At 42.7% G+C, this 57,671-nt stretch carries 53 protein-coding genes and 2 pseudogenes (1 of these 55 running past the window's edge); 28 read left to right on the forward strand and 27 right to left on the reverse strand.

The window, feature by feature from the left end; translation table 11 throughout:
• From G7Y37_RS05680 to G7Y37_RS05695, 4 genes and pseudogenes are all read right to left on the reverse strand, one after another.
• Positions 1-172 (reverse strand): annotated as a pseudogene (locus G7Y37_RS05680) (UDP-glucose 6-dehydrogenase); the annotation flags it as partial.
• A gap of 46 nt (positions 173-218) precedes the next feature.
• Positions 219-1,289, reverse strand: a complete 1,071-nt coding sequence (locus tag G7Y37_RS05685; protein WP_165062509.1) for an NAD-dependent epimerase/dehydratase family protein — start codon at positions 1,287-1,289, stop codon at positions 219-221.
• A gap of 82 nt (positions 1,290-1,371) precedes the next feature.
• Positions 1,372-2,814, reverse strand: coding sequence for a lipopolysaccharide biosynthesis protein (locus G7Y37_RS05690; protein ID WP_165062510.1), 1,443 nt, complete (start codon positions 2,812-2,814; stop codon positions 1,372-1,374).
• 3 nt (positions 2,815-2,817) lie between these two features.
• Complete coding sequence (locus tag G7Y37_RS05695) at positions 2,818-3,816, reverse strand: hypothetical protein (protein WP_165062511.1); 999 nt, start codon at positions 3,814-3,816, stop codon at positions 2,818-2,820.
• A gap of 293 nt (positions 3,817-4,109) precedes the next feature.
• Here G7Y37_RS05695 and G7Y37_RS05700 point away from each other — a divergent pair, with 293 nt between their 5' ends.
• Entirely contained in the window at positions 4,110-4,409 is a 300-nt protein-coding gene (locus tag G7Y37_RS05700; protein WP_165062512.1) for a hypothetical protein, read from the forward strand.
• A gap of 128 nt (positions 4,410-4,537) precedes the next feature.
• Positions 4,538-4,876, forward strand: a pseudogene (locus G7Y37_RS05705) (transposase); the annotation flags it as partial.
• Between the two features lie 283 nt (positions 4,877-5,159).
• On the opposite strand, the gene G7Y37_RS05710 reads toward G7Y37_RS05705, so the two are convergent.
• Complete coding sequence (locus G7Y37_RS05710; RefSeq protein WP_165062514.1) at positions 5,160-6,080, reverse strand: sugar nucleotide-binding protein; 921 nt, start codon at positions 6,078-6,080, stop codon at positions 5,160-5,162.
• On the reverse strand, positions 6,077-7,102 hold the full coding sequence (locus G7Y37_RS05715) for a polysaccharide biosynthesis protein (RefSeq protein ID WP_304518578.1): 1,026 nt from the start codon (positions 7,100-7,102) through the stop codon (positions 6,077-6,079). Before G7Y37_RS05715 ends, G7Y37_RS05710 begins: the two co-directional genes overlap by 4 nt.
• Before the next feature lie 454 nt (positions 7,103-7,556).
• Here G7Y37_RS05715 and G7Y37_RS05720 point away from each other — a divergent pair, with 454 nt between their 5' ends.
• Together G7Y37_RS05720 and G7Y37_RS05725 are read left to right on the forward strand one after the other, a co-directional pair.
• On the forward strand, positions 7,557-7,889 hold the full coding sequence (locus tag G7Y37_RS05720; protein WP_165062516.1) for a hypothetical protein: 333 nt from the start codon (positions 7,557-7,559) through the stop codon (positions 7,887-7,889).
• 118 nt (positions 7,890-8,007) lie between these two features.
• On the forward strand, positions 8,008-9,183 hold the full coding sequence (locus tag G7Y37_RS05725; protein WP_165062517.1) for an ISL3 family transposase: 1,176 nt from the start codon (positions 8,008-8,010) through the stop codon (positions 9,181-9,183).
• 239 nt (positions 9,184-9,422) lie between these two features.
• Here G7Y37_RS05725 and G7Y37_RS05730 read toward each other — a convergent pair whose 3' ends face one another.
• From G7Y37_RS05730 to G7Y37_RS05775, 10 genes are all read right to left on the reverse strand, one after another.
• Entirely contained in the window at positions 9,423-10,559 is a 1,137-nt protein-coding gene (locus tag G7Y37_RS05730; protein WP_165062518.1) for a glycosyltransferase, read from the reverse strand.
• Positions 10,535-11,434 (reverse strand): O-antigen ligase, encoded by a 900-nt coding sequence (locus tag G7Y37_RS05735; protein ID WP_165062519.1) that lies wholly within the window; start codon positions 11,432-11,434, stop codon positions 10,535-10,537. The genes G7Y37_RS05730 and G7Y37_RS05735 overlap by 25 nt, the downstream gene beginning before the upstream one ends.
• A gap of 386 nt (positions 11,435-11,820) precedes the next feature.
• Positions 11,821-12,807 carry a glycosyltransferase gene (locus tag G7Y37_RS05740; protein WP_165062520.1) on the reverse strand — a complete coding sequence of 329 codons (987 nt, stop codon included), beginning with the start codon at positions 12,805-12,807 and terminating at the stop codon, positions 11,821-11,823.
• Between the two features lie 8 nt (positions 12,808-12,815).
• Entirely contained in the window at positions 12,816-13,592 is a 777-nt protein-coding gene (locus G7Y37_RS05745) for a DUF4422 domain-containing protein (protein ID WP_206214111.1), read from the reverse strand.
• Positions 13,589-14,305 carry a sugar transferase gene (locus G7Y37_RS05750; protein WP_241156032.1) on the reverse strand — a complete coding sequence of 239 codons (717 nt, stop codon included), beginning with the start codon at positions 14,303-14,305 and terminating at the stop codon, positions 13,589-13,591. The genes G7Y37_RS05745 and G7Y37_RS05750 overlap by 4 nt, the downstream gene beginning before the upstream one ends.
• A gap of 24 nt (positions 14,306-14,329) precedes the next feature.
• Positions 14,330-14,881, reverse strand: a complete 552-nt coding sequence (locus G7Y37_RS05755) for a transcription termination/antitermination NusG family protein (protein WP_165062521.1) — start codon at positions 14,879-14,881, stop codon at positions 14,330-14,332.
• 243 nt (positions 14,882-15,124) lie between these two features.
• Positions 15,125-15,718, reverse strand: coding sequence for a transcription termination/antitermination protein NusG (locus G7Y37_RS05760; RefSeq protein WP_165062522.1), 594 nt, complete (start codon positions 15,716-15,718; stop codon positions 15,125-15,127).
• 10 nt (positions 15,719-15,728) lie between these two features.
• A complete protein-coding gene (locus G7Y37_RS05765; protein WP_165062523.1) occupies positions 15,729-16,316 on the reverse strand; it encodes a hypothetical protein in 588 nt (195 codons plus the stop codon).
• A gap of 243 nt (positions 16,317-16,559) precedes the next feature.
• On the reverse strand, positions 16,560-17,177 hold the full coding sequence (locus G7Y37_RS05770) for a recombinase family protein (RefSeq protein WP_165062524.1): 618 nt from the start codon (positions 17,175-17,177) through the stop codon (positions 16,560-16,562).
• Between the two features lie 500 nt (positions 17,178-17,677).
• On the reverse strand, positions 17,678-19,009 hold the full coding sequence (locus tag G7Y37_RS05775; RefSeq protein WP_165062525.1) for an ATP-binding protein: 1,332 nt from the start codon (positions 19,007-19,009) through the stop codon (positions 17,678-17,680).
• A 450-nt stretch (positions 19,010-19,459) separates the two neighbouring features.
• On the opposite strand from G7Y37_RS05775, the gene G7Y37_RS05780 reads away from it, so the two are divergent.
• From G7Y37_RS05780 to G7Y37_RS05800, 5 genes are all read left to right on the forward strand, one after another.
• On the forward strand, positions 19,460-20,212 hold the full coding sequence (locus G7Y37_RS05780) for a hypothetical protein (protein WP_165062526.1): 753 nt from the start codon (positions 19,460-19,462) through the stop codon (positions 20,210-20,212).
• Positions 20,213-20,300: 88 nt separating this feature from the next.
• Positions 20,301-20,849: a TetR/AcrR family transcriptional regulator gene (locus G7Y37_RS05785; RefSeq protein WP_165062527.1), complete on the forward strand. Its 549-nt coding sequence runs from the start codon at positions 20,301-20,303 to the stop codon at positions 20,847-20,849.
• A gap of 85 nt (positions 20,850-20,934) precedes the next feature.
• On the forward strand, positions 20,935-22,017 hold the full coding sequence (locus G7Y37_RS05790) for a DUF262 domain-containing protein (RefSeq protein ID WP_165062528.1): 1,083 nt from the start codon (positions 20,935-20,937) through the stop codon (positions 22,015-22,017).
• Positions 22,018-22,020: 3 nt separating this feature from the next.
• On the forward strand, positions 22,021-23,037 hold the full coding sequence (locus G7Y37_RS05795) for a DUF262 domain-containing protein (protein ID WP_165062529.1): 1,017 nt from the start codon (positions 22,021-22,023) through the stop codon (positions 23,035-23,037).
• Between the two features lie 100 nt (positions 23,038-23,137).
• A complete protein-coding gene (locus G7Y37_RS05800) occupies positions 23,138-24,103 on the forward strand; it encodes an AEC family transporter (protein WP_241156033.1) in 966 nt (321 codons plus the stop codon).
• A 3-nt stretch (positions 24,104-24,106) separates the two neighbouring features.
• Here G7Y37_RS05800 and panD read toward each other — a convergent pair whose 3' ends face one another.
• The 4 genes from panD to G7Y37_RS05820 form a co-directional block, all read right to left on the reverse strand.
• On the reverse strand, positions 24,107-24,496 hold the full coding sequence (panD, locus tag G7Y37_RS05805; protein ID WP_165062530.1) for an aspartate 1-decarboxylase: 390 nt from the start codon (positions 24,494-24,496) through the stop codon (positions 24,107-24,109).
• Between the two features lie 3 nt (positions 24,497-24,499).
• Positions 24,500-25,345: a pantoate--beta-alanine ligase gene (panC, locus tag G7Y37_RS05810; RefSeq protein WP_165062531.1), complete on the reverse strand. Its 846-nt coding sequence runs from the start codon at positions 25,343-25,345 to the stop codon at positions 24,500-24,502.
• A 17-nt stretch (positions 25,346-25,362) separates the two neighbouring features.
• Positions 25,363-26,196, reverse strand: coding sequence for a 3-methyl-2-oxobutanoate hydroxymethyltransferase (gene panB, locus G7Y37_RS05815; RefSeq protein ID WP_165062532.1), 834 nt, complete (start codon positions 26,194-26,196; stop codon positions 25,363-25,365).
• Positions 26,197-26,310: 114 nt separating this feature from the next.
• Positions 26,311-27,561 (reverse strand): aldo/keto reductase, encoded by a 1,251-nt coding sequence (locus tag G7Y37_RS05820; RefSeq protein WP_165062533.1) that lies wholly within the window; start codon positions 27,559-27,561, stop codon positions 26,311-26,313.
• A 224-nt stretch (positions 27,562-27,785) separates the two neighbouring features.
• Between G7Y37_RS05820 and G7Y37_RS05825 the strand changes: the two genes are divergently transcribed.
• The 5 genes from G7Y37_RS05825 to G7Y37_RS05845 all read left to right on the forward strand — a co-directional run bounded on the left by G7Y37_RS05825 (position 27,786) and on the right by G7Y37_RS05845 (position 30,959).
• Positions 27,786-28,616 carry a GH25 family lysozyme gene (locus tag G7Y37_RS05825; RefSeq protein ID WP_241156034.1) on the forward strand — a complete coding sequence of 277 codons (831 nt, stop codon included), beginning with the start codon at positions 27,786-27,788 and terminating at the stop codon, positions 28,614-28,616.
• A 103-nt stretch (positions 28,617-28,719) separates the two neighbouring features.
• Complete coding sequence (msrA, locus tag G7Y37_RS05830) at positions 28,720-29,322, forward strand: peptide-methionine (S)-S-oxide reductase MsrA (RefSeq protein ID WP_165062534.1); 603 nt, start codon at positions 28,720-28,722, stop codon at positions 29,320-29,322.
• A gap of 82 nt (positions 29,323-29,404) precedes the next feature.
• Positions 29,405-29,650: a type II toxin-antitoxin system RelB family antitoxin gene (gene relB / locus G7Y37_RS05835; protein WP_241156035.1), complete on the forward strand. Its 246-nt coding sequence runs from the start codon at positions 29,405-29,407 to the stop codon at positions 29,648-29,650.
• Positions 29,650-29,928, forward strand: coding sequence for a type II toxin-antitoxin system RelE/ParE family toxin (locus G7Y37_RS05840; protein WP_165062535.1), 279 nt, complete (start codon positions 29,650-29,652; stop codon positions 29,926-29,928). Before relB ends, G7Y37_RS05840 begins: the two co-directional genes overlap by 1 nt.
• Before the next feature lie 104 nt (positions 29,929-30,032).
• The gene (locus G7Y37_RS05845; protein ID WP_165062536.1) at positions 30,033-30,959 is read left to right on the forward strand and encodes a DMT family transporter; all 927 of its coding nucleotides are present in this window, start codon (positions 30,033-30,035) and stop codon (positions 30,957-30,959) included.
• Between the two features lie 54 nt (positions 30,960-31,013).
• On the opposite strand, the gene G7Y37_RS05850 is transcribed toward G7Y37_RS05845, so the two are convergent.
• Positions 31,014-32,249, reverse strand: a complete 1,236-nt coding sequence (locus tag G7Y37_RS05850; RefSeq protein WP_165062537.1) for a TIGR00300 family protein — start codon at positions 32,247-32,249, stop codon at positions 31,014-31,016.
• A gap of 132 nt (positions 32,250-32,381) precedes the next feature.
• Between G7Y37_RS05850 and G7Y37_RS05855 the strand changes: the two genes are divergently transcribed.
• Genes G7Y37_RS05855 through G7Y37_RS05865 form a run of 3 tightly spaced genes read left to right on the forward strand, consistent with a single transcriptional unit; the run spans position 32,382 to position 35,889 of the window.
• Positions 32,382-33,404: an alpha/beta hydrolase gene (locus G7Y37_RS05855; RefSeq protein ID WP_165062538.1), complete on the forward strand. Its 1,023-nt coding sequence runs from the start codon at positions 32,382-32,384 to the stop codon at positions 33,402-33,404.
• Positions 33,377-34,645: an alcohol acetyltransferase gene (locus G7Y37_RS05860; RefSeq protein WP_165062539.1), complete on the forward strand. Its 1,269-nt coding sequence runs from the start codon at positions 33,377-33,379 to the stop codon at positions 34,643-34,645. Before G7Y37_RS05855 ends, G7Y37_RS05860 begins: the two co-directional genes overlap by 28 nt.
• A 17-nt stretch (positions 34,646-34,662) precedes the next feature.
• Positions 34,663-35,889, forward strand: coding sequence for a DUF2130 domain-containing protein (locus G7Y37_RS05865; protein ID WP_165062540.1), 1,227 nt, complete (start codon positions 34,663-34,665; stop codon positions 35,887-35,889).
• 29 nt (positions 35,890-35,918) lie between these two features.
• Here G7Y37_RS05865 and G7Y37_RS05870 read toward each other — a convergent pair whose 3' ends face one another.
• The gene (locus G7Y37_RS05870; protein ID WP_165062541.1) at positions 35,919-36,761 is read right to left on the reverse strand and encodes a DNA-3-methyladenine glycosylase; all 843 of its coding nucleotides are present in this window, start codon (positions 36,759-36,761) and stop codon (positions 35,919-35,921) included.
• A gap of 212 nt (positions 36,762-36,973) precedes the next feature.
• On the opposite strand from G7Y37_RS05870, the gene G7Y37_RS05875 reads away from it, so the two are divergent.
• The 5 genes from G7Y37_RS05875 to G7Y37_RS05895 all read left to right on the forward strand — a co-directional run bounded on the left by G7Y37_RS05875 (position 36,974) and on the right by G7Y37_RS05895 (position 43,047).
• Complete coding sequence (locus tag G7Y37_RS05875; RefSeq protein WP_165062542.1) at positions 36,974-38,068, forward strand: ATP-binding protein; 1,095 nt, start codon at positions 36,974-36,976, stop codon at positions 38,066-38,068.
• Between the two features lie 111 nt (positions 38,069-38,179).
• Complete coding sequence (locus G7Y37_RS05880) at positions 38,180-39,286, forward strand: glycosyltransferase (protein ID WP_165062543.1); 1,107 nt, start codon at positions 38,180-38,182, stop codon at positions 39,284-39,286.
• Between the two features lie 5 nt (positions 39,287-39,291).
• Positions 39,292-41,151 (forward strand): glycosyltransferase, encoded by a 1,860-nt coding sequence (locus G7Y37_RS05885; RefSeq protein WP_165062544.1) that lies wholly within the window; start codon positions 39,292-39,294, stop codon positions 41,149-41,151.
• 283 nt (positions 41,152-41,434) lie between these two features.
• The gene (locus G7Y37_RS05890; protein ID WP_165062545.1) at positions 41,435-42,253 is read left to right on the forward strand and encodes an ABC transporter permease; all 819 of its coding nucleotides are present in this window, start codon (positions 41,435-41,437) and stop codon (positions 42,251-42,253) included.
• Between the two features lie 11 nt (positions 42,254-42,264).
• Entirely contained in the window at positions 42,265-43,047 is a 783-nt protein-coding gene (locus tag G7Y37_RS05895; RefSeq protein ID WP_165062546.1) for an ABC transporter ATP-binding protein, read from the forward strand.
• 13 nt (positions 43,048-43,060) lie between these two features.
• On the opposite strand, the gene G7Y37_RS05900 is transcribed toward G7Y37_RS05895, so the two are convergent.
• The 4 genes from G7Y37_RS05900 to G7Y37_RS05915 form a co-directional block, all read right to left on the reverse strand.
• Positions 43,061-46,051, reverse strand: a complete 2,991-nt coding sequence (locus G7Y37_RS05900; protein WP_206214112.1) for a glycosyltransferase — start codon at positions 46,049-46,051, stop codon at positions 43,061-43,063.
• A gap of 54 nt (positions 46,052-46,105) precedes the next feature.
• On the reverse strand, positions 46,106-47,791 hold the full coding sequence (locus G7Y37_RS05905; RefSeq protein WP_165062547.1) for a CDP-glycerol glycerophosphotransferase family protein: 1,686 nt from the start codon (positions 47,789-47,791) through the stop codon (positions 46,106-46,108).
• A gap of 64 nt (positions 47,792-47,855) precedes the next feature.
• On the reverse strand, positions 47,856-48,254 hold the full coding sequence (gene tagD / locus G7Y37_RS05910; protein ID WP_165062548.1) for a glycerol-3-phosphate cytidylyltransferase: 399 nt from the start codon (positions 48,252-48,254) through the stop codon (positions 47,856-47,858).
• Positions 48,255-48,284: 30 nt separating this feature from the next.
• Positions 48,285-50,333 carry a DUF2142 domain-containing protein gene (locus tag G7Y37_RS05915; protein ID WP_165062549.1) on the reverse strand — a complete coding sequence of 683 codons (2,049 nt, stop codon included), beginning with the start codon at positions 50,331-50,333 and terminating at the stop codon, positions 48,285-48,287.
• 158 nt (positions 50,334-50,491) lie between these two features.
• Between G7Y37_RS05915 and rfbA the strand changes: the two genes are divergently transcribed.
• From rfbA to G7Y37_RS05945, 6 genes are read left to right on the forward strand one after another with little or no spacing between them, the layout of a single operon-like run.
• Positions 50,492-51,394, forward strand: coding sequence for a glucose-1-phosphate thymidylyltransferase RfbA (gene rfbA, locus G7Y37_RS05920; RefSeq protein WP_165062550.1), 903 nt, complete (start codon positions 50,492-50,494; stop codon positions 51,392-51,394).
• Positions 51,395-51,396: 2 nt separating this feature from the next.
• Positions 51,397-52,293, forward strand: coding sequence for a dTDP-4-dehydrorhamnose reductase (gene rfbD / locus G7Y37_RS05925; protein WP_165062551.1), 897 nt, complete (start codon positions 51,397-51,399; stop codon positions 52,291-52,293).
• Between the two features lie 39 nt (positions 52,294-52,332).
• Entirely contained in the window at positions 52,333-53,346 is a 1,014-nt protein-coding gene (rfbB, locus tag G7Y37_RS05930) for a dTDP-glucose 4,6-dehydratase (protein WP_165062552.1), read from the forward strand.
• Between the two features lie 13 nt (positions 53,347-53,359).
• Entirely contained in the window at positions 53,360-53,941 is a 582-nt protein-coding gene (gene rfbC / locus G7Y37_RS05935; RefSeq protein ID WP_165062553.1) for a dTDP-4-dehydrorhamnose 3,5-epimerase, read from the forward strand.
• A 9-nt stretch (positions 53,942-53,950) separates the two neighbouring features.
• Positions 53,951-54,658 carry a glycosyltransferase family 2 protein gene (locus G7Y37_RS05940; protein ID WP_165062554.1) on the forward strand — a complete coding sequence of 236 codons (708 nt, stop codon included), beginning with the start codon at positions 53,951-53,953 and terminating at the stop codon, positions 54,656-54,658.
• Positions 54,655-54,978, forward strand: coding sequence for a DUF2304 domain-containing protein (locus tag G7Y37_RS05945; protein WP_165062555.1), 324 nt, complete (start codon positions 54,655-54,657; stop codon positions 54,976-54,978). The genes G7Y37_RS05940 and G7Y37_RS05945 overlap by 4 nt, the downstream gene beginning before the upstream one ends.
• 161 nt (positions 54,979-55,139) lie before the next feature.
• On the opposite strand, the gene G7Y37_RS05950 is transcribed toward G7Y37_RS05945, so the two are convergent.
• Positions 55,140-57,671, reverse strand: partial view of an N-acetylmuramoyl-L-alanine amidase gene (locus G7Y37_RS05950; protein WP_165062556.1) — the 3' portion only. It continues 1,194 nt past the right edge of the window; 2,532 of the gene's 3,726 nt are visible here — the last part of the coding sequence; its start codon lies off the right edge, out of view; the stop codon is at positions 55,140-55,142.

Consider the following 57,671-nt stretch of genomic DNA (forward strand, 5'->3'; position numbering starts at 1 on the left):
TATTATCTGTAAGAAAGCGTTCTATCTCTTCATCTTTTATAGGAGATATACCTTTTTCTAGTTTATCTACTTTATCTTTAATAACATCTACAGCCACTACTTCTGTGTGTTGAGATAAAAGCATAGAGATAGATAGACCGACATAGCCTAGACCTGCTACTGCAATCTTCATAAGATTGCCTCCTTATATAGATTGTTAATTGGGATGAGAATTGGGGTTATAGCTTGTAGTAGCCCTTATACCATTTGGCGAACTTGCGAAGTCCGTCTTCTAGTGTGGTGCTAGGCTTGAAGCCTGCGTCTCGCTCAAGAGCACTTGTGTCAGCGTAAGTAACAGCAACATCTCCCGGTTGCATAGGTACTAGTTCTCGATGTGCTTCAAAGTTATAGTCTTTTGACAGTATGCCTTCTTCTACTAGTACTCGCTGCAATGTATCAACAAAATAGAGAAGGTTTTCAGGGTTGGAGTTTCCGATGTTGTATATCTTATGCGCTGCTAAAGGTAGACCATCTGTTCCTGTTTGTACAACAGGTGGTGTATCTATTACGCGACAAACACCTTCAACAATGTCGTCTATATATGTGAAGTCGCGCTTACAGTTACCCATGTTAAAGATCTTGATAGTGTCACCCCTAACAAGTTTGTCAGTGAAACCGAAGTAAGCCATGTCAGGGCGACCCATTGGTCCATACACTGTAAAGAAACGAAGAGCAGTTGCAGGAATGCCATAGAGTTTAGAGTAGGCATGAGCCATTAATTCATTTGACTTTTTTGTAGCAGCATAAAGCGATACAGGACTATCTACCCTATCAGTTTCTGAGAAAGGTACTTTGGTGTTTCCACCATAGACACTAGAACTTGAGGCATACACTAAGTGCTTTACAGGGTGTTTCCTGCAAGCTTCTAAGATATTAAAGAACCCTACTAAATTTGAATCCACATAGACCTTAGGGTTTTCAATAGAATAGCGAACACCTGCTTGAGCTGCTAGGTTGACCACAACATCAGGTGCAAAGTTTTGAAAGACATCTTCAACAGATTTGCTATCAGATATATCTCCTCTTATAAAAGAAAAATGCCCGACGGAAAACCCATCGGACACCATATCGGTATTATCTCCCCCTGCTGTTCTTGCAAGCATTTTCAATCTGTCGTGTTTAATACCTATATCGTAGTAGTCATTTATATTGTCAAAACCTACAACGTGCGCATCAGTTTCTTCAAGCAGCCTCTTGCACAAAAACGCACCAATAAAACCAGCTGCTCCGGTTACTAGAATTCTATTCAATTGTTTTCTCCGATTTCTAAAAACACAACTTTATATAAATGCCAACGGGGTTTTCGTTTCCAGAAACATTCCGTGATCTTCGTTACGCTTTTGTTTTCCTGTATACATTCATTAATTTTTTCCGAAACGCAAAGCAAACTATTACAATAAAAGCTGTTACTATATATCTCAGCAACGGTAAGCATCCATAAAATATATTAACAACAATTCCTGCAAACACCACCCCAAACGAAAGCAACAAATTGAATCGATTATTTAAAGCGTTAGAAATTTCTAGTTTTTTCGAAAAAAGAAATTGCAAGAACGCCAAAAGACAGCAACTTATTAATGTTGCATATGCCGCAGCAATGTAGCCAAATACCGGCAGCGAAAGAACATTAAGCAAGATGTTAACTGTAGCAGCAACAACAGTTGCCCACATAACATAAGATGTACGCTCCTTGTAGAGAATCAGATTCGAATAAAGGTTATAAAGAGAGGTAAAGAAAATGCCAGAGGCAATTGGAGGAACAAGATACACCGCCTCAACATAGCTCTTCGTTGTAAGCAAATATACAATTTCAGGAGCAAGCAACATCAGTACCAAACACACTACAGCATAAGCGGTAAGTAGCGGTACAGCTACAGAACGAACATTATCCTCTTCGCCCCTTTTTAAACTTTCAAAGATAAAGGGTATTAGTGCTGAATTGATTGCAGACCAAAAAACCAACGAAATCGAACTAAGACTGTAAAGTACTCCATAAATCCCAACAGCCGCTGATCCGACAAAAATACCAATCAAGATCCTATCCGACGCATCAAGAACATACTTCGCAACAGAGTGAATAACAAGAGGCGTCCCTGTTTTTAATGCGAATTGCCAAAATCGTTTATTAAATAAAGTTCTACCCGAAACGAAAATTCCTGATCCAATCACAACAGCAATCAGTCCCGTTACGCATGAAGAAGAGAGGATCCTAACTTCAGTCAACTGCACTACGTCTGAAGATGAAGCCCAAACAACCATCACAATAGCAACTAGAGTTCCCGCTACTGAATTCAGCACCGTTACTAAAAAAACCGCTACATAACGATATTCGTACCTCTGTCTCATTAACCAGAGATTCAATGCAGGATTCAAAAGCAGCATCACGCACATACATCTAACAAGAGGCACCGAAATATCAAGCCACTCAGAAAATAGCTCTCCAAAAGGGATCGACAATAGCACCAATATAGCTGATGGTGCTAATGACAGTGCCAGTGCAGATGATGTATACTGCGCCCTACTATCCTCGAACTTCATCATTGCTATATTAAACGAACCAGAAGTAAGTCCCAATGTCGTTATTATGCCAATGAGATTCAGCCACGTATTATATGTAGTAACAATACCCATCTGCTCCGTCGTAAGTAATCGTGTAAAAATTGGGAGCGATACAATTGCCATCCCTTGAGAACAAACACTTGCAAAGACAAAGACTATTGAAGCCTTGACTCCTTTCGGAACTGCGGAAGGAGTTATTTTTTTAGTAAAACTCAATTATCAGTTACCTGCATTGAATTCAACGCCAAATTGATCAGATATAAAACGTAAAAAGTTAACGGGGGATAGCACACTAACATCCTGAGCGTCTTCGAATTTTAAAGGGGTACATATAAAGTCGATATCCAACGAACCAGCTTCGGAAATCAAAGCTATTTGCTTAGAGTTAAACCATGGTTTTTCTGGAAGAAACTTATTGTTCGACAAGAGCTTCACACCTAGAGCATAAGCTTCATAAGGTCTCAGCGATGAACCTTTATTGCTCGGATCGACCACAATTTCCAAGATCGTTTTCGCCTTAGACGAACGATGTAGCATTTCACTATTCGGGATCAAGTGGTCGTAGTAAAAGAAACCTTCCAAATTGGGTCCAGTATCCCCAATTATGTCAAAACGATAAGTAACAGTATGCGGTTTCAACAACTCAGCAATCGATATTAATACTGGAATTCTACCTTTATCTTTTCCGCAAAAATACAGATCATAAAGGTAGTTATCATCTTCGCCACACGACTCTACTCCGTCGATGTGTGAGTACATACCTTCATAGTGAGCCAGATCATAATAATCCGCATCGTTTTCATTAAATGTAACAATTAAATCAAAGACTTTCTTCTGCCAATCCAAACAAGGTGGATCGTCAGTAGAGCCGATAATATTTGTCAAAACTAAAACAAGCTTTAGCCTCGAGCATTTCTTTTTCATACCCTTCAATAAGAATATATTTTTAGAAAGAGAATTACATTCATACACTATTAGAATTGGACATACGCCTGTTTTGCAATGAATATCTCCAAACAAAGTATCTAACTCATATTTCGCATACCAAGATCCAAAATGCTGTTCCGGATACGACCATAATTTGCAACGAAGTCGATCAATAAAATCATCGCCTTCGGTATAGCGTCGATGGTACGCAACGGATGGATGATCAATAATGTCCGAAATTACACGAGTGTTGTAATCAGCATAATCAAGGATTGAGAAGAAAGCTTTCATTTCGGTCTTTCCGAATCTGGTGTTGTTTTGTCAATTTCTGCCTCCATTTTGGCTTCGGCAACACAACTTTCCACAAGACTTGTGTTGCTCACCTGCCCTGACCTAGGGTATTGCGATTTCATGCAGCTACTTTCATGCTTGTTTCAAGCTTCCGAGTAAATCTATTGACGACGATTTCCGATAGCACAGATACCGAAGCGTATCGGAAACAAATAAACGAGAGGTGCGAGGCGATGTCGTCGCCCCACACCCCCATTGCGACATCTGCGTCATCAAAGGATTGGAGAACTCCTGTGAACAGCAGAGAGGCCAACAGGAAAAGAAGGCTTGCGTATGTTGAGGGTCTGTTACCCGATGTATACGCAAGCGAGTGCGTAAAAGCAGACGGAGATGTGCTTGCTGCACATGAAGTTGAACTTGCCGCACTTGAAAGGATCAAGCAAAACGAACACAGCGCATGGGACGTACTGTGCGCTGAAACGCTCTCAGAGAAGTGCTTCTCACATGGATGTGCTTTTGATACCGGTGCTATTGAAGACTGTCTTGGGTGGTGCAGAGTTGCCATCTTAGGCTTTGAGAGTTGGGTTGTATGATCGAGAAGAAAACAATATGTGACATACTTGCCATCTGTGACTCTAAGCACTCTCACCTCAGACAAGCTTATCTGACACTTCAGCTCTACTACATGTGACAGGACCATCACTGGACAGACAGACAGGAGTGTGAGAAGGTGCTTGATAACTGGATCAGCAAGGCGTGCGCACTTGAAGTACCTGAGATGAGACGCTTTGCCAAGACTGTCGCGAGATACAAGCGATACTTGATGACTGCCACGATAAGCCACATCAACACCGCACGGGCAGAATCGACTAACGACAAGATCAAAGAACTCAAGCGCAAAAGCCGTGGGTTTGGAAGCTTTACTAAAACCAGAAGACGACCGCTTTTGGCCTTCGGCGCACCGGATGCTATTGAGGGTGCCACCGCCTACGTAAGAAGAAAGAAAGCCCAAGCTGCCGCCAGTGCCGCCAAGCCCTCCAAGCACAAGAAGAAGCGCTAGAGGCAGGACATGACACACCTGCCCGTACCCAGGGATCCGCCTAGGTGCGAGGTCACATGATGTCGTTTTTCTAGTTGTAAAGCTGCTTCTCATAGCTTGTTTTTAAAACCCTTGAATCCAAGGGCATATGACAGTGTGACTAAAAACCCATCACTTTTCTTCTGAATCTGGTGTTGGCGCCTTAGATCTCATGTAAATCGTCTGATCAAGTTAATGTTTTGTACGAATCAATATGTTGGACTTATTGGCAACACAAATTTCGGAAAGCCCGGCATATTTGGCATCATAAGAGTTTCGGATTGAACTTTGAACTACTCAAGTAACTCAAAGTTTGGGTCTGGCATAATTCATCCGATAAACGATAGTGCGGATACATATCAGCATGCGCTCGCATCCATATTTCCAACTCTTTCACTTGAAGCTCATACGGCAAAGGTATATATAAATCTTCACCAATACTTCTGATTAATGTCTTATCCAACATGGGTCTATCAGTAGAGATTATCTCCAGATCATCTTTGTGAAAGTAATTTTTTAGAAGTACTAGCAGATCGTATTTTGATATTGGCTTTGCGGGAACCATGTTAATTAAACCCACAGTATCTCTATGCGCTTGAGTTTCCATAGCTTTTGCAAGTTCAAGAGTAGTCAACCCACTCCAAATGGCATTTTTATATCCTTTAATTTCGCCATGTTGCAACATAAACCAATTCAATAAACCTATTCCATGTTGATCTAGATCTGGACCAATAATAGAACATCTAAACGTCAGATTTTTTCTATCACAAAGTTCCCCAAGAGCTTTAGATCTATCGTAAAATGTTTTTCCGTCGGGCCATGAATTATCACTATAAGGTCCTGTATTTCCCGCAAAAACACAATCAGTACTCATATGGAAAACTCGCGTATGAGTTTCTTCTGTAAGATATGCCAGAAAGTGAGGTAAGAAAGAATTTAGATAGGTCGCTTTTTCTTTGTGCACTTCTGCTTGATTGTTTAATATGCCAATTGAATTTATGACTATATCATAATCATCTGACACTGCATTCGATATGCACTCCATATCGAATGCATCCCCAACAATGCTGTTCTCACCATCTGTACCCGATCTCGAAAAACCTACAACATAGTGTCCTCGGTCGCGCAAATAGTGCATAATCATATGTCCGACCATCCCGGTTGATCCAAGAATTAAGAATCTCACGAAAAAGCACCGCCCCCTGCATTAACAAGAGCTTTTTGAACATAATCCGCGGTCATTATTTTCTTAACAGTCTCATCGATATCAAGGCGCTGCGTATTATGGCTCGTATACGATTCCTCTGCCATAGTTTTAACTTCCCCTTCAACCACAAATTTGTCGTAGTTGAGATCTCTTGTATCGGCATGAACTCTGAAGTATTTACCCATATCTTCAGATCTTAAACGCTCCTCTCGAGTCATAAGGGTTTCGAAGAGTTTCTCCCCATGGCGAGTACCTATTATTTTGACATCCGTCCTACCAAATAATCTCTGTACAGCCTCTGCAAGATCTCCAATAGTAGATGCGGGTGCTTTCTGAATGAATAAATCCCCTGGATTAGCATTCTTGAAAGCAAACTCTACAAGTTCAACAGCCTCATCTAGATTCATTAAAAAACGAGTCATAGAAGGATTTGTTATCGTTATTGATTTGCCATTAAGAATTTGATCTATAAATAATGGAATAACACTACCACGTGAACACATTACGTTCCCATATCTAGTACAGCAAATCGTAGTACGACCAGCTCCATTGCGAGCATTAGCATAGATAATTTTTTCCATCATGGCTTTCGATGTCCCCATAGCATTAATAGGATATGCAGCCTTGTCTGTTGACAAACAAACAACACGCTCAACACCATTAGCTATAGCAGAATGTAAAACATTGTCTGTACCTATTACATTGGTTCGAACGGCCTCCATCGGAAAGAACTCACAAGACGGAACTTGCTTTAGAGCAGCTGCATGAAAAACATAATCCACGCCGCTCATAACATCATCTATGCTCTGTCTATTTCTAACATCTCCAATGAAAAACCTTACCTTATTGGCTAAATATGGATATATGGCTTGAAGATTATGTCTCATATCATCTTGTTTTTTTTCGTCTCGTGAAAAAATTCGTATCTCTCTAATTGATGAGTTTAAAAAGTGCTTTAAAACTGTATGTCCAAAAGAACCTGTTCCGCCAGTTATAAGCAATGTCTTTCCTTGATACACTCTGCCTTCACTTCCTCGAGTAAGTCTTAAAACATGTGGTATTTAGCAAGGTTTTCACTGTCTCTTGTCTACCCATGCGTTTTCTGCCTGTTTTTGTATGGTGTAGCGTTTTGTACCCTTCCCAGAGTCGCTAAGCCTTACAGCTGAGTGTATGGGACGAGCTTTAGTATCGATAGAGTAGAGGGACGGACATCCTTGCTCGTTTGTGTTTTGAATCGGGACCTCAAGAGAGGTCAGCTCTCCCTTAAGATCCCTATGGCAGTCTGCACCCTCAGAAAGCAGAACAAACACGAGAATCGCGGACAAAACCACCGTAGAACCCAAGCCGAGCGCGTTAAAGCAGAGGGCACTAGAACGCCTAATGTCAGGGCAAGGAAGCCCAGCAAATGCAGAGACTGTACGGCTACTTATCGATTGTTGCAGCAGGTACGGATGTGTGTACACGCGTACCTCAAAAGCCTCTCCCGGCATGAAAGAGTGCCCCGGGTGGTGCGATGCCCTTGAAGCATACGACAGGCAGCGCAAAGCACAAAAAGCTGCTGTCTTTAGCAGCCCCGAATTAAAGACTGAAAAGCTTGCCCGCGACGAGCGGGTCGCCTTACGAGCGCTTGAAGCTGAAAGGGTCAACACCAAAGGTATGCTTGTCCTTGCGCTTTTGTCCGACAAGTGCGCCAAGGGCGGCTGCGCAAGCAAAGGCGACACCGACGCCATCTGCCCTGGCTGGTGCACCATCGCGCGCCAGGCGTGGAATGCGTGGTGGTCACGATGAGAATAAATGCAGAACTCATCGGAATCGATGCTGGCATATATCAAGTAGATGACATCCACGATGAGGGGACCTATACCTCCGTTAAGACACACGCATCGCCCATGGGCAGAGGTGTGCTGTGTGCGGGCACAGAGCACAGATCCACGGCAGCGCAAAGTCCACGGTGTATCACATACCCTATGCAGGAAAGCCTTGCCTTATCACTCTCAAGAAGAGACGATATAGATGCCCTTCGTGCAATAAAACCTTTACAGAGAACCAACCTCTCATCTCTAGGCTCACACCCCATGTAAGCAAGTGTTTGGAGACGTTTGTCCAAGATGAACTTGAACATGTCAGAACTATTGCCGAACTCGAACGTATAACCGGTGCTTCTAAAAACATCATCGCCAAACTTGAGATGGGTGTACAGATGCCCAAACGCCACCTTTCGCACAACCTCTGTATCGATGAGGTCAGGGTGTTTTCTAAAAAGATTGCCATAAAACGGGGGGATCCTCATATGTCTTGTTGTATCTATGATGCCGATAAGAAAACACTCGTTGACATGCTTAAAGGAGACGGTTCTAAAACCGTCACAGAATACATGGAGGGCTTCACGAAAGGAGAGCGAGATGCGGTGGCAACCGTATCGTGTGACCTTAGAGGCTCCTATATACACCTTGCCGAAAAGCTTTTTCCTGGTGCTGTCATCTACGCTGATAAGTTTCATGTATCTAAACTCGTGACAGGAGCGCTCGATTGTGTAAGAAAAAGACTTACTCATACAATTGAAGATGACAAAGCGCATACAGAGCAGAGAAAAGCTATGCATCGTGCCTCTAAGCTCATACTTATCAGAAAAGACAAGCTTAAACAAGAGAAACAGCGTACTTGTGTGAGAAGTGCCCTTGAGATCGACAAGGCAGATGAGCTTAAGCGTGCCTACCTTGCCCTTCAGCTCTTCTTCGAATGGTCTGATACAACCTACAAAAATCGCGATGAGATGGAACTTGCCTTGAAGCGATGGATATCTATCGCAAAACGCACTAGCGTGCCTGAGATACGCTCGGTAGTAAAAACGATAAACAAACGTATGCCCTATATTCTGAACGCTTGGGAATATAGGCGTACAAATGCCGTGGCAGAAAGTCTTAGCAGACAGATCAAAGACATCATACGTAACTGTCGGGGATTTATGAGTTTTGCAACTCTTAGGCATCGCTGTCTTTTGGTACTTGGACACAAACGAGAGTCCAACAAACCTATCCCGCTGTTTACAAGAAGCGACAAGAGAAAGGAGAGAGCTAACTAGCGAATAGGTCCATCGAGATGGGATCCCGATCTCCTCCACACTAGCGGCTACATATTCAACTTTTTGACTTTTGGTCATCTTTTTTAAAGCTACTCTATGGAGGGCTTAGGTTATTGTGCCCTCATTTTGTCCTCAATCGTAGAATCGAGGTTAGACTTTCTTTGTTTTACCAGTTCAGACATTGGATTTGGTGAATTATCCTACTGATTTTAAGGCTTACCCCGATTTCGAGATACTATCTACCTACGCGATTCGCACAAACAGAATTCGAATAAATTCAACCATAGATCAGAAACCATCGAAGGAGAATATAGATCACATATTTTTTTTCCGGCCGCCCCCAACTGCTCTGCCTTATCCCGATCACGTAGCATTTCTATAATTGCTGTTGCCATTTTCTTCGAATTGCTTGGAGGAACAAGCGGTCCCCCAATAGTTCCACAATCGGTTAAAAAGCATGCACCTCCCGGAGCACAATCCGTAGCGACTACAGGAACTCCTAGGGACATCGCTTCAATAAGCGTATTCGGAAGTCCCTCATATTCTGACGATAAGACAAACAATTCAGCCTTCGATATTAAAGAACTTGGATTCTCAATCTCGCCAGGTAAGTGTACAAATTCACTGAGTTCAATCTTATCAATAATATGCAATAGACGGATTCGATCAGGACCTTCTCCATAAATAGTAAGATGTTTGTCGGGAAATATATCATGAACCATCTTAAAGGCATATATAAGCGTTACAAATCCTTTTTCCGGAACGAGGCGTCCTACGGAAACAATGCCACCAAACGCTCTATCCACGTCAGAATTGTGATTATCTTTTACGGAACTACAAGGATTAGGAATAACAAATGTCTTTTCTGGAAGATTAATACCATATCCCTTCATAGCCCCAGGAAATTGAAACACCGCAGCATCGCATTTCTTGACATACTTTTTAAGAATACCTCTATATACTCTACCTCGAGCAGCAATATCGCCTCTTTCGCATTCAATCACTGCTCCTTTATATCTTGATAACGTAAGGGCAAGATTCGAAAGCAACTCAGGACCAAACATTACAACACAATCTGGGTCTATATTCTTAATTATGTGCGAAAATCTAACTATTGCTTTTGTCTTAATTGATATCTTTTTAAATACGTTACTTCCAGCTGGCGAAAAAGGCTCAATACCTATAAATACTCTTTTAACTTCTTTAGATAATTTAACATGCTCTTGCTTTTCAGTAAAGCAAACAGTATAGACATCAGCACCTTGATTTACTAGCTCATTCATAACAAAAGCAGCTACTTTCTGAGCCCCTCCTACCCCAAGATGCATGATAAAAAAGACAATACGTTTGCCTATAAGCTTCGCAACATCCTCCAATTGTCTTCATATTTTTTTGTTATATAAGAAGAATTACACGATAGGGCAATCAGTAGATAAAACATCGAAAAATCGAGTGTATCAACCAACGATGCCGCCGCAAAACAAACCAATCCACATAGCATACAGCACGAAAACAATGAACCTTGAGCTTTTTTAACAGAATTGAATGCCATGAGTATTATTATCACAAACAATGCTCCAGCAATCCAACCACCATGAAATGTAACATTAAGAAAATAATTATGTGGATGATTGACCCAAAAAGCAGGATTCTCCGGGTCTATTTGGGTAAAAAGATATATATCATATTGCTCACTCTGAACGCCCTCCCCAAATATTGGCGAAGCATTAATCGTCTGCAGCGCTACATCCCATATCAAAGTTCTTCCAGACAAAGTAGGATCCTTATGGAAATAATTAACAATGAAGCTGCTTGTTATGTCTATCAACAATCCACTAATAAGCAATACTTCTGTAATTGTAATCAGAATAAAGAATATAAGCGGGTTTGTTAAAGACTTACGACTTTGATACTTAATCTTCGTAGATTCAATAATCCATAAAACTATCCAAATTATCATTGACATCATAGCGCCAACAGACCAAACTGCAAATAATTGAACGGTTGCAATTAAAAAGATGATCCAAGACTTCCTTGACGTTTGCCCTCTTAGAGCATCAACAGCAAACGTAATTATCACCCATGGTAAAAAGAAATATATCCAACGATTATCCATTCCTAAAAACGAATTCGGTAACAATAGCAATCCACTTGAAATAAAAATTATCGTAAGCAGATTTAATGCAAAATAAATACTCAGTAGATTCCGTATATTAACCAAAAAACGAACCAAGTCTCCTCTAGATGCCATTTCTCCTATCATAAGCACAACAATCGAAGTAATTGCAGGACCTGCATATCTAGAAAAGGATCCAAAATTATCAATAGTCGCTAATAGAATCCAGAATTGAAGACATGTCATAGTCATAACCACAAAAGAGAATCTCAGCCGGAAGTACAAAACGACCACGACTATTGCGCTTAATAGTTTGAAAAATGCAAATATATTATCTGCGACATCGTATGATTTAAAAAGTTGTGGCTCGATAAAAGGAATCAACAAAATGAATAGACAGATCCCCGATTTGTTATCAGAAACCAACAATTTGCTTGCGCTGTTCCTAGCTAAGGTACTCAACGATAGATTGCTTCGACTTTTGTATGTGATTACTCTTGTCCTTGTTGTAATTTTATTCGTCAGCGCTTTAAACTTAAGAAAGATCGATACAGAAATCGAACAAATTTATAAGAAACTACATATGCTAACATTGCGATCTTTCGTCCCAAAGACATGGGACCTTTTAGGAGAATCGCAAGATTTTGCCTAAGCTGTCTCTGTAACCTTTTTCTATCGCCATCATATTGCTTATCGGACTCTTTATCACCATGGATAATCATATCTGTCAGTATTGTGAAGGACGTGCGCTTTTCGTTATATTCGACCTTATCCAATAATTCAGGTCTTCGTATTTCTGTTAGTTTATATACACGATGCCAAACATCTTCAAGATTCAGATAGTTCTCACCAAAAGTACACCCAGTTATGCTTTGCGGGTTTACGAAATAGGCATACAACATAGCATTTGTTTCGACTATTCTTGTAGAATTAAGCAATACTTTAAAGAATCCTTCAACATCTTCATTGTAGATACCAACAGGAAAATGATTCTTTTCAAGTACACTCTTTTTGAAGAGTTTTCCGCATGCGTAATGAACGCATCTATTCCCATCAAATCTCAGCATCACATCCAAAAACTCTTCAGCCGAAAAGACCTCTGTCGATAATTTGCACACAGCTATTTCGCCGAATTCATTTTGTTCTCTAACCCTAGCCAATGCGCATATTGCCACATCAGCATCTGATGCTTCTAGTAAATCCAAAAGCGTCTCTAGGTATGTAGGAGAAACCCAATCATCACTATCTACAAAAGTAAGCAACTCATATTTGACCTCTTCTATCCCCCTGTTTCTAGTAGCACTCAACCCCTGATTGTCTTGATGTATAACTCGTATGGAATTGTTTCTCTCGCATAGGCGGTCGCATATTATTCCTGAAGAGTCTTCCGATCCGTCATCAATAAGAATTATCTCATCAAATTTAGTGGTCTGACTAATAAGAGATCCAACGCATCGCTCTAGGTATTTCTCAACGTTATATACCGGAACTATTGCTGAAACACCCATTAACAAATCTAGAAACTCTCGACATATTTTCGATTAGCAAATTTAGCAGACAAGAAGCTTTTGCCCTTATTGGACCAATTGATTTTCTCCATCGAGAAGACGGGAATCTCTTTGACAGGAGTTTTTTCTATGCTTAGCCACGGATCTAACAGACGCTCTGAAATTCGACCAATGCAACGCATTTCGAATGGTGTCATTCTAGCGAAGTTAAGACAAGATTCAATTTCTTCGAGAACAGGAAACAACCAAGAGCACCACCTATCTAAAATGTCTCTACGCATGATTACCATGTTCCAGATATGAGCGCTTCGAGAGCGCATGTGCGCATCAAATGCTGGAAGTATCTCAGGAGACTTATCCTCAAGGATGTTGCGTAGGATGTCCATATGGGTGTCATCCATCGTGTGGTCGTAGTGGGATTTTACTGTCTCTATTACATAGTGGCGCTTCTTTGGCAGAACTACTGGAGACTTTGCTATAAGTTCTTTTGCTTCTTCATAGGTAAGTACTCCGCGTTCGCCTTTGCCTGCAAAGTGCCTACGGTAGTGAGCAAGACCTATGTAGTCAGCATCTAAATTCTTCCATGCCCAGTAAAGAGCAGTCAGTTCGCTGTATCTTGGATTTTTGTCCGAGATGTTTTCGCCTTCATCATCTCTTTGAAACCCCGGTATTGTTTCTTTACCAGCAGCTCCTACTTGAACTGGTATATACATAGGATCACTTGGCATCCAGTAAGGTTTATGCGATGCAACTACAATCTTGATGTCCGGATTAGCTGAACTCAAGAACCAGTTCCATCTCTCATAGTTTTCAGGGTGCTTACAGCTATTCGCATATCTAGCCTGACAGAGGCGTTGTCAATGTAGTAAAGCTCGAGTGCTTGGCGCTCTCCGGTATCAAAGCTTGAATCATTTCTGCTTTGTGTTTGCCACCACCCAGTAATACCCGGGCGCATACTTAGTAGTTTGTCTGCATCGTATTTGAAATGTATTAGTTCATCTTCCGTAATAGGACGCGGACCTACTACACTCATTTGTCCTACTAACACATTTATAAATTGAGGAATCTCATCAATTGATGTTTTCCTAATAAAGCTACCTAGCTTTGTAATGCGAGGATCATCTTCTACTTTTCTCTCTCGCATCCACTCTATAAGTTGTTCTTCATTTAGGTATTTCTCTACATTATCTGAGTCGTATACCATGCTTCTAAACTTATATATCTTGAAAGGCTTTTTATCTTTGCCCATACGAATTTGTAAATATATTGGGCTTGCTTTTGTATCTTTTGCTATAAAGATTGAAAGTATTAGTGCTGGTATAAACCCAACCACTATAACTGCACTGCTAAACACAATATCGAATGTGCGCTTTATGAAGCGGTATGGTAGGGGTTGGGTGCGAACGTTGGTGTCGGCGCCAGCATTTGCACACGTTGGTTTCGCAAGCAATTCTGCCGCTGCTGCGTTATCTATTTGATTATCAAAAGCTTCTTGCAATCTTTTCTTTATTGCTTCTCGCCATTACTCCGGAAGAATACCCAGCCCTACGGTGGTTTTTATCCTTATAGAACCCACATGAAACTCCAACAGCGCTAGGCTGTCGGAGCGCTTCACTTTCGTAATGCGCCCTTCGTAACCCTTAAGCGGACCTTGCGTCACCTCCAGCATATCGCCCACTTTGCGACCAAAGCTCATTGGAACCACGCGGTCGCCGCGGCTGGTATGGGCTTCCAGCCATGTGCGCTCGTAAGCATTCAAAGGAACATACGTCTGACCACTCTTAACCACTCGGCAAAAATCATTCACGCGACGCAAGCGCTGCGCCAGCTGAACAGGATCATTAACTGCAGCTATAAGATAGCCCGGCATCAGGGCTCGCTCCACATTTCGCCATTCGCCATACATCTTCTTTTGTGTACGGTAGCGGGGCACGAAGCATTCATCTAGTACAAGTGGCTCCTGTAAGTCGGCAGATTCTTCGCCAGCTTCAGCACACGCAGTTTCGATAAACTGTATCATCTTGCGCTCTTGCCCAGACATAACCTGCACCGCATACCAGTCGAAATGGGGCATAGCTTCGCCATTCCTTCCTTCAAAGGTTTCAGGGGTCTTCAACGAACATAGCTTCGCTATGGTCGCCTAGACCTGTTTGGTCAAACGTATCGTTCCCGCACTTGCAAGCCCTCTATGGTAGGAGCTGCTCGTAAGGCTTCCCGGGAGTATGTAGTTTTGAGGCTGCTGCCGAAAAAGCAGCTTCCTACGGCGGAGGCACACCCGCGCTCCCGCCGTAGGAAGCTGGCATACGCCAGCTTCGCCTCAGGTGGTTGCCGCTACAGCAATCTGCGGCGCTAAAGTTTGCGCATTAGCCCGCGACCCCGCCTTCGCCATTGCGGCACCTTCGCGCTGGCGCGTAACGCGCAGACCCATACGGGCTTCCACCTCATGTCCTGCTACGCTCATGCGCACATAGGCGCGCTTGCCGCGATGGCTTACGCGACGGATTAAATCTTCGTGTCCGCAAAGCGGTCCGTTTATTACCGTAACTTCGCCGCCCTTCCCGACAAATCCTTCCGAGAAGCCAACAACACGGCATCCCGGGCGCGTCAGTGCATCTATAAGCGCAACCTCAGCATCTGCCATCTGTGCGGCACCGGGTCGGGAAGTAAGCACCTCGTTAACACCGCGAGCGTGTCGTAAAGCGGCTCGCACCTCGTGTCTGCCGGGTGCCACAGCTACAACAACACCGGGGATTAGGGGCTCTGCGCTCTCGACTATTTTTCCGCCGCGTACCGTGCGTGTTACTGCGCTCGGTACGAACAGCTCTTGAAGACCATCAGCTGCGGCGGTACCCCGCAAGAGTGATAGCGCCTCTTGCTCGCAGCCCTGTTTCACATTTATCGCGAACCACATGCCAGTTGCCCTAACTCTTGAAGGGAACTTCCATAGGCATGAACTCGGTGAACCCGCGTCCGCCATCGCCCACTCGCACCACACAGCAGCGCTTGTGACGGTCAATCTTGCTAACGCGCGCTTCCTGACCTACCAGAGGACCGCTCTGCACGCGCAACTGCCCATTCGCTATTACTGCAGTACTGTTGCGCAGGATTCGCTTGTCGTCTAAGGCAGACTCGAACCACGCTTGGGCTTCTATCGATAGCGGTGTCGGGCGCATACTGCGCGCGCCGGCAACTTCGGCAGGAAAACTCAGGCGGGAAAGGGAACGCGCCAGCGCACGTCCGTCGCGCGATACGGCAAAGAAATAGCCACTATATATCGGCGAGGATTCTAAACGCCAAACGCCACCGCGCTTGAACCAGCGTTCCTTACATATTACAAAGGCGTCGTCGAGCAACTCGGGCGCGACGACGCCGCGCACCTTTTCGCACGTAGATGCCTCGAGTCCTTCAGGTACGTGTACGAGGTACCAGCGTGCACGTCCGCGCAGACTATCGCCTGCATGAACGCCACTCAGAAGCCTCTCGGCAGCGACGGCCTTAACTGCTGCCAAATCGGCTCACCTCCCTCTAACCAAGGCAACATCCAGAAACGTGGAGGCTTCTCCACGCACGAGTGTCACCAAAAAGTACACTTTTTGCGAGGTCGTCGCGAAAGGACCTTTTGATTTAATAAAAAGTCAGTTTTCCGGGTGTTGTATGGGAGGGAGGAGATTTATAATACGATAATTATTGTTGCGTAAAAAAGTGTGCTTTTTGCGAGTCTCAAAATATCCTTCTCACCTGCGTAAACAAAGCTATTTGAAACTTTCTTTCCCGTCGGACTTCAACCATCTATCAAATGTCGTCGCGCATATTTTGAGGCGGTTGGCAGCCTCTCGCCGGGTGATATGCCCGCTCAAATAAGACTGCTTAGTGTCCTCGTAGCATGCGGGTCGCTTCTTTTTCGGTCTGCCGAACTTGACCCCACGAGCGTGCGCCGCCGCTATTCCCTCAGCCTGACGCTGGCGTATATTCTCGCGCTCGACCTGCGCAACGTAGCTTAAAAGCTGAAGAACAATGTCGGCAATAAACACGCCCGTTATGCTTTCCTGCGTCGCGCGGGTATCAAGCAGGGGCATGTCTAAAACCACGACACCCACACCCTTTTCCTTGGTGATAGTGCGCCACTCGCTTAGTATTTCCTCGTAGTTGCGCCCGAGTCGGTCGATGCTCTTTACAACGAGAACATCACCTTCACACAGAGTTGTCATAAGGCTGCGGTATTCGGGGCGCTCGAAGTTTTTGCCGCTAGCCTTATCTGCAAACACTCTCTCTGGCATCACCCCAAATGCTGCAAGCGCGTCGAATTGCCGGTCCAAGTTCTGGTCCTTCGACGATACGCGGGCGTACCCGTACACAACTCTTTCTTCCATAGAAACCTCCCATCCGACCTGACCTCCATTCCAGGCCTCTTCTCTAGTGAAACGGCGCGGTGCCGCCACGCAAGTATTGTTTTGGCGAGAAAAGTCTCGCGAACAACTGCGCAGCAAGCACCGCAATCTTTTCACTATCCTCCAGACTTGCCATTTCATGTCCTCGTCATCGCAGACGGGGAGTAGGCTGCTGAGAAACGGTTCTAAATTTGAAAGAGGTATTTGTATAAGAGGGTAAAGTTTATTAACCGATATTGCTCTCGGCGCATAGATGTACTCAATGCTGCTTTTTCGTAGCTTCATGCGTTCCGCCCTTCGCGGCTTTCGCAACGGGAGGTGCAATCCATTAATCGGTTCTGCTAAAACTGAAGACTCTGGTAACGCTTAGATAGCTTTTAAATCAATAAACACAGTGCGTACTGTGCGTACTAATCGTATATTATAATGAATAGCGCCATTAACTTTACCCCGACCCAGGCATCCTGACCGCATCGTAGAAATTAAGAAACACTACACATTGCTAGCAACCGACTAAGCTGCCCTGCCATAAATAAAGGAACATTTAGAAGTCCGTTATCAAATGAAAGATTACGCAAAGAGAACCTTACTGCAAGCGGAGTATTTTCTGTATACTTTCCCCGATATTTCTGAAGACTTTTCGCCTTAACATTCTTGCCCGCTTTCACTTCAATCGGCACAACGATATTTTCATGCTGAATTAGGAAGTCAACCTCGTAATGCGGATTATCGACTGCCCAATAGCGAGGCATCCCGTCAAATTGGGGTAACAGTTCCTGCAATATGAAGTTTTCAGCAAGAGCCCCTTTGAATTCTGTAAATAGCCGATCGCCTTCAGTAATGGCTGAGGGCGCCAGCGAACAAAATCGCCTCAGCAATCCCACATCAAGCATATAGAGTTTGTAAGCTTGCAATTCATCATAAGCCGATAGCGGTAATCCGGGCTTTGAGCTACGGGATACTTTTTTCAACAAATCAGCATTAACAAGCCACTGTACAGCGTCTTCATACTCGCGTGCCCGCGCGCTTTTTCGCACTAGCGAATATAAAAATTTCTTGTTCTCACGTGCAAGCTGCGACGGAATAGATTTCCAAACAAGATCTATTTTCGGAAAAAGCGCTAAAGAAGCGTGCTTCTGAAAATCGAGAGAATAAAGATTAAGCAAATCGCTTAAAATTTCTTGCAATCCATTAACGCTTTTTTCTTCAATCCAGCTTAAAACTGCCTCTGGCATTCCTCCTATTAAAAGATAGATGCGCAACTTCTCGTATAACGGATTGAAAAAAGCTTCAGGAACTGGTTCTAAACGTTCAAAGTTGTGTAAGTAGTTAACAAGTAAAGTATCCCCATTTGCTTCAAGAAATTCCTCAAATGTTAGTGGATACATATTAAGTACGTTAACTTTTCCAACAGGAAATGATGTCGGATGAGATAGAGCAAGACCCAAAAGCGACCCCGCACAAGCAACATGATATTCCGGAGCAAGTTCGCAGAAATATTTAAGCGCCGCAATTGCTTCAGGGCACGCTTGAATTTCGTCGAACACAATTAGTGTCTTGCCTGGCAATATAGGTTGTGCGCTAGCAGCTGTAAGATTTTCGAGAATTCGTTTGGGCTCTTTTGTAGTTTTGAAAAATTGAGAGAATTCTTGATTTAAGTCAAAATTGAAATAGGCAAGATTTTCATATGATGAACGTCCAAATTCCGTAAGAACCCACGTTTTTCCTACCTGACGAGCACCACGCAGAAGTAAGGGTTTGCGATGCGCAGAGTTCTTCCATTCGAGAAGCTTTGCCATAATTTGACGTTCCATAAGTATCGTTATCTTTCCTTAGATCTTTGACGTAATCACGAAATTATACAAAATTATGTGATATTCACCACGAAATTATACATATTTTCGTGATGCAATATAAAACACTCGAAGTTATGGACTTAAACAATTCAGCACGTAACCAAAACACCCTAACACCTATCGCTCTTTATTTCTTCCTCTCATGATATACTTCCGAATTGCCAAACGTTATAGAGTCTCTGCAGAGATTCACCATAGTCTTAGCTTGTTTGTCTATTGACTTTCAAGAACCTAGGTTGAAGAGCACCTGCTCTTAAAAGGTTCTTGAGTGCATTCTGCGCTGCTAAGACTTTTAACGTTTGGCGACGAGGGGTGGGCGCTCTTCTTCTTGCCAAGCAATCAGCTCCCAATTCCTTAGTAACCATTCGCTGTCGTGTCAAGAGCACGCTCAAATGAAGGAGAGGAAAGATGTATTGTGCCGAGTGCAAACAATTACTACAGCAGGAATGTAGTCAGTGCCCTTCATGTGGCAGCACCCATTTCATTGCATCACTAGAGAGCAATATAGCATCAACCACATACGTTGCCCCTACAAAACCCTGTCCAAAATGTGGTAACAAGAACAGTATCTGGAAAAGCGTCTGCCCAGAATGTAAGACAAAATTGGCACCATATAATGCTATTAGTTCACATGGAACATTTGTCCTTATTGCATGCCTTTTAGGTATTATTACAACTAGTTTCTTTGCTTGGATTCGAATACCAGCGCTGTCCGATTTGAACTATATAGTTAGTTCTCTTTCTGAAAATAATCTGCAGGTTTCTTTCACGGTATTTCAGTTTTATTCCACTTTCTTTTCTACTGATAACCTTTTTTCTAATCTTATTCAATCGCGGGATCTAGCATTTGGCTTTGTTGGAATAGCCACTCTATTAGCCTATATAGCAATTATTATTATCGTTTTAGGTCTTATTATTATCCTCATGAAGCTATATTCAAAAACACTCACAATTGAAGATACACGCATCGCTAATGTAGGTTTTGTTCTCGTTGCAATAGATGTAGCTTTATGGTTTTCCTTAGTTCTGCTTCTTAACTGGCAAAGTGGCATTACTGTCTTAGAAATTGCGATTCCTGCGTATCTGGCGTTTGCTGTTTCTCTTGGGGGAATTGTTATGATTATTATGGAAAAGCGACGAATTAACAGAGCTTTTTATTAGATTCGTTAAGAAAATTGCAATCCAGCGGCACGCCTAGAGCTTATAATCGTACAACATGTACGAAAAACCAATCTAAGGAAAGCGCCACTTGACTATACGTAGCGAACGAAGCCGCGAAGCCATAAAGAATTCCTTGCTTTCGCTGCTGGGTGAAAAACAACTAGACGACATTACTATGTCGGAATTAGCGGCAGGTGCGTCGGTTAGTCGGTCTACTCTTTACAGTCACTATGCAAACACGCGAGAAATCTTCGACGATGCTGTAGCGGATTTTTGCAAAGGACTGCGATCGCTAGGAACGCAACTGCATTGTGGCGAATGTCAACCCAATGCCGATGGATACCGTCCATTTTGTGTGGCAATACGCGACGCGGGCAAATATGATGCATTGGTGCGCGACCCATCTTTCCTGCCAACAATTCTTGACATTATGTATTCGTATAATTGCCCCGAAGAGGCTAACAATTCCGATAACGCCAAATTCACCGCGAAGGCGAAGCGTGCTTTGTTCCGATTCCAAATGAGCGGGTGCTACACCGTCGCCATGGACAAAACGCTAGATAGCGACTGGCAGCAAATTCAAAAATTGCTGGATACTTACATACGAGGCGGCGTGAACGCGACGCGTAACTTCTGAAACTGTACACATTTGCCTTATTTGTACGAAATCGCTACGCACATCTCTGTAGTCTTTTTTCAGAAGATTACAGGAGGTGAAAACTATGCATGTTGAAACAAAGAAACTACTGGATTTCTTAGCAGCCGACGGAGCAAAGTTTTCTATACCGCTATTCCAAAGACCATACTCTTGGGAGCAATGGCAGTGCGAAATATTCTGGAACGACATTGAGCGAAGCGCTCATGAAAATAAATCACATTTTTTCGGAGCTGTGTTCTATAGAAAAGATTGCATCGATGAAGAAACTACTTTATCTCTTATCGACGGGCAACAGCGAACCCTAACTTCACTTTTATTGTTGGCTGCGTTGGCTGAACGCGTGGATGCCGCCAACTTTGCGGACACTGATTTGAACAGCGCCTATATTACACAAACATATCTGCGCTCAAACGGCGGCATAAAGGTTCAGCCGTCTAAGTGCGATGAAGCGGAATTTCTGCGTGCACTAAACGCCGACAAAAGCCAGCAATCAATAGATAGCGAAGATTCCGCAGAACAGCGCCACAATGCTATAGCCAACAAAACTTTCTTTGCAGTCAAGATGGCGGCTGCAGATTTCGACCCACTATCTTTTTGGAAAGGGCTTAACAGCTTTGAAGTGGTTGTTGTAGAACTTGAAGACGGAGATAACGCGCAGTCTATATTTGAATCGTTTAACTCAAAAGGCGTGCCTTTAGTTGCCGCCGACATGGCAAGAAATTACTTGTTATTAGCGGAAAGCGAAGAAGAACAAAAAAGGCTGTATGTTAATTACTGGGAGCCAATTCAGGGGCTTTTTGGAGATGATCCCGGCTCTTTGCGCCTGAATAATGCGCTGCGAGCATGGACTGTAATACGCTGCAAAACGCCAAAAGCTAAAAACGATTCTGAATCTTTTAACGATTTCAAACAGTACTTTGTTAATGAATACGACGGTACCAGCGAAGACCTTATGGAAGAATTGCTAAGTTTTTGCATAGTGTGGGCTGAAAACTATAGATATCACGCCGTTAAAAAATACCGCAGTTCTAATTGGGCAAAAATTGGCAGGAAGACCTTGGTTTCTGACAGACCGCTTGCGCCATCTAGCCAGCAAAGTCGCGATTTCTATTCGCAGCATTACGGTATCGAAGTCAAGGGAGAATAGTTTATGAAAGCCCAAGAGATGCAATTTCTTGATATAGTTGGTCGCCCAAATGTGCAATTCAGTGTGCCCGCATTTCAGCGTGTATATTCTTGGACAGCCCGAGAGTGCGAAGATTTGATAGCTGATGTAATGCATGCAGGCGCTACAGACAATGCGCATTTCGTTGGCACTTTTCTGTATTCAACTCCCGACAATTCGCCTGACAAAATAAGCAAACTGCAAGTAATTGATGGTCAGCAGCGCATTACAACATTAACGCTAATGTTAATGGCGTTTGTCGAGTACCTGAAAACCCAAGGCGATGCCCAAGCGCAACGCGCCCAGCAACTAACAAAGCGCTTTTTGCTTTGCGACAACGGTGCTCAACCGAAATTACTTTTAACGTCAATAGATGAGGATATGCTTGCATATTTGCTTGGAGTGCAAAGCGAGCCAGAAGACATAGCCACTCGTTTAGTTGAAAACTTGGACCTATTTCGCAATAAAATGCTGCAACCAGACTTTGACGAAAACACATTCTGGCGCGGCTGCAACTTGCTGCAAATTATAGCTATTGAACTTACCAGCGAAGATTCCCCGCAAGAAGTGTTCGAGAGCCTGAACTCTAAAGGGAAGCGGCTAGCTATTGAAGACTTAGTTCGCAATACTATTTTGCTTGGAACTTCCAACAAAACTGGCGACGAGGCGCTGGCTTTGTACGAAAATTATTGGCTGCCATTAGAAGACAAGATTGCAGACACTAAAGATATAACTATGGAAGATGTTTTGTGCGCATGGCTGGCATTTCACCACGAAGATGTTTACCTTGATTCAAAAAGCGAAGTGTTCCCGCTATTTAAGGCAGATCTTACAAGTAAATTTAATGGCGACTACAAGCGTCTGTTAGTTGACCTTGCAGCTTATGCCGACAAATTGGCATCTAGCGAACAATGGCGCAGAAATCAGCTAAGCGAAATGGATAGGTGGCTTCAGGGCAAACCGAAGAACATAATTTCCGAGCGCAAAATGTTCGGCGACTAGAGCAACTAGAAAAAGCAACCCAATCTTGGCACTATAAGTAAAGTTGGCTTTGCTTATAACGCTATAAGTAACCTGTTTCCTAAATAGGTTTTCGACTAATATGTTTTCTATGGATAGTGGCATATTAGAAATATTCGGCAACATGGTTACCCTTTTCGCCATTGTAGGCGTGGGGTATGCAGCCAAAAAATTAAACCTTATGAACGACACTTTCGACAAATCCTTATCGAAAGTAATCATCAACTTGGCCTTGCCTGCTATGATTCTAGGTTCCGTCCTAACCGCAGAAGAACTGCCCAGCTTAGAGAATATCCTGCTAACATTTCTTTTGTCGTGCGCTAGTTACGCCGTAATAATAGTTATTGCGTATGCCCTAACTGCGATTATGCGAATATCTATAGGGCACCGCGGCGTTTTTAAATTCATGCTTACATTTGGCAATGTTGGATTTATTGGCTTTCCAGTGCTTTCTGCCATATTTGGGAAGCAAGCGCTTATTTACGCGGCGGTTTTCAATCTGCCGTTCAACTTTTTAGTTTTCACAATGGGAATTTGGTTTCTAACGCAAGACAACAATAATTCGCAGAAATCAAACACCACATGGCGCACATTTCTATCGCCCGCAATTGCGTCTTGCGTAATAGCAATTATATGCACGCTTCTGAACATTCACGCTGTTCCGGTTTTGGGTGACTCGCTTGAAACACTTGGATCGCTAACCACGCCGGCAGCGCTGTTGATAATTGGCTCGTCGCTTGCAAACATGCCCGTGCGCGACCTAATAGGTGGGTTCCGTTTATGGGTAGCATCGCTGTTTAGGCTAATTGTGAACCCACTGTGCATATGGTTCGTATTCCACTTCTTCGTAAGCGATCCACTATTGCTTGCTGTAGTTGTTGTAATTTCCGGAATGCCAGTGGCAACAAACGGTACAATGCTTTGCTATCAATACGGCGGCGATTCCAAAACCATGGCACAAGGAACGTTCGTAACCACCGTACTTGCAATAATTTCAATTCCCGTTCTTGTAACTGCGCTTTCTGTGCTTGGTGTTGTAGTGATGTAATATTTAATCTAGCCGACCATGAAGTTCATAGCGTGCATGCTTAACAATACGATTTTCGCTATCGACAAACACCACATGGGGCGCATTCGCGGGGTCGTTGTGTTCCTCTAAGGTCATCTCGGCATATGCCATTATTATTATTTTGTCTCCCACGCATGCACAATGCGCCGCCGCGCCGTTCAAACAAATTATGCCGCTTTCAGCTTCGCCGAATATTACATATGTTTCGAAGCGATTGCCGTTGTCCACATTAGCTACTTGCACCTTCTCGTATTCAACGATGCCAGCAGCTTCTGCCAGCGAAGCATCTATCGTTATTGAGCCTACATAATCTAGCTCGGCTTGCGTTACAGTAGCGCGGTGAATCTTACTTTTTAGCACGTGTATAAGCAACTGCTACTCCTCGAAAATGAAATTGTCTATAAGCCTTGTATTGCCTATATAGACCGCCATAGCCACTAACACCGATTCATTAATAGTATCAATTGGCTGCATGGTAAGACCGTCTACCACCTCAAGATAATCTATGCGAGCAAGCGGTTCAGCGCTCAAAACATCTGACATCAGCTGCTTCAGTTTCGCCGCGTTGCGCTCTCCGGCTTCCACGGCGGCGTATCCCTTTTTCACGGCACGCGAAAGTACAAGTGCTGCTTGGCGCTCTTCAGTTGACAGATAGGTGTTTCGCGAGCTTTTCGCCAAACCGTCCTCTTCGCGCACTATTGGACAACCTACAACTTGCACGTTCATGTTCAAATCGCGCACCATGCGCTTTATTATGGCTAGCTGCTGCGCATCTTTCTGACCGAAGAATGCCATATTGGGTTGCACAATGTTGAACAGCTTGTTAACCACCGTGCAAACTCCGCGGAAATGTCCCGGACGCGACGCGCCACACAGCGTTTCTGCTAGCGCATCCGCCGACACATACGTAGCGAACCCTTCTGGATACATTTCTTGAACCTCGGGGTGAAATATTAGATCTACCCCATGCGTTTCGCATATGGCAGCATCGTGGTCTAAATCGCGCGGATAGCTGTCGTAATCTTCATTCGGACCAAATTGTATGGGGTTTACAAAAACCGACACCACCACTTTGCCGCATGCAGCGCGTGCCGCGTCCATTAAGCTTTCGTGCCCCGCATGTAAGTATCCCATAGTTGGTACTAGTGCAACTGTATGCCCAGAAGTTCTCCACTGTGCCACCGCATCTTTTACTTCTGCGATAGAACTAACAATACGCATGATGTCTCCCTTCTTTGCTACAGTTCGCCCAATTCATCTAGCACGCCAGCAGGTGTGGCATAGCAATGTTCTTTTGTAGGAAATTCGCCGCTTTTTACGCATTCGTCGTATTCACGATAAGCTTGCTTCATCAACGCGCCAACTTCAGCAAAGCGCCGCACAAATTTTGGCGTGAAATCGTCGAACATGCCTAACATATCTTGGTTGACTAGCACTTGCCCGCTGCACTGAGCACCAGCCCCTATGCCTATGGTGGGAATGGATAGCTGGCGTGTAATTAGCGCTGCCACCTCAGCCGGCACAGCTTCTATTACTACGGCGAATGCGCCGGCATTTTGTACCGCGTGCGCATCCTCTAGTAACTTTTTTACGCCGCTTGTAGTTTTGCCCTGAACTTTGAACCCGCCAACAGCGTTTATGCCCTGAGGAGTAAGACCGATATGTGCGCACACGGGAATTTTTGCCCGCACTATGGCTTGTATGCGATCTGCCATTCCGGTGCCACCTTCAAGTTTCACGGCGTTTGCGCGCCCCTCTTTTACAAGGCGACCTGCGTTTACCACCGCATCGTATGCGGAAGTTTCGTAAGACATAAACGGCATGTCGGCTATAACAAGCGCATTTTTTGCGCCGCGCGTTACCGCGGCTGTGTGACGCACCATGTCATCCATAGTAACCGGTATTGTGTCGCCAAGCCCAAGCATCACATTTCCCAGCGAATCGCCTACCAAAATGGAATCCACACCGGCTTCGTCAACTAGATGCGCCGTAGTGTAGTCGTAGGCGGTAAGCATAGAAATTTTCTTGCCAGCCCTCTTCATTTCTTGAAAAGTAGAAACCGTAACAGCCATGCTTCATCTCCTTTTCCGAGTTTTAGATGGTAATGGCTTATAAAACAGTCTATTTGCTGGCTATTTTAAGTCAGTGGCACAAATATGCGGCGCAGCGCTAAGCGAGTTACGCATTTAATCTCTTAAGCGGGCTTTCTTGGCAGCCTCTTCACGCTGGCGACACATTTCTGCCCAGCTTGGCATCGTCTCTAGTGCGCCCGCTAATTCCGAAAGCACTTCTGGAATGTTTATTAGCTGCGGACATATGCGACTACACGCCCTGCAATCAATGCAATCTCTAGCGCGCTGACCCTCAGGCACAGCATCCATTTGCATAGATATAGTGAAATTGCTGGCAAATTGAAGATCGTTGTACGTTGCCAACATAACCGGAATATCTATTTGCTGCGGACAACTAGCCGTGCAGTAACGACAGGCGGTACATGGCACGCCACCTTTAAGCGTTTCAGCTACATCTGCCAGCATTGCAGTTTCCGCTTGCGTAAGCGCCGCAGCCTCGGCAAAGTAGCCGCAATTTTCGTGCACTTGATTAAGGTTCGACATGCCGCTTAGCACTACTTTCACATTCGCTATATTTTGAAGCCAGCGAAACGACCACTCTATAGGGCTTCTGTTTGAACGATCAGCCTGCACGACGTTAAGTTGTTCATCTTGCCAATCTACCAGTCTTCCGCCGCGCAATGGCTCCATCGCAACAACAGGAATTCCCGCGCTTTCAAGCATGGCGCATTTCTCGGATGCACGCTGCAGCGTCCAATCCAAATAATTCAGCTGTATCTGGCAAAATTCCATAACATTTCGACCAACAAACAGCGCTGCTGTCTTCGAATCGCACTTAACAAGTTCAACGTATTTGCGCGCGCCATAGTCTAAAAACGCAGCCAAATTGTCAGGTCGTCCATGGCTAGAAAACCCTAAGTGGCGAATTCTGCCCAGCCGCTTCTGCTCAATAAAATAGTCAACAATTCCCCATTTTTCATCGGTGTAAATATCTATCGAATTTTCACACACGTTGTGTAGCAGATAGAAATCGAAATATTCAACTCCGCATTTTTGCAGCTGTTCTTCAAATATTACCGCCGGGTCGTAAGTGCTCAAAATTTGATGCCCAGGATATTTTGTAGCCAAGTAAAAGCTATTGCGCGGGTAACGCGCCAGCGATTTCCCAAGCGCCTGCTCTGATGTGTTCCCATGGTAGGGATACGCCGTGTCGAAATAATTAATTCCAGCTTCAAACGCTGCATCCACCATCTGATCTAGCTGCGATTGGTCAATATTTGCCTGATCGCCATCAATCACGGGCAGCCGCATAGCACCAAAACCCAAGCGTCCAACTTTATCACCAAGAAAATCGTTGCAAATCATGTGCGCCCCTTTGCTACATATTTGAATTCACTTCTCAGCACTTCTTAACAAAACTATATCGAACTTGCTTATATATTAGAAATATTAGAAACAAACTTATTGCGTATGTTTTAAGCATATTTTGGCATAATTTATACGACAATACGTTTGAAAGCCGATTTGCAAAATACATGCACAAATATAAATGCAATAAACCTACAAGAAATGCGCCCAGCCGCCATCTAATGACAAGGCGCGCAGCCATAATAGCCATGGGAGCTATGGCTGTTGCGTGTATGACTGGATGCAGCAAAAACCGCCCATCTATTATTCGCGAAAATGTATACATGAGTCCATACGACTGGAACGGTCTTGTGCGCAATGGCGAGAGGCTGGAATACAGCGAGAATGGGGTGCTGCTGTCGCACTGGGGCATAGATGTTTCCGAACACCAGAAAACAATTGACTGGAGTCAGGTGCAGCTTGCCGGAGTGCAATTCGCATTTATACGCATTGGGAATCGTGGGTCTACTGCAGGAGCATTAAAGGTAGATAAAGAATTTCTGGCAAATTGTCGCGGTGCGCAGCAAGCGAAGATTCCCACGTCGGGGTATTTCTTTTCGCAAGCCATAACTGCGGACGAAGCGCGGGAAGAAGCAGAATTTGCGCTTGAACAAATGCATATTGCCGAAACCGGCGGTGCAAAATTTCAAGCAATAGCATACGACCATGAAGCGGTAAATATTGATGGTGCCCGCGCAAATAATTTGTCGGATGAACAGCTGTCAGAAAATGCAGCTGCATTCTGCGAAGCGATATCAGCTGCCGGATATGAACCGCTTCTATACGGCAACCAGCGCGACTTAAAGAAGCTAAGTCGGCAAGTGCGCGATACGTTTCCAGTTTGGCTTGCGGAATACGACACAGAAATTCCCACAGCACCGCTTGATTTCACCATATGGCAGTACACGAATGCGGGCAATATACCGGGTATTCCTACTCAGGTTGACTTAAATATATGGCTGCCCACAAAACGTGGTGCAGAAATAGTGCTTCTTGAAAACACGTATGTCTAAAGTTTGCATTTCATCTTTTGTTAAACAGTTTGTACTTTTTTGGGCGCAACGCATTTAGAAGTAACACAATAGCCTTAAGTTGATTTCGAAAGGGGAATTCGACATGGTTAAGGAAATATACCTAGCGGGCGGATGCTTTTGGGGTACACAAGCCTACATTGATAAGCTGCCCGGTGTTTTAGCTACAGAAACAGGATATGCAAATGCCACAACTGAAGCGCCAACTTACGAAGAAGTATGTACGGGCGACACAAATGCTGCCGAATGCGTGCGTGTAGAATTTGACCCGAATGTGATAAGTCTCCGATTGCTTCTGCAAGCATTTTTGCGCACGATAGACCCCACAAGTTTGAATCGGCAAGGAAACGATTCTGGAACGCAGTACAGAACGGGAATTTACTGGACAGATAGTGCCGATTGCCGCGTGGTTTCCGAAGCGTTAGAGGAACTTCAGCAGCATTTTGAAGCGCCAATAGTAGTGGAAGCCCAACAATTACAGTCGTTTTTTCCAGCTGAAGATTACCATCAAGAGTATTTGCGCAAAAATCCCGGCGGTTATTGTCATGTGAATTTGGCAGATGCTAGGCAATTTATAAGCGAACACGCATCAGAATTTGGGCAAATCAAGCGCACGGTGCGACTAAACCCCACATTCAAGCGCGAAGACGGGGCTACTGTTTCAGTAAAACTTCCAGATAATTTCTAGCTTTGCGCTGCTTAGATGTGGCGGGGGACAGGCAAGCTTGCTATAATACGTATACAATGTATACGTATTATAGATTCAACGTATGAAAGCGAGACAGATTATGGCTATGACAGCTTCCGCCATCCGCTTCGAACAAGACGAAAAAGAATGGATTAACACATTTGCCCAGCTAAACGGGAATAGCTTCTCTGCACAGGTTCGCCAGTGGACATTAGAGCGTCTGGAAGACGAGATGGATGCCTACGATCTGAAAATGGCTATTGCAAAAGACAATGGTGAACGTATTCCATTTGAAAAAGTTATTGCAGATTTGGAGATAGCAATCTAATGGGATACAAAGTTGATTTCACTCGTAAGGCACAAAAAGACCTTGCAAAACTTGACAAGAGAACGCAAAAGATTATTGCCTCGTTCATAAAAGACCAGCTAGAAGGCAGCACAAATCCTCAGGCACTTTCCGGCTGTAAAAAACTACAAGGAGTTCAAAACGGTTGGCGCTGGCGTGTGGGGGTATATCGTCTGCTTGGCATAGTAGATGGCGACACTATAACAATACAGCTTTTCCGAATAGGGCATCGCCGCGACGTATACAGACGCATGAACTAGCAAACACACGCAGCCCTAGAACACAAACAGTCAGAGTTCCCGCAGACCTCACTTAATTTTCAGCGCATTCCAAACATTTCGCCAAACTAATTTATGATGTATTCATGGAAAACGCGCAGAGAAAAATGTGGGCAGGCATAGCGTTTACGCTTCTGGGCGGAACTCTTTGGGGCATATCTGGCACCAGCGTGCAATTTCTTACCACGGAAGGCGGCGCACCACCAACACTGGTTACGCTTATGCGCGTAGTATTGGGCGGCAGTTTATTTTTTACATTTCTGCTTATACGCAAGCGCGCAACCGTGCGCGCCGTATTTACAAGCCGCCGAACAATTGCAGGCATTCTGCTATTTGCATTTTCGCTTTACGCAAACCAACTGTGTTATGCACAAACAGTACAAATAACGAATGCAGGTACAGCCACAGTTCTTCAAATGCTAGGCAGCGTTTTTGTAATGCTGTTCGTATGTACAACAACGCATAAGCTGCCGCGTGTAAAAGAATTTATTGGGCTGGTTATAGCCATAATTGCCACTGTTCTTATAGCTACACAGGGCAACATTTATGTACTTAGCATAGATCCTGCTGGATTAGCATGGGGGATAGCCACGGGCTTATCTACTGCGTTTTACATTCTTGTTCCAAAACGATTTGGGCTGTTCGAGCAATTTGGAAGTGTGGTCGTGGTGGGGCTTGGCATGTTTCTGGGCACAATTTTCGCCATACCCATATATGCAGTTCAAAGCGCGGGCGCTATGAACGCCGTTAGCGTGCTTTCAGGGTTTGGCGCGTTTGAATGGCTGGTCTTTATAGTGGGGCTTGTAATTGTTGGAACCATCGGCGGCTATGGCTTCTATCTGCACGGAGTATCTATTGTAGGCTCGGTAAAGGGAAGTTTGCTGGGCGCAATAGAACCCGTTAGCGCAACTATAATGGCTGCGCTTTGGTTGGGCACCGCATTCACAATGTACGACATTGTCGGCATGTTGCTAATGTGCATAATGGTGGTGTTCATAACCACCGATGAGTAGCTATTTTGTCACTTCGGTTTGCAGGAATTACCAACAAAGCGCAGATGGAGCGCGTTAGCAGTTCAATTCGTCTGCCAAAAGCTTCAGGAATAAACCTACGTCGGTAATTATGCCTATAGTTTGGAAACTGCCGCGATCTGACAACTTTGTAACCACTGCAGGGTTTATATCTACACACACAGTAGTAACAGCTGCAGGCAGCAAATTTCCCGTAGCAATTGAATGCAGCATGGTAGACATCATTAAACATGCGCCGGCCTTTTGGCACCACGGGCGCATAGCTTCCTGCGCTTTCATAGTGTCGGTTATAACGTCGGGTAGTGGACCATCGTCGCGAATAGAGCCCGCCAATATATACGGCGTATTCGTTTCCACAAGTGAATGCATTAATCCATCGGTTAAAACGCCTTGCTCGACCGCCTGACGAATGCCCCCACAAGCGCGAATGCGATTTATGGCGCGCAAATGATGTTCATGCCCACCCGGCACAGAAACGCCCGTAGCCATATCAATGCCAAGCGAAGTGCCATACAGAGCCGACTCAATATCGTGCGTAGCTACGGCATTTCCACCAAACAACACGTTTATATAACCAGCGCGCACAAGGCGTTTTAAATGCTCGGCTGCACCGGTATGCACAACTGCAGGTCCAACTACTGCAATTATCGCTTGATTAGATTCGCGAACTTCGCGAAGTAGCGCCGCAGCTTGGCGAATTATTTGTCCTTTGGGCTTTTCGCTGCTGGCAGTAGAATTCATAAACTCAAATTCTTCTTTTTCGCGCAAACGCTCTTGCGACATAACACGTATGCCCACTTGTCCCACAGCTATTGCGTCGCCTTTGCGCACTTGTGAAATAGGCACGCCCCATGCGCGATGCGCTTCTGTATCTACGCAAATTCCTAAGTCCATCTCGGTTCCCCAAACCGGATACCACGCGCCATCTATGCGCACCTGCGTTTCCAAGTTGGTTGTGGAATAAAAGCCTTCCGGAAATACGCCGTCGGCTGGCGCGGGTTCCACGGAAACATTGCCCGGATGCGCCGGCACAACACCCAAACCGTGAAGCATGCGCAACATTTCCGTAAGGTGGCTGCCATCGCGCCCGAACACGCGCATGGTCATAGTGGATGGATTCTCATTTCCGCGCCCAATCTGAAACGACAGCACTTCATATTCGCCATCTAGTTCTACAATGCCGCTCATCATGCGCGACAAAATATTCGAATCTATTAAGTGCCCTTCGGCTTCTATATCCTCGTAAACACGGTGGTTGTTGCCATTTTCCATATTCATTTCCTATTCAAATCGGTTGCGAAATGATTTCGTAGAACTATGTTTAACCATTTCGATGCTATTTTATATCCATACATTATTGGCACTGTCTATTACGTGTATGTAACACTGAGGAAAGGCGGGAATATGCCATTGAACAAAGCAATTTTAGCCGCCGCAAAAGCTATAACTCGACTAAAAGCGGGCAATAATATTCAGGAATCTTACAAGCAGCAACGCATTGCAGAAGATGCCACATCGAAACTTACTGTGGTAGACCCACGGTGTCGCGTTGACAATATAACAGCCACTTCAAAAGATGGTTACGACATACCATTGCGGGTATTCACCCCGCTAGATATAGATTTTTCTCTGCGTAATGGTTTGCACGTGAACGACGATTTTCGCGGCACTATTCTGTTTTTCCACGGTGGAGGCTGGGCAAACGGCGATGTAGATTTCTACACCGATTCTTGTATGCGCACAGCGCTGAAGTTAGAACGAAGGCTTTTAGCGGTTGATTATCGGCGTTCTCCCGAATATAAATTTCCTACCGCCTTGGAAGATTGCTACGAGGTAGCGCGTCAGCTTTTCGCGGGAGAACTGCTCTACGATGTAGATCCTGAGCACATAGTAATTTTTGGTGATAGCGCGGGCGGAAATCTGGCAGCAGCTGTGTCGCTTTTGGCGCGCGACCGCGGCGAATTTCTGCCGCGCACACAAATGCTGCTCTACCCACTGGTTTACGACGACCACAGCGAAACAACCATTTTCAATTCCGTGCGCGAAAACGGCGAAGAGTACCTTCTGACCCGGGAAGAAATAGTTGGCTATATAAATATGTATTTGAGCAAGCCAGAAGACCTCGAAAGCCCCTATTTTGCGCCGCTTATTGCGGATGATCTTTCTAATCAGCCGCGAACGCTGGTCATTTCCGCAGAATTCTGCCCGTTGCGCGATGAAGGCGAAGTGTATGCCGAGCGTCTTCACGAAGATGGAAATGCCGTGGAATGTTTCCGCATGATAGATGGAATACACGGGTATTTCTTATATCCAGCTGCGATAAGTTTGGTGCGTGACACCTACACCATAATGAAGCATTTTTTAGATGGTGACGAATTGCCCGCAGAAAGAAGACCGGCATGGATAAAGCTAATCGATACAAATTAGATAACGTAGGCAAATTCTACTCGGCAGAATCTACTGGTCCTTGGCAAACCGTGTTTCGCTTCTCGGCAGAATTTGTCGATGAAGTGAACCCAGAGGTGCTGCAAAAAGCACTAGAGCACACCATAGAGCGGTTTCCCGGCTTTAACGTTTGCCTGCGCAATGGCGCTTTTTGGCATCATTTAGAACCAGCAGCTTCAATACCGCAAGTGCAGCCCGAAAGTATTCCAGCGTGCTTTAGGTTGCATACCGGTCCTAACAGTACATTGTTTCGCGTAAGCTATTTTCGCAACCGTGCCAACTTAGAGGTTTCGCACATAATATCGGATGGGCGCGGCACACTTGGCTTCTTCCGCGTGCTGGTGCAGTCGTATGTGGAAGAGCAATACGGCGCATCGTGTGCTTCTATGAAGCATATCAGCTACGACAGCCCCCAATACAACGAGGATGGGTTTCATAAACACTACGAGCCGCACAAAGCGGGCTCTACGCCAACGCGACGCGCTTATCGCATACGCGGTCTGCGCGATCGGAATAACCCTACCTACATGGAATATCATCTTTCAGCATCAGAAGTGCTGGAAGTGGCGCACAAATTTGATGTAAGCATTACGTCTCTCATGATAGCTGCGGTCATAAATGCCATTCGCGCAACTATGCCCAGCAATGCTTTGAAACGACCTATTCGCCTTACGGTTCCGGTAGATTTGAGGCAGTTTTTTGAAACGGACACTATGCGCAACTTTTTCGGTTTAGTTACCATAAGCTATATGCCGCACCACGAATTAGAGCCTCTGGAAGAAGTTGCACAACTAGTACAACTACAATTAAGTGAAGCGGCGCAACCAGAGCAACTTGAACGGCGCATGAATCGCATGACAGCATTGGAGAAAAACCCGTTTTTGCATATAGCGCCTTTGTTTTTGAAGGACTGGGTACTAAATTTTGCCGCCCGCGTGTCTGCGCGCGACATAACTAGTGCGGTTTCAAATCTTGGGCAACTAACGTTCGATGAATGCACTGACGGACACATAAAAAGTGTGAATGTACTTACTTCAACAAACGATCTGAATTTTGTTATTTGTACGTTCGGCAACGATTTAAGTGTGGGAATTTCCACAATATTCAAAAATCTAGACATCGTGCACGAATTTTGTCGCATATTTTCCAACTTGGGAATATACGGACATGTCAACATGAATAAGCCGGATGGTGAACTTTGTGAGACAATCAAGGAAACTTGATTGGAAAGGCGCATTGCATGAATCAAATAAAATGCCCCCGATGCGGCGAAGTATTCACAGTTGACGAAAGCGGTTATGCCGAAATACTGAAACAGGTGCGCGACAGTGAATTTCGCCAAGAAATAGAGCGCCAAACAGCAATGCAACAAGAGCAATTCGAAATGCAAAAGCAGCTGTCTATTCAAAAAGCCAAGCAGCAAATTGATTTATTGACGCAAAAACTGGAAGCGCAAGAAGCGCAAGCCGAAGCTCAGAAGCAACTAGCTATTCAGCAGACCCAAAACGCTGCGGCAGAGGCGGCTCGTGCAATAGAGCATGAGCGCGACGAATTGGCAATGCAAATTGAGCGCGAACGTGCCGAAGCTGAGCGCGCGGCGGCTGCCCATGAACTTGAGCTGGCATCGAAGCTTCAGCTTAAGGATGAAATAATTGCCACGCGCGAACGCGAAATAGAAGATATGCGTCATATGCGCGCCGAAACCACAGTAAAAATGTTGGGCGAAAGCTTAGAGCAGTACTGCGAAAACGAATTCAACAAATTACGCGCCACCGGGTTTCAAAGTGCGCAATTCGGAAAAGATAACGATGCGAGCGAAGGCACCAAAGGCGATTATATTTATCGCGAATTGGATGCTAATGGCGACGAAATTGTGTCGATAATGTTCGAAATGAAAACAGAAGCCGATGATTCGGTTCATAAAAAGCGCAACGAAGACCACTTCAAGAAGTTAGATAGCGATAGGCATAAAAAAGGCTGCGAATATGCTGTGCTGGTTTCGCTGTTAGAGCGCGATAGCGATTATTACAACACCGGAATTGTGGATGTAAGCTATGCGTCTGGATTTGAGAAAATGTATGTCATACGCCCGCAATTCTTTATTCCGCTAATTACGCTTATTCGAAACGCTGCGCTAAAGTCGATGGATTACCGCCACCAGCTTGCCGAAATACGCCAGCAAAACATAGATGTGACCAACTTCGAACAATCGCTGGAAGATTTTAAGAGCGGTTTTGGGCGCAATTGTGAACTTGCTAGTCGCAAATTCCAAGATGCCATAAAAGATATTGACGCAACTATTAAAAAGCTTGAGAAAATAAAGGATGAACTGACCAGCTCTGATCGCAATATGCAACAGGCGAACAAAAAGCTGGAGGGTCTTACCGTAAAGCGACTTACGCGCAAAAATCCTACGATGAAAGCTGCATTTGAATTGGCGGCTGGCAGTTTGGAGTCGGCTGAATAGGTTTCTGCGGCAAAACAGAGCCGCTAGCCTTATCGGTTGGTCATGTAATAGAACACGTATTGTTGCATAATGCCTGCGTTAGCGCCGAATTGCGCAAATGGGTCGCAGCCGGCGCATTCATCGTTTATGGCGCGTTCTATCCACACATCGACAGGAACCATTTGACTGCGTCCGTATCCAAACAAGCACACGCAGTTGGCTACCTTTTTGCCTACGCCATGTACGCGCTGAAGTTCCGCGAACAAATCTTCATCAGAAAAATCTGCTAAGGCGGCTAAGTCAAGTTCGCCAGATTCCACCATAGTTGCCGCACTTCGCACATAGGAAACGCGATAACCTAGTCCGCATGCTTTCAGGTCATCGTCTGATGCGGCGGCAATAGCGGCCGATGTAGGGAATGCGAACAGCGGCTCGGTATCGCAGATTGGTCTGCCAAAACGCTTCGACAGCTCTTCTACCGCGCGCGATATGGCAGGAATACTTTTGCGCTGCGAAATGATGAACGTTACCAGCATTTCCCACGGATCCTGATTCAGCACGCGAAGCCCTGCGCCAAAACGCATAGCAGTATCTACAAATTCGCTATGCCCATCACAGGTCTGGCGAATGGCGCAGTAGTTGCGTTCCATGTCGAAATATTCATGCCAAAATTCATCCCATTCTTTCTGGGGCACACTTACTTCGTAAACACCAGCAGCGTAGGGCTTTTCAAAACTGTATTGTTGCGGTTGTTCTGTGCGGCGAATGTACAAAACGCGGTCTTGCGCAATGAAGCGCCACCAGCCCGCATCCACTTCGTGCACGCGAAAACACTGCCCACTTCGCGCAATCTTCGCCAAACTAAAGTCATCTTGTATGACAACCTTGTGCATTTCGCCTTTGCACCCTTTCTGTAAAAACAAGTCTCACCAGAATACACTTAATTAATTGCGAAAAGTATGTCACTTTGTTTATCATCCAAAGCAGAGCTCAATCATCAATCAATAATTCCCCAAAATCGTTATTGACTTTGCACTATTACTTAGAGAAACTTAGAATTACTTAGAAGAACTTAGAACTACTTAGAGAAACTTAGAGGTTATCTATGGCAGCATTGGAGAATCCCTTTACTCCTACTTTCGGTGAAATACCAGCACATCTAGCAGGTCGCCGTTTTATTATTCAGAATATTGGAAAAGCGCTTAATAGCAGCCGGCGTCGCCCAGAACTTACTACAATATTCTCTGGTGCACGAGGAACTGGCAAAACAACCCTTCTTGCATTGATAGCAGAACAAGCCGAACAATTAGGATGGATAACTGCTAGCGTAACCGCCATGCCCGGAATGTTGGAAGATATCGAAATCCGTGTACGCAAAAGCGCTGCACATCTTCTCAAAACCTCAGCAAATACCCGTATAAGCAGTATAGGCATTCCGCAAGTGCTCGACATTGAATTTAACGCTTCCGAAGACCAGCCTAACAACTGGAGATCTAGAATGGACGATATATTAGCTTCTTTGGAAGCGCAAGACTCGGGTCTTCTGATTACGGTAGATGAAGTGGACGTATCGCTTGATGAAATGGTGCAACTTGCTGCCATATATCAGCATTTTGTGCGCGAAGGCAAAAAGGTTGCATTAATTATGGCAGGATTGCCCAATAACATATCTGCACTTACAAGCGATAAAACAGTTTCCTTTTTGCGGCGAGCCGAAATGGTTCATTTAGGGCGCATAGATAATTACGAGATAGAAGATGCACTGCGTAAAACCATATCGGAAGGAGGGCGCAACGCCAGCAGTACCGATATACAACAAGCAGCTGAGGCGATTGATGGATTTCCTTTTATGCTGCAGCTAGTGGGATTTCGCTCATGGGAGGAGCATCCAGACAACAACTCTATTTCCTCGGAAGACTTCGAAAATGGTATAAAAATTGCTCGTGAAGAAATGCGCGCACGCATCTTTGAATCAACTTATCGGGAACTCTCAGAAGCCGACATCTCTTTCTTAAATGCGATGCTGCCCGATAACGGCGATAGCAAAATTGCTGATATACAAGAGCGGCTGGAGTGGTCGTCTTCTCAAACGGCTCAGTATCGCCGCCGTCTGATTGATGCAGGCATAATAGGCGAACGCCGACGAGGGGTAATAGCTTTTGACATGCCTTTCTTCCGCGAATTTTTACAGGAAGAATAAAATTAAGAAGAACCTTAATATCGTATTAAAAGAAGATGATATGTATCTATATCGGATAACTCAGTAGAGCATATCGTTTATACTCACCTCTTGGTGTTGAAAGGTGTATTAATGACATTTACTCCACGCGTTTCATTTATTGTGCCTGTTTATAACCCGGGAAATTATCTGCGGCAAGCGCTTGATAGTGCAAAAAACCAGACTTACGAAAGCATAGAGATTATTTGCGTCAACGATGGATCTACAGATAAGTCTCTTGAAGTACTACGCGAATACGAAACTGCCGATCCAAGATTTCGTGTTATTGATAAGCAGAATGAAGGCTATGGCGCATCCTGCAATCGCGGATTAAACGAGGCTAAAGGCGAATGGATAGCCATATTAGAGCCAGACGATTACATAGATGCAGACATGGTTGAAAAAATGCTGGCGTTTGGCGATTCTTTTAACGAGCGTATAGACATTATCAAGACTCCTTACTGGCGCATTCGTATGCCTGAAGTTGCGGGTCAAAAACGGCTGAATTGCTCGTATAAGAATTTGGTTAAACATACCCATCAACCATTTTCAATAGCTGAAGCTACTGTTTATATGTCTCATCATCCTTCAATTTGGTCAGCACTTTACAGGCGCGATTATCTAAATGAAAAAGGCATTCGCTTTCCCGAACTTCCAGGTGCGGGTTGGGCTGATAATCCGTTTATGATAGAAGCGTTGCTCCAAACCGATAAAATCGTTTACTTGGATGAACCTTTCTATAACTACCGCGAAGATTCAAAAGAAAAAGCCTATGCCTTTACTCGCAAAACTCCGCTGATTCCATTTGAACGATGGAATGACATGATGGACATAATTGAGCGCTTAAACGTTACAGATAAACGCATTTTGCAAGCGCATAACCAACGGGGTTTTCTCTACATGGCTGGTGTTCTTGAAGTGGTAGGTATTGACCGCGCTGATGTAAGAGAAGCAACCAAGCATATGTTTATGCGAATGAATAAAGAGCTGGTTTTATCTGACCCTAAAGTGTCACCGGGATATAAAAAGCTTTTTTGCAGCGTGCTTGGAATTAAATGTCCACACTTAAATTATCCAGATTACTGGTTCCGTTTAGCATCAAAAAACTTCTACAATATGCGAAATATTGGACTTAAGCAGGCGCTTCATAACATAGGTATATTCTTATCTACGCATTCTAAGCGTGTCGGTAAGGGGTAAACAACTTGAAACGTTCAAAGAAAATAGAGCTTATCCAAGTATTTGAAAAAGAGAACGACAGTAGATGCTATCGGTTCTGCGTCTATGGTGGTGCCACATTAGGAACAGAGATTGTAAATGCCGTACACATAAGTCGCCATGGAGCACATATCGATGCGCAAATAGTTCTATTAGAGCAAATCGAAGAAGGTCAATATGCTGATGCTGCTGTGATATCAGCAACGATCCCTGCCAAGTTCAAAAGTTTCAAAATATCTATATCTGGAATTGGATCCGAGAAAATATCATTCATATTAATTCGCAAAATAGTAGCTAAACGCGATTCTATGATGGTTAATCCCGGAATAGATGATTTGTATAAAAAATGGATTAAGAGAAACGAGCAACCCAGCTCATTTGTGTCAACCGAACAGCTTTATACTCTGGCGTATAAACCGTTATTTAGCATTGTTGTACCGCTATTTAACACTCCAGAAGAATATTTCAAACAAATGATCAATTCGGTACTTGCTCAAAAATATCAAAATTGGGAACTTATCCTTGTAAATGCAAGTCCGGAAAATGCGTCATTATGTAACGCCTTGAATAATCTTAACGACAAAAGAATAGAAATAATTGAACTTAACGAGAATTTGGGTATTTCTGAAAACACCAATGCCGGAATAGCAATAGCACAAGGAGATTACATCTGCTTTTTAGACCATGACGATACTCTATCTCCTTATGCATTAGCAGAATACGCAGCTGCAATAAATGAAAATCCGAATATTGATCTGCTTTATTGTGATGAAGACAGCATCTCTACCGATGGAATATCTCGATTCTCGCCACGTTTTAAGCCGGAACTCAATATTGATCTATTAAATTCAAACAATTACATTTGCCATTTTCTAACTGTAAGTCGCGAAATTCTAAACAAAGTTGAACCTTATAAAAAAGATGTTGATGGTGCTCAGGATTATGATTTGACATTAAAGGTCGTTGATGCCGATGGCATAGTTAAACATATTCCAAAAATACTCTATCATTGGAGACAACATGAAGGATCTACAAATGGAGGCAGCGTCAAAGCAAAGCCATATATCGAAAGAGCAAGTAAAATAGTTCTCCAAACGCATTATGCACGAAATAATATTGCGTCTTTAATTAACACAACAGATATACCATGTATTTTTAAGACAAACTTTCCAGCTAGTAACACAGACATATCGATTATTAAAACTAGAGCAAATCTTAATGGGCAGCAATATACACAATCGATTAATCAACAGGCTAAAAACGCGAAAAGTGAGCTAATTGCCATAATATGCGATACGGTGCAAATAAAAGAAGAATCTGTAAGATCGCTTAGCTGCTGGTTTTGCAGGAATGATATTGGAATTGCATCGCCAAAAATGCTATATGCAGATGGCTTAATCCAACATGCAGGGCTTTGCATACGAGAAAACGAAACAATTGGTCATCTAAATCAAGGCTTTATCAACAATATGGGCGGAGGCTATAACGGTACAGCAGAAACTATCTGCGATTTTAGCGCTGTAGATCCTGCTTGCATGATGTTTCGTGCTGAAGATTTTCTTGAAGTTGGTGGATTTTCGACCGATTACAAAAATTCTCTAATTGCAGCAGTAGACTTTTGTTTTCGTATTAGAAGCTTAAACAAGTTAGTGTTAGTAGATCCAGATTCCAAAGCAATTAATAGGGCTCCTGTGTTTTGGGCAAATAGAATTCCACCTTGGGAACAGCCCGATAACTCCGATCTGCAGTTGTTATGGAGCCGTTGGGGAAAAGAGTTTCAACAGGATGTGCTCGCAAACCCAAATGTTTCTCTTGCGGAATCATATTTCCATTTAAACACCAAATGAATAATATAAAAGTACAAATCGTTTCTGCTAACGTACAGTCCTCATTGCGTGCCCGCAGGCTACATAAAGCCACCCCGGTACTTTAACATCAGCGATCTCCTTTATAATTCACGAAACGCAACCGATTATGCTAATAAAATCAACAAAACGCAACCCGATTCATCAAAATTTTTCACGAAAAGGAATCATTATTGTGCACTACTTGTACTAGCTTTATCCTGTAAGTTATTCCTCTTGAATCATTCTAGATTTTGGCTCGAGAAATGCATGCTAATATAACTATATGTTAAGTAACTCAAAAAAAGAGAATCAGCAAAGCAGGAACAGTATATATCTGCTCTACAATTTGGTGTCTAAAGAATTCAAACTACGTTATAGGCGCTCTGTCCTAGGCGTAGTTTGGAGTATGCTAAACCCATTACTAATGATGATAGTAATGGCACTTATCTTTAGTAATATTTTCAGATTCACTTTCGACATGTATCCATTTGCGGTGTATCTAATCTTGGGTCAAACGTTCTTTACTATATTCCAAGATGGCACTAATGGCGCAATGCGTTCAATCATAGATGCAGCACCGCTAATTAAAAAAGTTCATGTCGAAAAAATTATTTTTCCAACTGAAAAAGTAATATTCGCAGTAGTGAATTTCTTCTTTTCGCTAATTGCGGTCTGCTTAGTTTTACTGTTCTTTGGCATGATTCCAAGTTGGAAAATAGTGTTTGTACCGGTGCTTTTATTATTACTGACTGTTTTTACTTTAGGTGTGGCTTATCTTGTCGGCGCACTAACTGTTTTCTTCCGCGATATAGAGCATCTATGGACTGTTTTAACTACAGTTTGGTTTTATTTCACTCCAATTTTCTGGCCGCTCGATGCACTTAGAAATAACGGTATAGAGTGGGTTTATACATTAATACAATTTAATCCTATGTATTATTTTGTATCGGGCTTCCGCCAAATGGTTACAGGAGTTGCCTTACCTACAGACATTGGCATTAGCTTAACATTAGTGTACTGCTCTGTTTTCGCTATAGTAACTTTTGCAGTAGGGCTTTTTACATTCAAGAAACTTGAAAGAAAATTTATCTTATACGTTTAGCGGAGAGCAAAATGTCAGACAAACTTTCAAATACCCACGATATTTCCGATAGTAGCTCAGTCGAGCCTATTGTTGTCGTTCAAGACGTATCCGTCATATTTAATATTGCCAACGAAAAAATTCAGAGCTTAAAAGAATACTTCATTAAGTTAATGCGTCGCGAATTGATGTTCCGCGAATTTGTTGCTGTAGACGATGTAACATTTACGGTGAATCGCGGAGATGTGTTCGGACTTGTAGGCACAAATGGTTCTGGTAAATCTACTATGTTGAAAGTTATTGCAGGTGTACTTGAACCTAGCAAAGGTACATGTACTGTAAATGGCAGTATATCTCCGCTTATTGAACTTGGTGCTGGATTCGATATGGAACTAACAGCACGAGAAAATATATATCTGAATGGTGCGCTTTTAGGTTTTTCTAAAAAGTTTCTCGACGATCATATCAATGAAATAATCGATTTTGCCGAGCTGCAAAGTTTTATGGAAATGCCTCTTAAGAATTATTCATCGGGTATGGTGGCGCGTATTGCGTTTGCAATAGCTACAGTAACTGAGCCTGACCTGTTAATAGTGGATGAAGTGCTTTCCGTAGGCGACTTTCTTTTCCAGCAAAAATGCGAAGACCGAATTAATCAAATGATTAAAAATGGTACCACTGTACTTATTGTTTCTCACAGCATCGACCAAGTGCGCAGGCTTTGTAACCGCGCACTTTGGATAGAGAAAAGTCACCTAAAAATGCTTGGCGATGCCCAAGAAGTTTGCGATGCATACAGTAGTTATCAGCAATAATGCATTAACTGCTCTATTCTCTTATAACCTGTACTAAATCATCTATAAAAGGGAACATATTTTCGTTATCGATATAGGATTCGAGCACTTCACCACAGGGCTTTTCAAGTTCGTAAGTATCGCAAATCTCCTGCAGCTTTCCGGCAATAGCTGCAGGCGTAGCAACGTCAAGAGAATGTATAGATTTCCCAAAACTACTCAAATTTTTTACTGAATAATTGTTTGTTATAACTTCAACTCCGAAAGAAGCCATTTCCAAAGGCGGATAGCTTGGATGCGGAGAAACCATAAGAGAAATCCCTGCATATGATTCAGAAAGCACGTTTGCATACATATCTAATGATAATTTTCCTACCGATACGAGATATCTTCCCTTTCCTAATGGAACCGGAAGATGATTTTCTCCGGCAGAAACGATATCCCACATACTGCTCTGATTGTATATGTCTATCCATTTACGTAACGCTTCTATTATTAAACTAAACGCATTTCTATCAGTCTCCGGACGTCCGTATACAAGAATTTGGCGTTTCTTTGAAACAGTGCCCTCATGTTCCAACAATCGTGCCTTTAAAACAGGATTCAAAAACGGCTCAAATGTATATTCTTTCGCAAAGCTATATCCGTTTTTATCGAAATAATCTCTAAGCTGTATGGAATTAAATATTGCTATTGTCGGATTTTGATTTTTGTAAGTTGCGTCAGCTAAAAGATACTCTGATGACCATGAATAAAAACCTGGTTCATAATCTTGGATAAGATACAACAGGGGATTAAATTTTGCATTTGGGTTTTGCTGCATACACAACGACATAGATTCTTGTATGCAATATGCTGTCCACCATGCCGTTGCAATAAACCAGTCCTTATTACTTACTTCTAACTGTTCTGTAGATCTACCAACAGCATTAATAATTTGATTCTTAGCATTAGAACTGCCACCTAATTTAACAATTTCATATTCAGGAAAACTTATATCAACATCAGACTCTCTAGGCTCTGTATCAAATACTAAAATTCTTGAATCTGTTCCCAATCTACTTTTCAAATCATTAAAAAATTTAAGTGCAGTTGAAATGCCACCATATATATCTTCTTGATTGATGGAAGGCAAACATAGGGTTAAGCGTACAGCCGATTCGTTGCTGTTTCCGTCGTACGCAAAAGCAATATTATCAATCTCAGGAATAGTAATATGTAGTCTTTCCGATATTTGCTGTCTAACACGCTCTCTATAAGATAATTCCTTCGGAATATAGGAATTTATGTTTAGATTTACGTTGTAGTACGGGTCTCCGGTCATACGATATATTCGATACATCTGTTCTGACAATACAAAATCTATTTCAGGTATATCTTCAGGATCCCGAGTTTTGGATTCGTGATGTTCTAGACGAACTTGTGGCAAATACAAATTACGCAATCCATGTTTCTCGGCTTTAAGACAGATTTCAACATCGCTTCCACATACTAAGAAATCCTCATTGAATCCTCCAAGCATTTCAAAAGTTTCTTTTGAAATTGCCATACAGGCACCAGTAACAGCGGATACGTTTCTCTGTACTACCGGTGAAATAAATGGGCTTCCAAAATGTATCGGCTGCATACCTTTGAACACATGGTCTGCCCAACCATTCATTCCTATAACTACACCAGCATGTTGGATGGTTCCATCAGGATAAAGAAGTAGCCCTCCTACAGCACCAATATCTGGTCTAAGAGCATTCTCTACAAGCCTATCTAGCCAGTAGTCCGATAAAACTACCATATCATTGTTCATAAATACAAAGACATTTCCATTTGCATTGACAACTCCATCATTGTTTAAACGCGACCAATTAAATTCGTATTTCGCATCTACTACTTTTGTTTTATCGCGATGGGATAAAAGTTCGTTTAGATATATATTTGTCGCAGGTTCTACAGAATTGTTATTCAGAATTATGATCTCAAAATCAACATTCGTCTTTGCATTATCAATGCTTTGTATAAGCATACTTAAATCGGAAATTTTATCTTTAATCGGAATAATGATAGATGCTTTAGTGTTTTCTGGAATTGGATAGCGAACATCATAAACAAAAAGATTATCAGTTTCTTCTACATTAGCCACACCGTTTCCCAGAACTCTATCGAGGTGTGATTGTACGGCATCTAATCCAGCTGTTTGCGCATACGGTTTCGCTTGCGGGTTTGTAGCGGTAGAGGTAGGTAAAGATCTCCAAGAATATAATACTTGTGGAATATGCTCTATACAATTTGCTTTCGCAGACATTTTGAGAAACAAGTCGTAGTCTTGACTACCATCAAATCTAGAGTCAAATCCTCCAACTTCCTCAAAGAGAGACTTTTTAAACGCAAGCAAATGTCCTATATACATTTGAGATAAAACTAAATCTGGAGACCAGTCAGGCTTATACAATACTGATAATCTATTTCCCTCAGCATCTATAACATCATGATCGCTATAAACGATATCTGCGTGAGTAGTTGATGCGCATGCATATATCTCTTCAAGAGCAGTAGGAAAAAGTACATCATCATGATCAAGCATAACTATGTATTCACCGTTAGCTAAAGCAATAGCTTCGTTGCTGGCGTTAGATATGCCAACATTGCTGCTTAACAGGAGAACTTTAATTTTGTTGCCTTGCTTAGACTGTAGATAATCTTTAAGCATTTCGCTCTCTGATGCATCATCAACTATACAAAGCTCCCAATTCTCATATGATTGTGATTCGACTGACTCAATTGCCTTTTCTATCCACTTTATTTCAACGTTATAAGTTGGAATAACTACTGAAATAAGCATTTTTCCCTTAACGGATGAAGGTTTTATATCCTTCATTGCCATATTTGATTCCTCAAGAACCAACTCTTCATGAAAGCGCGAACGTACTCCGTGAAGTCCATATTTCAATGCATACGAAATTGTCTTTATATAACTTTTAGGATTTTTAACTGAAAGCTTAAACAGCTTTTTCGCAGTATCTATTTTGCTCATTTAATCTCTCTTTAAATATGTTTATTAAGGCTTAAACATTTAATTTTACAACTACTATCTTTGTAATATCCACTTGAATCTTTGCATTAGCTTCCATAATTTTGAACCATATATACTATTGCGCTCTTTTTCTTTTTGTTCTAAATATGCGTCAATTAATAGTTTTAAGCTATCTTCGGATTTTTGATCACTAGATAGTAGATCGATTGCATCGAACTCTAAAGTAACTTGTCTAGATTTATACCCTTTTAAAGATATGACTATATATGGATCTAGCTTATAAAAGATAAGCGTATCATTAATTTCTAATCCCCGGATACTTTCGTAGGAAGCACTTTCGTCTCCGATAGTTATGCATAAATTCTTTATAGCAAAACGACCCACTTCGCAGGGATCGAACCTTATTCTTTCGACACCATTTGGAATATCTACCTGAATTTTAATTCGCTCTTTTCCTGCATAATAAGGAATAATTACCTTGTCAACACCATGAAACCCTTCTCCAAAATCAAAATATATCTCTCCTTTAATATTCAAAGTGTATTGATAAAGTGGAAGATAGGAATTGAGATATAAATCAATCTCGTCTTTTGCGACATCTGACGGCATTTTAATACGTGCCTTTTCCATCAATCTATATATTCGCTCTGAAGAGTCGCCGTCTTTGTATGTATGAAAAAAAGAGAATATTTCTGTTCTTCTTGATGCGTAATCATCGATTCCGCCTAAAATTGATTCGAGAATTTTTATTAATTCATGTTGCGCTTTTACAACAGCACCAGGCATTAAAAGTGTCGGATCATCCACACAGAAACCTCGATCTTGACCATACTGAAGCAAATCGGGGCATGAAAATACGATAGGTCTATTAAGTAAAAGATAATCGACATAAATAGAAGAATAATCTGTAATCAAACAGTCAAAAGCATTCAATACATGATATATGGTAAGTAGATTATCTGTAAAAATATCTGAATCTAAAAGAATCATTCTAGAGGGAAGTTCAAAAGATTTTAAATCAAACAGCACATTATCAGATGGATGCAGTTTAGCCAATAAATACGCATCATTATCAGTAAGGCAACGATCGATTGCAGCAGGATCGTAATCCTTGTAATTAAATATATTATCTATAAATTGCGCACCTTCTTCTTTAAGGCTTTTTCTCATAGTAGGTAAATACAGAATTAATTTACTACTGGATATATCAACCTCAAGCAGGCTTGACAAATGTTTTTTACCGTCTTCTGAAAAAAGATAGTCATTTCGCGGAAAACCAACTGCAAATACTTTGCGAGGATCACATGCATACATACCCGAAAAAAGCAAACTTCCGGCTTTGGATGTTGAAGCTACTATGTCGAATTGAGTGCTAATTGCACGTATGCTTGAAAAGAAACCTTGCGATGTAACCGCAGAATCAAAGAAACCAGTAAGCTTTAATGCAAAGCCATGCCATGCAGCAATAAAAATTTGTCCTATGCGTTTTTCGTATGCTAATTCATATGCTGCTGATATTAGGAACTGCGCTTCCGCAATTTTTTCTCTTGCCTCTTCAGAATCTTCTACTGCGCAACTAATTCCCTTTTCTTTCATAAGGCAACATACTTTAGGATCATGTACTACCCAAAAAGTTTCAAGATTAGTACACGAAGAAATGTATTCGTATAGCGCTCTTGGATTATCTGAAAAATCAGGCCATGATTGGAAAACGGCTAAATTTGGATTAATCGTATTCACGTCAAGCCCCTTTTCTAGAAGATATATGAATTAAACACGATACTTTTTGCAAGTATCTAGTCAACTATGCTTTATCCAAATTTAAATCTGATTTGATCCGCGTTGTACTAATCTCTGGTGTACGAGGAAGATAGATTACTTCTACTCCATTGTCTTTAAGATAATCAAATTTTCCTTTCCAGTCGTCACCCATGACAAAAATATCAATATGATATTCATGCATATCAGAACTTTTCTGCTCCCAAGAACTTTCTGGAATTACAAGATCGACATACCGTATGGCCTCAAGAAGTTGTTTTCTCTTCTCATACGAGAAATAACAACTCTTGCCTTTCTGGGTGTTAAAATCGTCTTCCGAAAGAGCCACAATTAGATAGTCGCCTAAAGCTTTAGCTCTACGTAAAAGATTAATGTGTCCGTAATGTAGAAGATCGAACGATCCATACGTAATTATGCGTTTCATTGCTTGTACACTCCTAAATATTTAACATTCCTATATCACCATTGGAGCAATCATGAGCATACTAATGCACACCCAGCCAATTATTGTCATTCCGGTTTGTAGGCATAATGAGTAAGATTTGTAGTTCATTTCATTAGTTATTCTGAAATTCAATAAAAATGCCAGTATAGGAAATACTAGTGGCAAGATGTATCTTTCTTGCACTCCTTGAACTTCGATTACTCCATTTTGAGTATATGAAATGCTGCCTACCTCGTTAAATGATATATAAAGACTGGTAATTATCAATACTGTAATAGCTGACAACAGAATAGTTATCCAAATTCTTACGCGCCAATTAGTTAAATTGTATGAACCGGAGTCGCTGTCAGAAATAGCTGTAAAAAGCAGCAATAAAAATGGGGTTATATTCAAAAACGGGATTATATTGCTTAGGCTGCCAAGATAGGCAAAATGGATAGAGGCTCGACTAAAATTCACTGGATTGAAAAACACATTAAACATTTCAGAGCAAACGATATTAAAAAAGACACTTGGATTATTCAAAATGAATGCAATCTGTTCTCTTGAATTTACTGCTCCACCACCCCTCATATCGTTTCCATATGCTCCTTGGAACATAAACGGGAAAGCAAAAGAGGCAATCATGAACATGGCAAATAGCAAAATTAAAACAATCCATATCTTCCAAATAAACTTGGAACTGAATCTTCTTTTAGGTATTAGGAAAAGCAGACCTACTAAAGGAAAGTAAATGGCTTTTGGAGCTAAAGCCAAAAAATATACAACTAGCAACAAAACTATATCCCAAGTGCCAATTAGATCTTTCTTATAAATTTGCTTGATAGTCATTGCGATAGCCAATAAAAAGAGTGCATTTTGCCAACCATCATATGAATAACTAGATGCGAGAAAAAAACTCGTAGGAATAAGAGCAACCACTGCAAGTAAAGTTTTTTTAACGGGAATTGTCCGTATTGCTATGTAACATATCGCAATATAAAAAAGCACATTAAATATGCGACCTAAAATAAAAATTTGAGATAAAGACAGATGGAGCAAACGCCCAAACCACAGTCCAACTACTAGTGGAGTGTAACCAAGCGATGTAACAGACAAGATGGACGCTCCACCGTCAGCATCAACAGCTCCTCTATGAGAAACATAATTCTGAGATTGTATTTCATTAAGTGCATCGTCATAAGCACTAATTGATTTTGAACTTTTGTCAGGCATTAATGTTTCAAAATTGTATGCAGCAGTCGCCAACAAGCGTTCGCCTTCAGAAAAAGAAGGATCTATCAAATAAGATATTCCGCATGCTCGCGAAAAATGAATTTGATCATCCCACGATATACCAGTAATGGCCGGAGGTATTACGGCCATACAAATTCCAACTGAAAGAGCAAGCGGAAGAAAGAACGCCTCAAAGGAAAAATGATTACGATAAAGCACAACAATAAAAGAAATGCATAGCGCAATTGCAAAAATAGACAATGAAACCGGAAAACTAGATAACGAAAAAAAATTACTCGCACAAATTCCACCAAACCAAGCAATACCTAAAGAAACAACCAAAATACTGCAAGCAATAACTATTTGTTTCTTTTTGATATGCTTGATATGCCTTAGCCCATTGATTAAACGGGTTTTCAGGCTAACGGCATAAGCAAGTACTATCCCAGAATAAGCAATGAAACAAAAAAGAATGTAGCGTCTTAAATTCCAATCAGTTATGTTAAAAAGGCTATAAGCTGATGAACCCGCTACGGTACAACCTTCTAAAATAAGCCCAATTCCCAAAGAAGCAATAATTAATGCAGCACAAAATTTACCGTTAAACTTATCTGAACTAGAAAACCAAATTCTTTGAATTGAAAACACAGCTACAATTTGAAAAAGGATTGCCATTGAAAACAGAAAAAATATTTCTACTAAAGAAAAGTGATCTAACGCGCAAACGCAGCCAACAATTAACAGAATGTCGTATAGCACACTAAAAATTAAACTCATTCGTGTGCTTCGTGTGCTGGTTTTATAAACTCCATACATTTTTGAATTCTTAATTGCTGTAAGCATCCTCTTGTCTTTCTTTAGTAGTCGATTATTGCGCTTTACATATTTTGTTTTCTTATCGTTTTTATACGTATATGTTTATAAACAATTATATTATTTTGGATACTAGATACCCTGATGCTAAAATCTTAACTTAGAGATTATTACAGCGAAAGGCGCATATGAAGGGCATAATTCTTGCTGGAGGAAGTGGCACGCGGCTTTACCCTCTTACTACGGTAACTAGCAAACAGTTGCTACCAGTCTACGATAAACCGATGATCTACTATCCGCTGTCAGTGCTTATGATGGCGGGCATTCAAGAAATTCTTATAATTTCGACCCCTACTGATCTTCCAAATTTTGAACGGCTTTTGGGTGATGGATCGCGCTACGGTGTGCATCTTTCTTATGCAGAACAGCCATCTCCCGACGGGCTTGCACAGGCATTCATAATTGGAGAAGATTTTATTGCCGGCGATTCTTGCGCGTTGGTGCTTGGCGACAACATATTCTATGGCAACGGCTTAAAGCGTCATTTGCGCAACGCTGTTGAATCTGCCGAAACAAACGGGGGCGCCACAGTTTTTGGCTATTACGTGGACGACCCAGAGCGTTTCGGTGTAGTGGAATTTGATAATAACTTTAATGCTATCTCTATTGAGGAAAAGCCTCAGCATCCCAAGAGCAATTATGCCGTAACTGGGCTTTACTTCTACGATAATCGTGTATGCGAATTGGCAAAACAAGTAAAACCAAGCGACCGCGGCGAGCTGGAAATAACCACGCTTAATCAAATGTATTTATCCGATGGCACTCTAAATGTAGTAACGCTTGGCAGGGGCTATGCTTGGCTAGATACAGGAACCATGGAAAGCCTCTTCGAAGCATCAGAGTTCGTTCGCGCGGTGGAACGCAGTCAAGGGCTTTCAGTTTCGGTCATTGAAGAAACCGCTTACGAAAATGGATGGATTTCCCACGAACAACTAATTGAAGCTGCAAAAATGTATGGCAAAAGCACTTATGGTCAGCATCTAATGAAGGTAGCTGAGGGACGTATTGTTCCTAGCAAATATAAGGATTAACTATGCGTATTCTTATAACAGGTGCATCTGGGCAACTTGGCAACGAATTACGAAGGCTGCTCGAAAGTGGCACAGCTGAAATTGGTCCAATTCCCGAAGAATACCGCGATGCTGAAGTTGTATATACCGACACTCCCGATCTTGATATAACAAACGAAAAAGCCGTGATGGATGCCATTAAGCTTGGCAGATATGATCTAGTTATAAATTGTGCCGCAATGACAAATGTTGATGGCTGCGAGGCAAACGAAAATACGGCAAAGTTGGTTAACGCTATAGGGGCTTGGAATTTAGCCCGTGCTACGAAAGAGCATGGTATTCCTATAGTGCATGTTTCTACCGACTATGTTTTCGCGGGTAATGAACCTGGCGAGCGCGTTGAATCGGATCTTGTTAATCCAATAAGCGCATATGGTCGCACTAAGCTTGAAGGTGAAAAACTTGTAGCAAGTGCTAACAATCGTCATCACATAGTGCGCACCGCATGGTTGTATGGGCACGTGGGCAAAAACTTCGCAAAAACGATGTTGCACTTGGCGGAATCGCACGATGAGGTAACTGTTGTAAACGATCAGCTGGGCAACCCCACTAGTGCAAACGATTTAGCTTACGAGATACTAAAAATAGCGCTAACTAACGACTATGGCATATGGCATGTTACAAATGAAGGAACCTGCTCGTGGGCAGATTTCGCCGAAGCTGTTCTTGCGAATACAAACTGCACAGTGAATCGCTGCACCAGCCAAGAATACAAAGCCGCTCACCCTGAAAGTGCTAATCGCCCCGCATTTTCCAGTTTGAAAAATAAACATTTGGAATCAACTATCGGCAACGAAATGCGTCCTTGGCAAGACGCGCTCGCTGAGTATATGGATAAACTGGCAGAACTAGGAGCATAAACTACCATTAAGTATATGCCGTAATAAGGAAGATAACTTATGAGCAATACATTTAACAACATAATAGTAACCGGTGGTGCTGGATTCATTGGAAGTAACTTTGTTCACTGGGTTGTAGACAATCAGCCCGGTGTTCATGTGACCGTTTTAGATGCTCTAACGTATGCAGGGAATCGCGAAAACCTGAACGGTATTCCTGAAAACCGCATGACTTTCGTCCATGGTAATATTTGCGATTCTGAACTTCTAGAGCAACTTGTCCCGGAATCAGATGCAATAGTTCATTTTGCTGCAGAATCGCACAACGATAATTCTATTGCCGATCCAGAACCATTTATTCGCACAAATGTAGAGGGAACTTATCGTTTGCTCGAAGCTGCTAGAAAGCATAGTGTGCGTTTCCATCACATATCCACTGACGAGGTATATGGCGACTTAGCCTTAGACGACCCAGCGCGTTTTACCGAAGATACTCCATATCATCCGTCTAGCCCATATAGTTCTACTAAGGCATCTTCCGATATGCTGGTACGAGCATGGCATCGTACTTATGGTGTGAATGCCACTATTTCTAACTGCTCAAACAACTACGGTCCAAGACAGCATATTGAGAAGTTCATTCCCAGACAGATTACGAATATTCTTTGCGATATACGTCCAAAACTTTATGGTGACGGGCTAAATGTTCGCGACTGGATTCATACTGAAGACCATTCCAGCGCTGTGTGGGCAATCCTTACACAAGGTAAAGCCGGCGAAACTTATCTAATTGGAGCCGATGGAGAAAAGAATAATTTAGAAGTGCTGCGCTCTATTTTATCGCGCATGGGAAAACAGCCAGATGATTTTGATTGGGTGCGTGACAGACCGGGACACGACCGTCGCTATGCAATTGACTCTTCTAAACTGCGTAGAGAACTTGGATGGACACCGATACATACTAATTTTGATAAAGGATTAGATGCCACTATAGATTGGTACAGCAACAATCGCGATTGGTGGGTCAGCGCAAAAGAGGCTGTAGAAGCAAAATATGCCAAGCAGGGTCAGTAGAGAGGCGGTTGGCATGTCGGCAGAATGTATACAAAGTGGCAATTTTACTTTTACCAAAACTGGCATTGACGGCGTAATAATTGTTGATGTTAAAGCCTATGGTGACGATCGCGGCTACTTCATGGAAACATACAAAAAGCCCGATTTTGTTGCCGGTGGAATCGATGTCGATTTTGTACAGGACAATCAATCTTCTAGCACGTGCGGAGTGCTGCGGGGTTTGCATTTTCAGATAAATCACCCGCAAAGCAAACTAGTGCGCGTAACGCAAGGTGAAGTTTTTGATGTAGCGGTAGATTTGCGCGAAGGCAGCCCGACGTATGGGAAATGGGAAGGCGTTGTGCTGTCTGCAGAAAATCGCCGACAATTCTTTATTCCCCGAGGTTTCGCGCATGGTTTTTTGGTTCTAAGCGATACGGCTGAATTCTGCTACAAATGCGACGACGTTTATCATCCCAACGACGAGGGCGGGTTGATGTGGAACGACCCTGCTATAGGTATTGAATGGCCACCTTTATCTGGCAACTCCACTTTTGACGAATCAAAAATTATCCTTAGCGAAAAAGATAAAGTGCATCCTGGGTTTAAGCGTTAAGATTTCTATATGAATTCAGACGTAAAGATAATTGCGATTGTTCCTGCATACAACGAGCAGGATAGCATTGTATCTACAATTGGGGACCTTAAGAACAATGCATCTAATGTTGACTATGTGATAGTTAACGACGGCTCAAAAGACAAAACTGTAAAAGTTTGCAAAGAACATAATTATAATCTTCTTTCACTGCCGATAAATTTGGGATTATCTGGAGCTTTCCAGACAGGCATGAAATATGCACTGGAAAATGACTACGATTATGCTGTGCAATTTGATGCAGACGGTCAACATTCTGCGGCATATATTTCAGCCATGTTAGAAAGCGCTCAAAAGCTCAATTCAGATATTGTTGTTGGATCTAGATTTTGCTCTCAAAAAAAACCTGTATCTGCTCGCATGATAGGTTCTCAGCTAATTACTACCATGATTAGATTGACTACTGGAAAAAGAATTCAAGATCCTACGTCAGGAATGCGACTTTTTAATAAACGAATGATACGTTGCTTTGCAAAGCATAACGATCTTGAGCCCGAGCCCGATACATTGTCTTTTTTAATGCGTAGCGGAGCTTCAGTGTCAGAAGTACAGGTAGAAATGCGTGAAAGAATCGCTGGAGAAAGTTATCTTAATTTCACAAAATCTATTACATATATGCTTCAAATGGCTTTTTCTATTCTTTTCGTACAATGGTTCAGAAAGAAGATTAAATTATGAAGCTAACTATAGCTTTGATTTTAGGCGCTGTCCTTACGCTCTGTTATATGCTTCGTAAAATTCGAAAGTCTCAACTACAGACATCAGATGCTATTTTTTGGTTTGTATTTGCAGTTTGTTTGGTAATTATTGCTATATTTCCTCAGATAGTTTTCTTTTTGTCAGATCTGTTGGGTATTCAATCGCCATCAAATTTTGTATTCCTATGCGTAGTGGCTGTGTTATTGCTAAGAGAATTTATACAAACAGCTGAAATAGCTCGTTTAAAAGAAAAAATGGCGCAATTAGCTCAAACTGATGCTTTAAACAAGAAGCTTTAGCAAAAAGGGACTGCAACAAAAGTCTTGAATGATTATCTTGAACCGCTATATATTGAAATGAAATGCAAGAAACCCACCACATATTGTGGCGGGTTTCTTATTGATGGGACTTCTGTTACAGCCCCTTTACAGTTTGTGTACTTTGTACCGAAGAATCCTGTTTACTTGTTAAGCATATTCAGAATCATGTTAGCGATTGCTTGTCCATATCCTTGTCCGGGAACAGCCCATCTACCATTTAAGTCTTCAAGATAAGGAGCACAACCGCGTGGTTTAACTAAGTGGAATCTGGGATCCACACATGTATTCTTTAATTTATCGGTAGATGCATATGCTTTAAGATGTTGAACCTGAGCACGTATACCAGTGCGAACATCTTGGAAAGTCGCGCCATTTGCCCCATTATTTGTAGCCCCTAAACCAGCAAAGTTACATTGATCAGCTTTGACTTGACCACCAAACTGAAGCCAACCAGTTTCTTTCATAGCTTGACAGAAAACAACTTCTGCTCGCACTCCTTCAGCCTGCGCCTCTTCCATAACTATCTTGCAGAACGCATTTATATCACCAGCACCCTTGGATGCATATGTTGAAGCAGGATACTGTTTCTTTTGAGAATTGAAATAACGCACCATCTGATCAACTGAAGTAGTAGAAGCACCCATTATTTTCATTTGCTTTGCATCGCGAAAAGGTTCAGCCGTATTAGTTGGTCCGGCAACGCCATGCTTCACCAACATAATTTGAATGCCTTCTAAGCGATAGGCATATCCCTCGGTGCCGGCACTTGCTCCATTTTTCGCCCAATCCATCCAACCAATATTTTGAGCATGGACTCGATAATAAATATCGTAACGGCTGGCAATTTCACCGTTAAGTTTTATTTGAATTGCTTCAAGTCGAAGGGCTCTCCCAGAAGTTCCCGACATTGACCCATTGCTTTTCCAGTTATTTTCCCATCCAAGATTTTCGACATGCGTACGATAATCGACTCCGCCAGCATAGCCTGTATTTTGAATATTAATCTTTATGCCTTCAAGCCGTAAAGCGTGCCCTGTTGTGCCTGAAACTGCACCGTCATAAACATTGCCTTGCCACCCAATATTCTCTACATGAGTAGAGTATTTAACATACTTAGCTCGGAAAGGTTCATTAGTAGATCCAGGAGCGCTATTACCCTTTTTAACTAATTTGATTTGGATTCCCTCAAGGCGATAGGCGTAGCCCGCTGTTCCAGCACTTTCACCATTTTTTGCCCAGTCCATCCAACCAATATTCTCGGCATGGACTCGATAATAAATATCAAAATTATTAGCAACATCACCTGTTAGCCCAATCTGTATGGCTTCTAGTCTAAGTGCTCTACCAGTCGTTCCTGAAACAGCTCCGTTTGATTTCCAATCATTTTCCCAGCCAATATTTTCAATATGAGTGCGATAGCGAACGCTTCCTGAATAGCCTGTATTTTGCACATTAACCTTTATACCTTCAAGTCGTAAAGCGCGACCTGTAGTGCCTGCAGTGCCTCCGTCTGCAGCATTAGCCTGCCACCCAATGTCTTGCACGTGCGTTGAGTAGGTTACTAGAGGTTGTTGCTTAATCATATAAGAGCCATTAACATCACCAGGTGCCTGAGCTCCCTGCGGAACAACAGCTACTTCAATTGCTTCTACCGCATAGCCATATCCAGAGGATCCAGCACTCTGACCACCCTTAGCCCAGCCTAACCATCCTAAATTGGCAACATGCGCTCTGTAATAAATATCATATTGACTATCAGCATTGCCAGTCAGTTGCATCTCGACAGCTTGTATAGAAGCATTTTTTCCAGTAGTACCAGAGGTAGCACCATTAGAAACCCAAGCACCCCACACACCGTTAGTGTTAGATCTGTAAGTAATACCACCTGAATTTTTAGCACCATTCATTAGGTCAATCTGGAAAGCTTCAATACCTCTATTTTTACCAACCGTTCCTGAAACTTTACGATCGTATACGGCTGTTTCCCAACCGAGATTAGCAACATGAGATTTCACTGAAACCAATGCATTCTGTGCAGCAATATTGGCTTTTAGTAATCCATATTGATTAGCTACACCAGTTGCATCAGCCACACCAAGATTTTTACGGTTAGAATCACTCTTGAGGAAAGAAGCATCATTTGCATTGCTAATAAAAGCATGCTCAACTATTATTCCCGGAATTCCAGCCTCGCGAGAGCCTGCAATAACACCATAATAATCTCTAAGAGAACCGTCCGGATACTTACTGTTATTTTCTGTATTTCTAGTTTTTACTCCGCGTTTAGAAAGTCCCAGAGATCCTAACTGATCTAAAATCTTCTGACCTAATGAGCTGCCCTCTGCATGTTTGTCATTTAAATAAGAACTATTATTTGGAACCCATACTTCAGATCCCGAAGCCGCCAAGGAATCAGCAGAATTGCAATGCACACTTACGAATACATGAGCTCCTACAGCCGCAGCTTTGTCTACACGTTCTTGAATTCCTACATAATTATCTCCATTACGGGTCATATAAGGTGTAACGCCCGTGTAAGTAGCAAGTTCATCTCTCAAATGAGAAGCAATTGATAAGTTAATATCACTTTCTCTTATGCCATTTGCACAAGCTCCAGGGTCGCTGCCACCATGACCTGGATCAATTGCCACAATTAGATAATCAAAGCGAGC

This window comes from Adlercreutzia sp. ZJ154, assembly GCF_011039055.1.
GTDB lineage: Bacteria > Actinomycetota > Coriobacteriia > Coriobacteriales > Eggerthellaceae > Adlercreutzia_A.

Coding starts and splice junctions, on each gene's coding strand:
- G7Y37_RS05695 (WP_165062511.1), bottom strand. CDS start 3,816: ATGAAAGCTTTCTTCTCAATCCTTGATTATGCTGATTACAACACTCGT.
- G7Y37_RS05735 (WP_165062519.1), bottom strand. CDS start 11,434: ATGGCATCTAGAGGAGACTTGGTTCGTTTTTTGGTTAATATACGGAAT.
- G7Y37_RS05740 (WP_165062520.1), bottom strand. CDS start 12,807: ATGGGTGTTTCAGCAATAGTTCCGGTATATAACGTTGAGAAATACCTA.
- G7Y37_RS05755 (WP_165062521.1), bottom strand. CDS start 14,881: ATGCCCCATTTCGACTGGTATGCGGTGCAGGTTATGTCTGGGCAAGAG.
- G7Y37_RS05760 (WP_165062522.1), bottom strand. CDS start 15,718: ATGTGGTTCGCGATAAATGTGAAACAGGGCTGCGAGCAAGAGGCGCTA.
- G7Y37_RS05770 (WP_165062524.1), bottom strand. CDS start 17,177: ATGGAAGAAAGAGTTGTGTACGGGTACGCCCGCGTATCGTCGAAGGAC.
- G7Y37_RS05775 (WP_165062525.1), bottom strand. CDS start 19,009: ATGGAACGTCAAATTATGGCAAAGCTTCTCGAATGGAAGAACTCTGCG.
- G7Y37_RS05780 (WP_165062526.1), top strand. CDS start 19,460: ATGTATTGTGCCGAGTGCAAACAATTACTACAGCAGGAATGTAGTCAG.
- G7Y37_RS05790 (WP_165062528.1), top strand. CDS start 20,935: ATGCATGTTGAAACAAAGAAACTACTGGATTTCTTAGCAGCCGACGGA.
- G7Y37_RS05795 (WP_165062529.1), top strand. CDS start 22,021: ATGAAAGCCCAAGAGATGCAATTTCTTGATATAGTTGGTCGCCCAAAT.
- G7Y37_RS05800 (WP_241156033.1), top strand. CDS start 23,138: ATGTTTTCTATGGATAGTGGCATATTAGAAATATTCGGCAACATGGTT.
- panC (WP_165062531.1), bottom strand. CDS start 25,345: ATGCGTATTGTTAGTTCTATCGCAGAAGTAAAAGATGCGGTGGCACAG.
- panB (WP_165062532.1), bottom strand. CDS start 26,196: ATGGCTGTTACGGTTTCTACTTTTCAAGAAATGAAGAGGGCTGGCAAG.
- G7Y37_RS05820 (WP_165062533.1), bottom strand. CDS start 27,561: ATGATTTGCAACGATTTTCTTGGTGATAAAGTTGGACGCTTGGGTTTT.
- G7Y37_RS05825 (WP_241156034.1), top strand. CDS start 27,786: ATGACAAGGCGCGCAGCCATAATAGCCATGGGAGCTATGGCTGTTGCG.
- msrA (WP_165062534.1), top strand. CDS start 28,720: ATGGTTAAGGAAATATACCTAGCGGGCGGATGCTTTTGGGGTACACAA.
- relB (WP_241156035.1), top strand. CDS start 29,405: ATGAAAGCGAGACAGATTATGGCTATGACAGCTTCCGCCATCCGCTTC.
- G7Y37_RS05840 (WP_165062535.1), top strand. CDS start 29,650: ATGGGATACAAAGTTGATTTCACTCGTAAGGCACAAAAAGACCTTGCA.
- G7Y37_RS05845 (WP_165062536.1), top strand. CDS start 30,033: ATGGAAAACGCGCAGAGAAAAATGTGGGCAGGCATAGCGTTTACGCTT.
- G7Y37_RS05850 (WP_165062537.1), bottom strand. CDS start 32,249: ATGGAAAATGGCAACAACCACCGTGTTTACGAGGATATAGAAGCCGAA.
- G7Y37_RS05855 (WP_165062538.1), top strand. CDS start 32,382: ATGCCATTGAACAAAGCAATTTTAGCCGCCGCAAAAGCTATAACTCGA.
- G7Y37_RS05860 (WP_165062539.1), top strand. CDS start 33,377: ATGGATAAAGCTAATCGATACAAATTAGATAACGTAGGCAAATTCTAC.
- G7Y37_RS05865 (WP_165062540.1), top strand. CDS start 34,663: ATGAATCAAATAAAATGCCCCCGATGCGGCGAAGTATTCACAGTTGAC.
- G7Y37_RS05870 (WP_165062541.1), bottom strand. CDS start 36,761: ATGCACAAGGTTGTCATACAAGATGACTTTAGTTTGGCGAAGATTGCG.
- G7Y37_RS05875 (WP_165062542.1), top strand. CDS start 36,974: ATGGCAGCATTGGAGAATCCCTTTACTCCTACTTTCGGTGAAATACCA.
- G7Y37_RS05880 (WP_165062543.1), top strand. CDS start 38,180: ATGACATTTACTCCACGCGTTTCATTTATTGTGCCTGTTTATAACCCG.
- G7Y37_RS05890 (WP_165062545.1), top strand. CDS start 41,435: ATGTTAAGTAACTCAAAAAAAGAGAATCAGCAAAGCAGGAACAGTATA.
- G7Y37_RS05895 (WP_165062546.1), top strand. CDS start 42,265: ATGTCAGACAAACTTTCAAATACCCACGATATTTCCGATAGTAGCTCA.
- G7Y37_RS05900 (WP_206214112.1), bottom strand. CDS start 46,051: ATGAGCAAAATAGATACTGCGAAAAAGCTGTTTAAGCTTTCAGTTAAA.
- tagD (WP_165062548.1), bottom strand. CDS start 48,254: ATGAAACGCATAATTACGTATGGATCGTTCGATCTTCTACATTACGGA.
- G7Y37_RS05915 (WP_165062549.1), bottom strand. CDS start 50,333: ATGCTTACAGCAATTAAGAATTCAAAAATGTATGGAGTTTATAAAACC.
- rfbA (WP_165062550.1), top strand. CDS start 50,492: ATGAAGGGCATAATTCTTGCTGGAGGAAGTGGCACGCGGCTTTACCCT.
- rfbD (WP_165062551.1), top strand. CDS start 51,397: ATGCGTATTCTTATAACAGGTGCATCTGGGCAACTTGGCAACGAATTA.
- rfbB (WP_165062552.1), top strand. CDS start 52,333: ATGAGCAATACATTTAACAACATAATAGTAACCGGTGGTGCTGGATTC.
- rfbC (WP_165062553.1), top strand. CDS start 53,360: ATGTCGGCAGAATGTATACAAAGTGGCAATTTTACTTTTACCAAAACT.
- G7Y37_RS05940 (WP_165062554.1), top strand. CDS start 53,951: ATGAATTCAGACGTAAAGATAATTGCGATTGTTCCTGCATACAACGAG.
- G7Y37_RS05945 (WP_165062555.1), top strand. CDS start 54,655: ATGAAGCTAACTATAGCTTTGATTTTAGGCGCTGTCCTTACGCTCTGT.